The sequence below is a fragment of the Geodermatophilus sp. SYSU D01045 genome, assembly GCF_054050295.1.
Genome location: NZ_JBJGZB010000011.1, coordinates 110,390 through 160,849, shown reverse-complemented (window position 1 = coordinate 160,849; position 50,460 = coordinate 110,390). Strand labels below are relative to the sequence as shown.

Sequence of the window (50,460 nt, the reverse complement as noted above, 5' to 3'; positions counted from 1 at the left end):
CCCCCCCCCCCCCCCCCCCCCCCCCCCCCCCCCCCCCCCCCCCCCCCCCCCCCCCCCCCCCCCCCCCCCCCCCCCCCCCCCCCCCCCCCCCCCCCCCCCCCCCCACGACTGCGCGCGGGACCACCTCCCGGCCGTCCCCGCCGGCACGGGCGACCCCGCACACGGCGGCGGCCGGCCCCGGGAGTCCCGGGACCGGCCGCCGTCGTCAGGAGTACGCCGTCAGTGCGTGGGCGCCGAGCGGTCGGGACGGCCGCCGCGGTGGCCCTCGCCGGGGCCGCGGTACCGGTCGCGGTCGCCGGAGGGCCGGCGCGGACGGTCGTCGCGACGGCCGCCGTCGCCGTAGGAGCGGCGCGGCCGGTCGCCGTCGCGGCGCGGACGCCGGCCGCCGGGGCCGCCGTGCGGACGGCGCGACTCGCGGGCCGGCCGCTCGACCGGCTCCACCGGCACGCCGCTGGCGACGAGCTCGGCGATCGGGGCGTCGCCCGGCCGGAGGCGGCTGACCTGCGGGTCCACCTTCGCCTGCCGGAACCGCCGCTTGGCCTGGCCGACCTGGTCGGGCAGCAGCAGGGAGACCACGACGCCGGCGGCGCCGGCGCGGGCGGTGCGGCCCGAGCGGTGCAGGTAGGTCTTGTGGTCGGCCGGCGGGTCGTAGTGCAGGACCAGCGAGACGTCGTCGACGTGGATGCCGCGGGCGGCGACGTCGGTGGCCACCAGCACGGGGCTGCGGGCGTCGGTGAACGCCTCCAGCGCCCGGCGGCGGGCCGACTGCGGCAGCCCGCCGTGGATCGCCTCGGCCTTGATGCCGACCGCCTGCAGGTTCTCGGTGAGCCGGTCGACGCCGAGCTGGGTGCGGGCGAACACGATCGTGCGGCCCGGCCGCGCGGCCAGCTCCTGGGTCACCGGCACCTTGTCGCGGAAGGCGACGCTGTAGGCCAGGTGCTCGGCCGGCGGGGCGTCGTCGCCGGGGCGCTTGACCTCGTGCCGCGCGGGGTCGGTCAGGTAGCGGCGGACCAGCGTGTCCACCTCGCCGTCCAGCGTGGCCGAGAACAGCAGCCGCTGGGCGTCGGGGCGGGTCTGGTCGAGCAGCTCCTGCACGACGGGCAGGAAGCCGAGGTCGGACATGAAGTCGGCCTCGTCCACGACGCTGACCTCGACGTCGGCGAGGGTGACCTCGCGCTGGCCGATCAGGTCCTGCAGCCGGCCGGGGGTGGCGACGACGACGTCGACGCCGCGGCGCAGCTGCGAGATCTGGCGGCCCATCGAGGCGCCGCCGTAGACGGTGGCGAACTGGGTGCCGACGGCCTGGCCGAGCGGGGCCAGGTTGTCGGAGACCTGCTGGGCCAGCTCGCGCGTGGGCACGAGCACCAGCGCCCGGGGGGCGCGCGGGCCGCGGCGGGCGGTGAGGCCCATGCGGGCGAGCATCGGCAGGCCGAAGGCCAGGGTCTTGCCGGACCCGGTGGCCGCCTTGCCCAGCACGTCGCGCCCGGCGAGGGCGTCGGGCAGGACGGAGGCCTGGATGGCGAACGGAGCGCGGATGTCGCGCCGCTCGAGGGCGGTCACCAGCTGCTGGGGCAGGCCCAGCTGGGCGAACGTGGGGCCCGCCGGGGCGGGGGTGTCGGGAGTGCTCTGGACGTCGACGGTGTCGGACGTGGTCATGCGGGGGTGGGGACTCCGATACAGCTCGGGCGCGTCCCGTGGTGGTGCGCGGGCGCCACCCCTGCGACGGGGCCAGGCGTCCTCACTGGCGACCGCGGGCGTCGACGACGCGGCGATCTGCACGGATGCGCTCATGCCCGGACGGACCGTCCGGGAGGATGTCCGGCGAGTGCCGGCACACCCACGGTAACAGCGCCGCCCGGTCCGCCCTTCCGCACCGGGCGGTGGCCGTGATCACCCGCGGAGGGCGGCGTACCCCGGGCGGACGACGTCGTCGAGCAGCCGGGCCCGCTCGGCGTCGTCGGTGAACGCCGCGGCCAGCGCCCGCTCGGTGACCGTCTGGAGGTCGTCCCAGCCCCAGCCGTGGGCGGCGGCGACGTCGGTCAGCTCGCCGGTCACCGAGACACCGCTCATCAGCCGGTTGTCGGTGTTCACCGTGACCGCGAAGCCCAGCCGGTGCAGCCGGCCCACCGGGTGCCGCTCGAGCGAGGGGTAGGCGCCGGTCTGCACGTTCGACGACGGCGCGACCTCCAGCGGCACCTGCTCGTCGAGCACCCGCCGCGCCAGCGGGCCGAGCGGGCCCTCGATCGGCACCTCGTCGGCGATCCGCACGCCGTGGCCGAGCCGCTCGGCGCGGGCGCCGTCCAGCGCGGCCCGGATGCTGTCGACACCGGCCGCCTCGCCGGCGTGGACGGTGCGGTGCGCACCGGCGCGGTCGAGCAGCGCGATCGCCCCGGGGATCCGGTCCGGCGGGAAGCCGATCTCCGGCCCGGCCAGGTCGAACCCGACGACGCCGGCGTCCCGGTACCGGACGACGAGGCCGGCGACCTCCTCCCACCGGTCCTCCTGCCGCATGGCGCACAGCAGCGCGCCCACGGTGATCGGCGTCCCCGCCGCGGCCGCCTCGGCGCTGCCCGCGGCGAACCCGTCGAGGATCGCCTCCACGGCCTCCTCGATCGGGGTGCCGCCCGCGGTCACCAGCTCCGGCGCCATGCGGACCTCGGCGTACACGACGCCGTCGGCGGCGAGGTCGAGGGCGCACTCGCGGGCCACCCGGTGCACCGCCTCGGGCCGCTGCATCACCCCGACGGTGTGCGCGAACGTCTCCAGGTACCGCACCAGCGAGCCGGAGTCGGCGGCCTCGCGGAACCAGGTCCCCAGCGACTCCGCGTCGCGGGCGGGCAGGGCGCGGTAGCCCGCCTCGTCGGCGAGCTCGAGCACCGTCTGCGGACGCAGCCCGCCGTCGAGGTGGTCGTGCAGGAGGACCTTGGGCGCGCGGCGGACCGAGTCGGCGTCGAGTGGTGCGGGCACCGCCCGACGCTATCTCGTGCCGCGCTCCTGCCAGCGGAAGGTCAGGACGCACAGCGCCAGGCCGGCCGCGCACCACACGCCCAGCACCAGCGCCACCCGCCCGAGCTCCCACGACCCGGCCGGCTCCTGCGCGGCCAGGAAGTCCGGCAGGAACACCGACCGCAGGCCCTGGGCCATCCACTTGAGCGGGAACAGCGCGGCGACCGTCTGCATCCACGTCGGCACCTGGCTGAACTGGAAGAACACCCCGGAGATGAACTGCAGCACCAGCGCGATCGGGGTGACCATCGCCGAGGCCGAGCGGCCGTTCTTGGCCAGGCTGGAGACGGCGATGCCCAAGAGCGTGCACGCCGACGACCCGAGCGCGGTCACCCACAGGAAGGTGATCCAGTCGCTGCCCGACGGCAGCGCGACACCGTAGGCCAGCCGCCCGACCGCCAGCAGGATCAGCACGATCAGCACGGTGACCGCGAGGACCTGCACCACCTTGCCGACGAAGTAGGCGCTCTTCGGCATCGGGGTGCCCGACAGGTGCTTCAGCGTCCCGTCGGAGCGCTCGGTGGCGATGCTGATCGCCATGTTCTGCAGGCTCGCCCCGAGGATGCCCGCGGCGATGATCCCGGCCATGAAGTACTGGGTGAAGGTGACGCCGCCACCGAGGTCGTAGTCGAGGACCGCCCCGAAGACGACCAGCAGGATCACCGGGAACGCGAGGGTGAACACCACCGACTCGCGCTGCCGGAAGAACTCCTTGAGCTCCACCCCGGCGCGGGAGCGGTAGACGGCGGGCAGCGACGGCAGTGCCGTCCGGCCCTGGGCGACGGTTCCGGCGCTCACGCGCGGGCCTCCCCGATCATCTGCAGGTACACGTCCTCGAGGGTCGGGCGGGCCACCGCCAGGTCGGGCACCTCGCCGGGGAAGCGCGCGGCCAGCGCGGAGACGAACGCCGTCGGGGTCGCGGTGGCCTCGCTGCGCCGGACACCGTCCTCGGTCCAGCTGACCACCGCCGGCGCGTGCCCCCGGCCGCCCAGCTCCGACGGGACGGCGACCTCGGCCAGCCGCCCGCGCGCGATGACGCCGACCCGGTCGGCCAGCGCCTCGGCCTCGTCCAGGTAGTGGGTGGTGAGCAGCATCGTGGTGCCGAGGTCGCGCAGCGAGCGGATCAGCGACCAGAACTGCCGCCGCGCCTCGGGGTCGAAGCCGGTGGTCGGCTCGTCGAGGAACAGCAGCGCGGGACGGCCGACGATGCCGAGCGCGACGTCGAGCCGGCGGCGCTGGCCGCCCGACAGCGAGCGGCCGCGGGCGCGGGCCTTCTCGGTCAGCCCGACCAGCTCGAGGACCTCGTCGGGGTCGCGCGGGTCGGGGTAGTAGGACGCCTGCGCGCGCAGCAGCTCGCGGCAGGTCAGCTGGCTGTCCCCGGCGCCGGACTGCAGCACGATGCCCAGCTGCGCCTTCCACCGCCGCCCGCCCGAGGCCGGGTCGGTGCCGAGCACCCGCACCTCGCCGCCGTCGCGGTCGCGGAAGCCCTCGCAGATCTCGACCGTCGTCGTCTTGCCGGCGCCGTTGGGGCCGAGCAGGGCGAAGATCTCGCCGCGCCGGATGTCGAGGTCCAGGCCGTCGACGGCGGTGGCGCCGCCGTAGCGCTTCACCAGCCCGCGGACGGAGATCGCCGCGTCCGGGTCGAGGGGCTCCCCGGCGCGCGGGGCGGCGGCGGAGGTCGGTTCCGCGGACGTGCTGGTCACGAGGGTCCAGTGTGCTCCCCGGTTGCGGACCCGCGCCGACCGCCCCGGCCGCCGTGCACGCCCGCGGATCTGCACGGTGCGGATCCGCGGGCGTGCACGGGCCGGCTAGGCGGAGATGCGGTCGATCAGCAGGGGCAGCGGCTCGTCGCCGGTGTCGACGCCGACCGCGCCCTCCAGCGCCTCCAGCGCCCGCGGGATGCGCGCGGCGTCGTCGGTGTGCAGCTCGAGCAGCGGCTGGCCCTCGGTGACCCGCTCCCCCACCGTCGCCGTCCAGGTGACGCCGGCGGCGGCCGAGACCGGGTCCTCCTTGCGGGCGCGGCCGGCGCCCAACCGCCAGGCGGCGACGCCCAGCGCGTAGGCGTCCAGGCGGGTGAGCGTCCCGGTGGCCGGGGCGGTCACCACGTGCTTCTCCGCCGGCCGCGGCAGCGGCGCGTCGGGGTCGCCGCCCTGCGCCGCGATCATCCGCCGCCACACGTCCATCGCCCGGCCGTCGCGCAGCGCGTCGGCGGGGTCGACGTCGGGCCGCCCGGCACCGGTGAGCATCTCCCGCGCCAGGGCCAGGGTGAGCTCGACGACGTCGGCCGGGCCGCCGCCGGCGAGGACCTCCACCGACTCGGCGACCTCGACGGCGTTGCCCGCGGCACGACCCAGCGGCCGGTCCATCGCGGTCACCAGCGCCACGGTGTTCACCCCGGCCGCCTCGCCGAGGCCGACCATCGTGCGGGCCAGCTCGCGGGAGGACTCGGGGTCCTTCATGAACGCCCCCGAGCCGGTCTTGACGTCGAGCACCAGCGCGTCGGCGCCCTCGGCGATCTTCTTGCTCATGATCGAGCTGGCGATCAGCGGGATCGACTCGACCGTCGCGGTCACGTCGCGCAGCGCGTAGAGCTTCTTGTCCGCCGGCGCGAGGTCGTGCCCGGCGGCGCAGATGACCGCGCCCACCTCGGCGAGCTGCCGGAGGTAGGCCTCCTCGTGCACGTCGGCCCGCCAGCCGGGGATCGACTCGAGCTTGTCCAGCGTGCCGCCGGTGTGGCCCAGGCCCCGGCCCGACAGCTGCGGCACGGCCACCCCGCAGGCGGCGACCAGCGGCGCGAGCGGCAGGGTGGTCTTGTCGCCGACCCCGCCGGTGGAGTGCTTGTCCGCCGTCGGCCGGCCCAGCGAGGACAGGTCCTTGCGCTCACCGGAGTCGATCATCGCCTGCGTCCACACCGACAGCTCGTCGGCGGACATGCCCCGGAAGAACACCGCCATGAGCAGCGCGCTCATCTGCTCGTCGGGGATCGTGCCGTCGGTGTAGGCGCCGATCACCCAGCGGATCTGCTCGTCGGTGAGCCGGCCGCCGTCGCGCTTGGCGCGCAGCACGTCGATGGCGTCGAACGCGGCCATCAGCCCTGCCCCCGCTCCGCCGCGGCGACCAGGTCGTCGGGGCCGAAGGCGTCGGGCAGCACCTCGCGCATCGGCACGATGCCCAGCGACACCGTCTCGATGAGCATCTCGGCGCCGCCGTGCTCCCACAGCAGCTGCCGGCAGCGGCCGCACGGCATGAGCGGCTGCCCGTCCCCGCCGACGCAGGCCACCGCGACCAGCCGGCCGCCGCCGGTGCGGGCGAGGTCGCTGACCATCCCGCACTCGGCGCACAGGCCCAGGCCGTAGCTGGCGTTCTCGACGTTGCAGCCGGTGACCACCCGGCCGTCGTCGACCAGCCCGGCCACGCCCACGGGGAACCGCGAGTACGGCGCGTAGGCGTGCGTCATGGCCTCCCGGGCCGCGCCGCGCAGCGCGTCCCAGTCGACGTCCCCCATCTAGTTCTCCCCCCTCCGGTAGACCAGCCCGTCGGCCTTGGGCATCCGCAGCCGTTGGGACGCCAGCGACAGGACCAGCAGGGTGGTCAGGTGCGGGGTGAAGAAGACGATCCCCTCGGGCAGCCGGTCGATGGTCAGGAACCCGACCAGCGAGGCGACGGCGAAGACCCCGGCGATGCCGGCGACCAGCCACTTCCCGCGCCGGGCCTGCACGACCGCCAGGACGGCGAGGAGGACGGCGATGAGCAGCAGCAGGGCCACCACCGCGGTCTGGCTGCGCAGCTGCAGGGCGTCGGCGAACCCGAACAGGCCCGCCCCGGCCGCCAGCCCGCCGGGCCGCCAGTTGCCGAAGATCAGGGCGGCCAGGCCGATGAAGCCGCGGCCACCGGTCTGCCCCTCGCGGTAGATGCCCGCCACGAACACCAGGAAGACGCCACCCAGGCCGGCCAGCGCACCGGAGACGACCACGGCGAGGTACTTCAGCCGGTAGACCGGCACGCCCAGGGAGTCCGCGGCGGCCGGGTTCTCGCCGCACGAGCGCAGCCGCAGGCCGAAGGCCGTCCGCCACAGCAGCAGGTAGGAGGCCGGCACCAGCAGCACGGCGAGCAGGGTCAGCAGGCCCACGCCGCTGGTCAGCCCGCGCAGCAGGCCCGCCGCGTCGCTGACCAGGAACCAGTGCTGCCGTTCCAGGTCCCCGAGCAGGTCCGGTCCCGAGGACAGCACCGGCAGCGAGAAGGACGGCGGGTCACCGGCCAGGGACGGCGACTGCGTCGGGCCGCCGCCGGTCTCCTCGTTGAACAGCAGCTCGGACAGGAAGCGGACCACGCCCTCGGCGAGGATGTTGATCGCGACGCCGGAGACCACGTGGTCGACGCCGAACGTCACCGTGGCGATCGCGTGCAGCAGGCCGCCGGCCGCGCCGAAGACCACGCCGCCGATGACCGCGCCGGCCCAGCCCCACTGGTAGCCGGCCCAGCCCGCGCCCCAGGTGCCGAGGATCATCATCCCCTCGAGGCCGATGTTCACCACGCCCGCGCGCTCGGACCACAGCCCGCCCAGCGCCGCCAGTCCGATGGGGACGGCGAGCAGCAGCGCGGCCCGGAGCGTCGAGGACGAGGTGAGCTCCTGCTCGCCCGAGATCACCCGGACCAGCGAGAACAGCAGCCACAGGCCCACGAGCACCCACAGCACCCGCCGCGCCCGGCCACCGCCGGTCAGCAGGTCGGTCAGCGGGCCGCGGCTGGGCTGACCGGTACTGGTCGTCGCCGTGGTGCTCATGCTCGTGCTCCCTGCTGGTCCCCGGGCGCACCGGCGCGGACCTGCTGCCCGCCGTCCGGGGCGGGCGGCGGTGGCGTCGCGCCGTCCCCGCCGCCACCCGGTGCCGGACCGGCCGACGCGCCGGCCCGCTCGGCCGAGCGCAGCGCCAGCCGCCGCGCGATCTCGTTGGCGATGACGACGGCGAGCACGATCGTGCCCTGGATGATCGTGACGACCGAGGACGGGATGTCGGCGAACTGCAGGGGCAGTGCCGCCCGGTCGAGGAAGGCGAACAGCAGCGCGGCCAGCGCGATGCCCACCGGCGTGCTGCGGCCCAGCAGGGCGACGGCGATGCCGAGGAAGCCGAGGCCGGCGGTGAACTCGGTGCCGTAGTCGTACTGCGAACCGAGCAGGTCGGGCAGGCCGATCAGGCCGGCGATCGCGCCGGAGATCAGCATGGTCTTCACGACCATGCGCCGGGCGTCGACGCCGCTGGCGGTGGCCGCGGAGGGCGACAGGCCGGTGGCGCGCAGGTCGAACCCGAAGCGGGTGCGCTTGATCAGCACGGCGACCACGACCCCGACCACGATCGCGACCAGCAGGAAGCCGTAGAGACCGCTGCGCGGCGCGGCCAGGCCCAGCCCGGTGAGCAGCCCGTTGAGGCTCGGGAAGCGGCCGGACTCGGGGATCTCCGAGGTCGTGATGATCGAGGCACCCGGCGGGCTGCCCCGCAGCGGGCCGGTGAGCAGGAACGACGCCAGGCCCAGCGCGACGAAGTTCAGCATGATCGAGCTGATGACCTCGCTGACGCCGCGGGTCACCTTGAGCACGCCGACGATGCCGGCCCACAGCGCCCCGACCACCATCGCGACGACCACGACGAGCAGCACGTGCAGCGGGCCGGGCAGCACGACGGCCGCGCCGACCGCGGCGGCCAGGATGGTGGCCAGCCGGTACTGGCCCTCGACGCCGATGTTGAACAGGCCCATCCGGAACGCGACCGCGACGGCCAGCCCGGCGAGGAACAGCGGCACCGCCCGGTTGAGGATCACGACGATCGACTGCACCTGCTGCGACGGCGTGGTGCCGAGGTCGACCATCACCTGGAACGCCTCGAGCGGGTTCTGCCCGATGAGGGCGATGACCACCGCGGAGATGACCAGGGCGACCAGGACGGCGAGCACCGGGCCGAGCAGGGAGAGCCCCACCCGGCGGAGGAGGCCGTTCACGCCGCGCCCGCCGTGCGCGCGCCGGTCATGTGCCCGCCGAGCTCCTCGGGGGTCACCCGCCGCGGGTCGAGGGTGGCCACCAGCCGGCCGCGGAGCATGACGTGCAGCGTGTCCGACAGGCCGATGAGCTCGTCGAGGTCGGCGGAGATGAGCACGATCCCCAGTCCCTCCGCGCGGGCGTCCTTGAGCAGCTCCCAGATCACCGCCTGGGCGCCGACGTCGACGCCGCGGGTCGGGTGGGCGGCGATGAGCAGCCGCGGCGCGGCGCTCATCTCGCGCCCCACGATCAGCTTCTGCTGGTTGCCGCCGGAGAGGGCGACGGCCAGCGTGTCCGGACCGGGCGCGCGCACGTCGTACTCCCGCATGATCCGTGCGGTGTCGGCGCGGGCGCCGCGGCGGTCGATGAAGAACCCCTTCACGGCCGGCGGGCGGGTCTGGTGGCCGAGGATCCGGTTCTCCCAGAGCGGCGCGTCCAGCAGCATGCCCTGCCGGTGCCGGTCCTCGGGGATGAAGCCGACGCCGGCCTCCCGGCGGGCGCGGGTGCTCCAGCCCGTGACGTCCTCCGTCCCGAGGACGATCGACCCGGCGGCCGGCGTGCGCAGCCCCATGATCGCGTCGACGAGCTCGGCCTGGCCGTTGCCCTCGACGCCGGCGATGCCGACGACCTCGCCCTCCCGCACGGTGAGCGTGACGTCGTCCACCACGGGGCGGTGCCCCACGTCGCTGACCGTGACGCCGGTCAGCCGCAGCACGGGGGTCTCGCGGACGGTGGACTCGCGGGTCTCCGGGGTGGGCAGCTCGGCACCGACCATCATCTCGGCCAGCTGCTTGGCCGTCGTCGTCCTCGGGTCGGCCCGGCCGACCGTGGTGCCGCGCCGGATGACGGTGATCGAGTCGGCGACCCGGCGCACCTCGTCGAGCTTGTGCGAGATGAAGATGACCGTCAGGCCCTCGCGCTTGAGCTCGGCGAGGTTGGCGAACAGCTCGTCGACCTCCTGCGGCACGAGCACGGCGGTCGGCTCGTCGAGGATCAGGGTCCGCGCGTTGCGGTAGAGGACCTTGGCGATCTCGACGCGCTGCCGGTCGCCGACGCCGAGGTCCTCGACCAGCGCGTCGGGCCGCAGCCCGAGGGAGTAGCGGTCGGAGATGCCGGTGATGCGGCGGCGCGCCTCGGCGAGGTCCAGCCGGCCGCGCCGGGTGGGCTCGCTGCCGAGGACGACGTTCTCCAGGACGGTGAAGTTGTCGGCCAGCATGAAGTGCTGGTGGACCATGCCGATGCCCGCCGCGATGGCGTCGGCCGGGCTGCGGAAGGTCACCTCGCGGCCGTCGACGAGGACCTGGCCCTCGTCGGGGCGGTGCTCGCCGTAGAGGGTCTTCATCAGCGTCGACTTGCCGGCGCCGTTCTCGCCCACGATGGCGTGCACCTCGCCGCGGCGGACCCGCAGCTCGATGTCCCGGTTCGCCACCACGCCGGGGAAGCGCTTGGTGATCCCGCGCAGCTCGACGGCGAGGGGGCCCTCGCCCGCCGCCGGACTGTCTGCTGGCGAGTCCGCTGGTGCCATGCCGGCATCTCCTCGCTGTGGCCCGCCGGTGGGCGGGAGGTCACTTCGGACGGCGCCGGCGCGCGGGATCAGCCGCTGCGCCGGGCTTCGGGCCCGGGGGCCGGTGCGTATGGTGCCCTACTCCGCGGGCTCCGTCCGAGCCCGGGGCGACCCCGGCGCACCGCGGGCCCGGGCGTTTCCCGCCCGGGCCCGCGTCGCAGGGTGGATCAGTCGTGCGGGCAGGCCCGCACGAGGGTCACTCGATCGTCGTCGGGACCGTGATGGTGCCGTCGATGATCTGCTGCGCGTAGCCGTCGATGTCCTGCTGGATGTCGTCGATGTAGCCGCCCGACGTGGACAGGCCGACACCCTCGCCCTCCAGGTCGTAGCGGACGTCGGAGGCGCCCTCGACGGTGCCCTCGGCGAAGTCGTTGACGAACTGCTCCACCGCGTTGTCGACCCGCTTGAGCATCGAGGTCATGATCACGGCCTGCAGCGCCGGGTCGTCGACCGTCTGGTACTGGTCGGAGTCGACGCCGATGGCGCGCTTGCCGGAGGTGGCGGCGGCCTGGAAGACGCCGACGCCCGAGCCACCGGCCGCGTGGTAGACGATGTCGGCCCCGGCGTCGTACATGCCCTGGGCGACGATCTGGCCGCGGGCCGGGTCGTTGAAGCCGGTGAAGTCACCGGCCGGCGAGATGTACTGCCGGTCGATGATGATCTGCGGGTTGACCGCCTGGGCGCCGGCCACGTAGCCGGCCTCGAACTTCTCGATCAGCGGGCTCTCCACGCCGCCGACGAAGCCGATGTGGCCGCTCTCGCTCTTCAGCGCGGCGGCGACGCCGGCCAGGAAGGAGCCCTGCTCCTCGGCGAAGACGAGCCCGGTGACGTTGTCGCCCTTGGCGCCGTCCTCGTTGCTCCCGTCGACCTGCGCGAACGTGGTGTCGGGGAACTGCGGCGCGACCTCGGCGATGACGTCGTCGTAGTTGAAGCCGACGGCGACGACCGGGTTGAAGCCCTGCTCGGCCAGCTGGGTGAGCAGCTCGGCGCGGTTGGAGGCGTCGTCGTTGGGGCTGAGCTCCTGCAGCTCGCCGTCGAGGGCCTCGACGGCCGCCGACAGACCGGCGTAGGCGGAGTCGTTGAACGACCGGTCACCGCGGCCACCGGTGTCGTAGGCGAGGCCGACGCGCAGCTCCTCGGTGGCGGTGCCGCCGCCCCCGCCGCCGCCACCGGAGGCGGGCTCGTCACTCGCGCAGGCCGCCAGGGCCATGCTGCCGGCCAGCAGCAGCGCTGCGGCCTTCATCTTCCGCGCTCGGCGCAAGACGATCTCCTCTCTGGAGGGAGCTGCCCGCGAAGGACGCGGAGGGCGCTCCCGTGGGTCCTGGTCGCGGCCGCCCGCGGGCGGCCGCCCGGACGTGGACGACCCCGGCACGCTAACCGCGCTCTCCGGGCGGGCCGCCATCCCTGCGGCGGACCGAGACGGGATCGTTGTGAAGCGGCCCGCATCCGTGGCCCCCGCCACTGCGCGGGGTCACCGGAACGGGCCCCGCCGGGGCTAGCGTCCCCCCGTGCGGCGACGACGAGGTGCGCTCGCGGCGGTCCTGGCCGCGCTGGCCGTGCTGCTCGGGGGCACCACGGCGGCGGCCGCCCCGGACCCCGCGCGGCCCACCGTCGACCTCGCCGCCCCGACCCCGACCGCGCCGCCGCCCGGCGGCCCGCCGCAGGGCGAGGGCCCCGGCGGGGTCACCGTCGGCGGGGAGGGCCTGGACACCCGCGGCACGGTCGTCGTCGAAGGCGCGCCGCCGCTGCCGGCCGACGTCGTCGCGGCCGGGTGGCTGGTCGCCGACACCGGCACCGGCGACGTCCTGGCCGCCCGCGACCCGCACGGCCGCTACTACCCGGCGAGCACGCTCAAGACGCTGACGCTGCTCACCCTGGCGCACCGGCTGGACCCGGCGGCGGTGGTCGACGGCACCGTCGAGGACGAGGCGATGGAGGGCAGCAAGGTCGGGATCGTGGCCGGCGGCCACTACCCGGTCGGGCTGCTGTTCCAGGCGCTGGTGATGCAGTCGGGCAACGACGCGGCCAACGCGCTGGCCCGGGCGTTCGGCGGGACGGCGGCCACCGTCGACGCGATGAACGCCACCGCCCTGGAGATGGGCGCCTTCGACACGGTCGCGGGCACGCCGTCGGGCCTCGACGTCACCGGGCAGTCCTCCTCGCCCTACGACCTCGCGCTGTTCTTCCGGGCCCTGGTCGCCGACCCGGTCACCGCCGGGATCCTCCTGACGCCCACCGCGCAGATGCCCCCGGTCGAGGGCCGCTCGCCCGGCTACCAGATCCAGAACCAGAACCCGCTGGCCGGCTACCCGGGGAACCTGGGCGGCAAGACCGGCTTCACCGACGCCGCCCGGCACACCTTCGTCACGGCCGCCGAGCGCGACGGGCGGCGGCTGGTGGTCAGCGTCATGGGCACCGAGAACGTGCCGCGGCGCGCCGCCGACCAGGCCGCGCTGCTGCTCGACTGGGGCTTCACCGTGCCGCCGTCGCTGGGCGGGGTCGGCACGCTGGTCGACTCCGCGGCCGACGTCGTCCCTCCCGAGCCGACGACGACCGCCGCCCCCTCCGCCGCCGGGCCGGCCGAGGTCGCCGCCGGCCCGGCCGAGCCGGCTCCTCCCGCGGACGACGGCCCGCCCGTGCTGGGCGCGCTGGCGCTCGGCGCGGCGGCGGTCGCGGTGGTGACCGCGACCCTCATCGGCCGGCGGCGGGCGGTGCGCCGGGCTCCGCCGGGACCGGCGGGTCGGCAGGGTCCCCCGGGTCGGCGCGACCCTCGGGGTCCGCAGGGGCCGCCCGCTCCAGGGCCGGGAGGCTCGCCGTCCACGCCGCGGTGAAGAACGCGAAGCGGGCCACGAGGTTGATCCAGACGAGGATGCCGACGGCGCCGCCGAACGCCGACGAGGTGACGCTGCCGGAGATCAGCGACAGGTAGAGGCTGCCGGCCAGCTTCATCAGCTCGAACCCGGCCGCACCGAAGACCGCGCCGGGCAGCAGCAGCCGCAGCGGGTGCGACGTCGAGGGCACCACCCGCAGCAGCCACAGGAACACCAGCACGTCGCCGGTGAAGGCGAGCACGATGCCGAGCACGCTGCTGACGACGCCCCAGCCGGGCGCGTCCTCGACCCCGAAGACCGTCAGCACGCCGTTGGTGGCCTGGGTGGCGAAGCCGGTCAGCCCGATGCTGGCCAGGCCGGCCGCGCCGAGGGCGACCAGCGCGACGAGGTCGGCGAGGTTGTCCCGCCAGAACTCCGGCTCGTCGGCGTCGCCCTTCCAGATCCGCTCCATGCCGATGCGCAGCTTGTCCATCGCGCGCAGGCCGGCGTAGAGGAACCCGGCGACCCCGATCAGGCCGGTGAGGCCGGCCGCGCTGACGGCCGAGCGCAGCTCACGGACGATCTGCTCCCCGGTGGAGCCGGGGAACGTCTCGCGGATGGCGTCGTAGAGCTCCTGCTGCAGCAACGCGTCCCCGGAGAGGACCAGCGCGATGACCGACGCGACCAGCAGCAGGACCGGGAACAGCCCGAGGAACACGAAGTAGGTGACGCCGGCGGCCATGAGGTCGCCCTGGGTGCGGGTGTAGCGCCCCCCGGCGCGCGCCAGGTGGTCGAACCAGGGCCGGCGGCGGCGCTGCGCGTCGACGACGGCGGTGATCCGGGAGCCCAGGCCGGCGATGCGGGACCAGGGCGCGCGGACGACGTCGGCGGCGCGCGGCCGTCCGTCCCGGGGGGCACCCACCGGTCCGAGTCTGGTCCCCGGAGGCGGGTGCCGCGCGCGGGCCTAGAGCGGCGGGCCGGTGAGCGGGTACTCGCGGGCGACCGCCCAGGTGCCCTCGGGCGTCTGCTCGAACTCGGTGAACGCGGTGACGCGGAACTCCGCGGAGAGGTCGCCGAGGCCGCTGTAGGCCAGCTCGAGCATGTCGCGCGGGACGTCGTGGGCCACGGTCACGTGCGGGTGGTACGGGTAGGACAGCGACCGGGACAGGGGGCCGGACCGGACGTCGGTGGCCAGCAGCTCGCAGTTGCCGATGCCGCGGGCGACGGCGACGAACACCACCTCGGAGACCGGCGTGAACGTGCCGGTGCCCGACAGGTGCATGTCGAAGGGTGGGTGGGCCGCGGCGACGCGGACCAGGTGCTCGGTGATGGCCGCGCGGTCGGCGCAGGGCACCTCGGTGGGCGGCAGGAGGGTGACGTGCGGCGGCACGAAGCCCGCCTGCGGGTCGCCCACCTTGGCGCGCCAGTCGGTCAGCAGCTGCGCCCACGGCTCGGGGATCGGCACCAGGACCCCGACGACGGCGGTCTCCGGCGGCGCGTTCCGGCCGCGCGGGACGAAGGTGTCGTCGTTCACGACCCCGCCACCGGCGCGAGGAAGCCGACCCGCTCGTAGACCGTGCGGACGGTCTCCGCGGCCACCTCGCGCGCCCGGGCGGCACCGGCGGCCAGCAGCCGCTCGAGCTCGGCGCGGTCGTCGAGCAGCGCGTTCGTGCGGTCGCGGACCGGCGTCACGAACTCGGCGACGACCTCGGCGAGCTCCTTCTTGAGGTCCCCGTAGCCGCGGCCGGCGAAGCGCTCCTCCAGCTCCGCGACCGGGGTGCCCGACAGCGCGCTGTGGATGGTCAGCAGGTTGGTGACCCCCGGCTTGCCCACCGGGTCGGCCACGACCTCCCGGCCGGTGTCGGTGACCGCCGAGCGGATCTTCTTCGCCGTCACCTTCGGGTCGTCGAGCAGGAACACACAGCCGGCCGGCGGCAGGCTCTTGCTCATCTTCTTGTCCGGCGACTGCAGGTCCATGATCCGCGCGCCGCCGGCCGGGATGAGGGTCTCCGGCAGCGTGAAGGTCTCGCCGAAGCGGCCGTTGAAGCGGGTGGCCAGGTCCCGGGTCAGCTCCAGGTGCTGGCGCTGGTCCTCCCCCACCGGCACCTGGTCGGCCTGGTAGACGAGGATGTCGGCGGCCTGGAGCACCGGGTAGGTGAACAGCCCGACCGAGGCCGAGGCGGTGCCCTCCCGCTGGCTCTTGTCCTTGAACTGCGTCATCCGGCCGGCCTCGCCGAAGCCGGTGAGGCACTCGAGCACCCACGACAGCTGCAGGTGCTCGGGCACGTGGCTCTGCACGAACAGCGTGCTGCGCTCCGGGTCGACGCCGAGGGCCAGCAGCTGGGCGGCCGAGACCAGGGTGTTCCGGCGCAGCTCCGCGGGGTCCTGCGGCAGCGTGATCGCGTGCAGGTCGACGACGCAGTAGAAGGCCTCGGTCGTCTCCTGCAGCGCGACCCACTGGCGGAGCGCACCGAGGTGGTTGCCGAGGTGGAAGGAGCCCGCCGTCGGCTGGATGCCGGACAGGACACGGGGAAGAGGCACGACGGCCATCAAACCAGCCGGGCGCTAGGCGACCGGCGCGCCGGGGCGCACCGTGTCGGGGTCGGCGGCGGCGAGCACGTCGTCGAGCGCGGCGAGGAACAGGTCGTCCTCCTCGGGCGTGCCGACGGTCACCCGGATCCCCTCGCCGGCGAACGGCCGGGTGATGACGCCACGCGCCTCCAGCGCCGCGGCGGTCGCGGCGGAGGACTCCCCCAGCGGCAGCCACACGAAGTTGGCCTGGCTGTCGGGGACCTGCAGGCCGCGCCCGCGCAGGGCGGCGGTGAGCCGGTCGCGCTCGGCGACGACGGCGGCGACGCGGCTGCGGACCTCGTCCTCGCTGCCGAGCGCGGCGACGGCGGCGGCCTGGGCGAGCACCGAGACGCTGAACGGCACGTGCGTGCGGCGGACGGCGTCGGCGACGGCGGGGTCCTCCGCGACCAGGTAGCCGACCCGCAGTCCGGCCAGGCCCCAGGCCTTGGAGAAGGTGCGCAGCACCGCGACGTTCGGCCGCCCGCGCACGAGCTCGAGGCCGTCGGGGACCTCGGGGTCGGTGACGAACTCGCGGTAGGCCTCGTCGAGCACGACCAGCACCGTCCCGGGCACCCGGTCGAGGAAGCGCTCGAGCTCCGCCCGCCGGACCGCCGTGCCGGTGGGGTTGTTGGGGTTGCACACGAACAGCAGCCGGGTGTCGTCGTCCACCGCGGCGGCCAGCGCGTCGAGGTCGTGGGTGTCGGGGGCGCCGCCGGGGACCGAGGGCACCAGCGGCACCTGGAGGCTGCGCGCGCCGGCGACCTGCGCCAGCAGCGGGTACATCTCGAACGAGCGCCAGGCGAAGGCGATCGCCGTCCCGGGGTCGTTGAAGGACTGTGCGAGCTGCTGGCAGAGCATGACCGCGCCGCAGCCGGGGACCACCTGCGCCGAGTCGACGCCGTAGCGCTCCGCCAGCGCGGCGGTGAGGACGACGGCCCCGTTGTCGGGGTAGCGGTAGGTCTCCCCCGCCGTCTCCGCCAGCGCCCGGACGACGGCCGGCAGCGGCGGGAAGGGCACCTCGTTGCTGGCCAGCTTCACGGCGCGGTCGACGCCGAGCTCCCGCGCCAGATCGGCCGGGTTGCGGCCGGGCTTGTAGGCCGGCAGCGCCTGGACGGCCGGACGGACAGTGACCACGGGGCTCGACCTCCGCGCCCGCCCGGTGCTCCCGGGCGACGACTCCTAGGGTGGCCCCATGCGCGTTCTCGTCGCCGGTGGGGCCGGCTACATCGGCAGCGTAGTCACCGCCGCCCTCCTGCAGGGCGGCCACGAGGTCACCGTGCTCGACGACCTGTCGACCGGGCACGCCGACGCGGTGCCCGAGGGCGCCCGGTTCGTGCAGGCCACGCTGCAGGACTCGGCGCCGGTGCTGGCCGAGGTGCGGCCGGAGGCGGTGCTGCACTTCGCCGCGAAGAGCCTGGTCGGCGAGTCGCAGGTCAAGCCGGAGATCTACTGGGAGCACAACGTCGGCGGGTCGCTGGCGCTGCTCGAGGCGATGCGGGCGGCCGACTGCCGGCGGATCGTGTTCTCCTCCACCGCCGCCACCTACGGCGAGCCCGAGCAGGTGCCGATCCGCGAGGACGCGCAGACGAAGCCGACCAACACCTACGGCGCCACGAAGCTCGCCGTCGACGCGATGCTGACCTCGTACGCGACCGCCCACGACTTCGCCGCGGTGAGCCTGCGGTACTTCAACGTGGCCGGCGCCGCGTACGGCCTGGGCGAGCGGCACACCACCGAGACCCACCTCATCCCGATCGCGCTGCAGGTGGCGGCCGGGAAGCGCGAGGCGATGACCGTCTACGGCGAGGACTACCCGACGCCGGACGGCACCTGCATCCGCGACTACATCCACGTCTCCGACCTCGCCGACGCGCACCTGCTCGCGCTGACCGCCCCGGAGCCGGGCGAGCACCGGATCTACAACCTGGGCAACGGCACCGGGTTCTCCGTGCAGCAGGTGGTCGACGCCGTCCGCGAGGTCACCGGCCACCCGGTGCCGGTGCAGGTGGGCGACCGGCGGGCCGGCGACCCGGCGCAGCTGGTGGCCTCCAGCGACCGCATCCGCGCGGACCTGGGCTGGACGCCGCGGCACACGGACCTGACCGGCATCGTGCGCGACGCGTGGGAGGTCGCGCAGAAGCGCGGCTGACCGGGTCTCAGCCGGCCGGGGTGTCCTCCCCGGCCGGCGCGACGTCGGGCGCCCGGGTGACCGACAGCCGGGCGATCCGCCGCCCGTCGAGCTCGAGGACGGTGAGCGTGCGGTCCTCGACCTCGACGGCGTCACCGACGTCCGGCAGCCGGCCGAGCTCGGCCAGCACGTACCCGGCGACCGTCTCGTACGGGCCCTCGGGCAGCCGCAGGCCGGTGACCTGCGCGAAGTCGTCGAGGTTGAGCAGCCCGTCGACGTCGTGCGGCCCGCCGGGCTCCTCGCCGTCCTCGGCGGTGACCTCCTCGTCGTACTCGTCGTAGATCTCCCCGATGACCTCCTCGATGAGGTCCTCGAGCGTGACGATCCCGTCGGTGCCGCCGTACTCGTCGACGACGATCGCCAGGTGCTGGTTCTCCCGGCGCATCTCCGACAGCGCCGTCAGCACGCCCGCGGTGCCGGGTAGCCGCTTCACCTCGCGGGCGAGGTCGCCCACGGTCGCCGCGCGCCCGGCGGGGTGCGTGGGCAGCAGCAGGTCCCGGACGTGCACGAAGCCGACGACGTCGTCCTGGTCGCGGCCGGTGACCGGGTAGCGCGACCAGCCGGACTCGGCGACCTGCCGGGCGGCGCGGCTGACCGTCGTCGACGCGTCCAGGAACTCGACCTCGGTGCGCGGGGTCATGACCTCGCGCACCTCGCGGTCGCCGGCGCGGAAGACCTCGTCGATGAGCCGCCGCTCGTCGCTGGACAGCGACTCGTGCGCGGCGACGAGGTCCCGCAGCTCCTCCTGGCTGATCGCCTCGCCGCTGGCCTTCGGGTCGCCGCCGAGCAGCCGGACCAGCACGTTCGTCGACGCCGACAGCAGCCAGATGACCGGGCGGGAGAGCCGGGCGATGGTGTTGAGCGGCCGGGCGACGAGCAGCGAGAAGCCCTCGGCGCGCTGCAGCGCGAGCCGCTTGGGGGTCAGCTCCCCCACGACCAGCGACACGTAGCTGATGGCGACGGTGACCAGCACGAGGGCCAGCGGGTCGGCGACGCGCTCCCCGAGGCCGCGGCGGACCAGCCAGTCGCTGAAGGGCTCGGCCAGGGTGCTGGCGCCGAAGGCGGCGGACAGGAAGCCGGCGAGGGTGACGCCGACCTGGACGGCGGCGAGGAACCGGTTGGGGTCGCCGAGCAGCCGGGCCAGCGCGCGGCCGCGGCGGCCCCGCTCGGACAGCACCCGGACCTGGGCCTCGCGCAGGGACACCAGGGCGATCTCCGCGCCGGCGAACACGCCGCCGATCAGCACGAAGACGACGACCATGACGATGTCGAGCCAGACGTCGCTCACCGGCGGCGTGCTCCTCGCGTCTCGGGGTGGTGGTCCGTCCATGCTGCCCGGAGGGGGACCCGGAGCCCACCGCGCCTCCCGGAGACGTCCCCCACGACTCGTGATGTGACGTCGGTCACGTCACCCTCCCGGGTGACCTCCGGCTACGGCTACTCTCCACGAAGTCACAGAAAGCGACTTGTCGACTTCAAGAGGTAATCACCCCGTGCGCCACCGGTCTTCCCCGCCGTCCGCCCGCCACGCCGCGCCGGTGGCACCCCAGCGCCCGCCACGGCGCCGCGGCCGCGCCCGCCGCCTGCTGCCGGTCCTGCTGGTCGTCCTTGTCGTGGGCGGCACCGCGCTGCTCGTGCCGCTGATGGCCGCCGGCCGGGGCGCGCTGTCGGCGGCGGAATCCGCGGCGACCTCCGCGGCGGACGCCGTGGAGGACGGCGGGGAGGGCCGCGCCGAGCGCACCGGCGTCGTCACGATGGGCGTCGACGGAGCCCCGACCACCGCACCGGGGACGACGCCCGGCGCGCCGGGCTCGTCGGCTGCGGGCTCGTCGGCTCCGGGCTCGTCGGCTGCGGGCTCCTCCGCCCCGGGCTCCTCCGCCCCGGGCTCCTCGGCTGCGGGCTCCTCCGCTCCGGGGACCTCGTCATCGGCGGGGCGCCCGACCGCCGCCGGCTCGTCGTCGTCCTCGTCGTCGTCCTCGTCGTCCTCGGCGTCCTCGTCCTCGGCGGTGCCCGGGTCGTCGGCCCCGGCGCCGGGTGGGTCCTCGTCCGCGGGGTCCTCGTCGGCCGGCTCGTCGTCGGCCGGCTCGTCGTCGGCCGACTCGTCGTCCGCGTCGGCGGCGGCGCCGGACACGCGGACGCCGACCCCGTCGTCGGAGCCCGCGCCGGCGCCGGTGGCGCGGGCCGCCGCCCCGGCCGACCCCTCCGCGGAGGCCGCGGTGCTGGCCCTGGTCAACCAGGAGCGCGCCGCCGCGGGGTGTGCGCCCGTGGTCGCGGACGCGGCGCTGGCCGCCGTCGCCCGGGCGCACAGCGCGGACATGCGCGACCGCGGCTACTTCTCGCACGACACCCCCGAGGGGCTCGACCCCTTCGACCGGGCCCGGGCCGCGGGCGTCGGCTACGCGCGGGCGGAGAACATCGCCCAGGGGCAGCCCGACCCGGCCGCGGTGATGGCGGCGTGGATGGACAGCCCGGGCCACCGGGCGAACGTCCTCAACTGCTCGCTGACGAAGCTGGGCGTGGGCGTGGCCGAGGGCTCCGGCGGCCCCTGGTGGACCCAGCTCTTCGGCGCCTGAGCGCTCAGGACGACGGACACACGCCGGGCGCCCCCTCGCCGGGACCGAGGGGGCGCTCAGCGTGTGTTCGTCCCGGCCAGCCGCCGGGCCCGGAGCGCGTGCACCCGCGCCACGAGCAGGTCCGGTCGTCGGAGGTCGTCGACGGTCACGTGCAGGACGATCCACCCCGCGGCGTTGAGGCGGTTGAGCCGGCGGCGGTCGTCGAGGAACGTCCGGCGCTCGGCGTGCCACAGCCCGTCGTACTCGACGGCCAGTCGCAGCTCCGGGTACGCGAAGTCGACCCGCGCGACGAACCCGGCGTCGTCGAAGACGCGGTGCTGGGCCACCGGCGGCACGCCGGCCCGGTGCAGGAGGAGTCGCAGGCGGGTCTCCTGCGGTGACTCGGCCAGGCCGTCCGCGAGCTGTGCGACCAGCCGGGCCTGCGCACTCCCCCGGCATACGGGGAGCGCCGCCGCGGCCACGCGGACGCCCTCCAGGTCCGCCACGCCCGCCCGCACCAGGCGGTCCAGCAGGACGACCGCCTCGTCCCGGTCGCCGAAGCGGGCGAGGTCGACCGCGGTGTCCACGCGTGGGAGACAGTGCCACGCCCCGCGCTGCACCAGTCGCTGCCCGACGAGCAGGCTGCGCACCCGGACCCCGGCACCGGCGTTCCACCGCCGGTCACCGGGCAGCACGACCTCGACCGGGTCGTCGGGACCGGCGACGTCGGGCACGCCCCACAGGACGGCGGCACTGCGACCGCAGAAGCCCGCGCCCGCGGGCAGCGTCAGCCCGATCGCGCTGACCAGCAGCCGGTGGGTGACGGGGAGCGAGGCGTCCGCGTACACGTCCCGCCTGAGCCGGACCCAGGCGGAGCTCCGCAGCTGCTTGGGCGTCAGGAACCCCTGCCGCACGACGGCACTGCCACGGAACACACGCCCTCGCAGATGGGGCGGACGCGAGGGCGGGGTGGGCACGAGCCGACCCTGCCGGTCCCGGGACCCGCGGACCGGCTGTCCACAGGCCGAGAACACGCCAGTGGCCCCCTCGGACGTGCCGAGGGGGCCACTGGCGTGTTCTCGTCGCCTCAGCGGGCGACGCCGGAGCGACTACGTCAGGCCATGGCCTTCTGCAGGTTGCCGTCGATGGCCGCCAGGAAGTCCTGGGTGTTCAGCCACGGCTGCTCCTTGCTGATCAGCAGCGCGAGGTCCTTGGTCATCTGGCCGCCCTCGACGGTGTCGATGCAGACCTTCTCCAGGGTCTCGGCGAACCGGGTGACCTCGGGGGTGCCGTCGAGCTTGCCGCGGTGGGCGAGGCCCCGGGTCCAGGCGAAGATCGACGCGATCGGGTTGGTCGAGGTCTGCTCCCCGCGCTGGTGGGCGCGGAAGTGACGGGTGACCGTGCCGTGCGCGGCCTCGGCCTCGACGGTGCGGCCGTCGGGGCTCATGAGCACCGAGGTCATGAGGCCCAGCGAGCCGAAGCCCTGGGCGACGGTGTCGGACTGCACGTCGCCGTCGTAGTTCTTGCACGCCCAGACGTAACCGCCCTCCCACTTGAGGGACGCGGCGACCATGTCGTCGATGAGCCGGTGCTCGTAGGTGATGCCGGCCTGCTCGAACTGGTCCTTGAACTCGGCCTCGAAGACCTCCTGGAACAGGTCCTTGAACCGGCCGTCGTAGGCCTTGAGGATCGTGTTCTTGGTGGAGAGGTAGACCGGGTAGCCGCGCTGCAGGCCGTAGCTCATCGAGGCCCGCGCGAAGTCGCGGATCGACTCGTCGAGGTTGTACATGGCCAGGGCCACGCCGGCGCCGGGCGCCTGGAAGACCTCGTGCTCGATCGGCGCGGAGCCGTCCTTCGGCGTGAAGGTGACGGTCAGCGTCCCCTCGCCGGGGAAGCGGAAGTCGGTGGCGCGGTACTGGTCACCGAAGGCGTGACGGCCGACGACGATCGGCTTGGTCCAGCCGGGCACCAGCCGCGGCACGTTCGAGATGACGATCGGCTCGCGGAAGATGACGCCGCCGAGGATGTTGCGGATCGTCCCGTTCGGGGACCGCCACATCTTCTTGAGGCCGAACTCCTCGACCCGCGCCTCGTCCGGGGTGATGGTGGCGCACTTGACGCCCACGCCGTGCTTCTTGATCGCGTTGGCGGAGTCGACGGTGACCTGGTCGTCGGTGGCGTCGCGGTGCTCGATGCCCAGGTCGTAGTACTCCAGGTTGACGTCGAGGTACGGCAGGATCAGCTGGTCCTTGATGAACTTCCAGATGATCCGGGTCATCTCGTCGCCGTCGAGTTCGACGACGGTGCCCTCGACCTTGATCTTGCTCACGTCAGACATTCCCTCTCTGCAGCCCCGGCCCGTCGGGCCGGGAGTCGGTCAGGTCGCGGTGCAGTCGCTCTACAGCTCCGCGACGTCGGCCTGCTTGGCGCGCACGGCCTCGGCCGCCTCGCGCAGCCCGGCCAGCTCGCTCTCGGTGAGGTCCCCCTCGACCACCCGGCGCACACCCTGGCGCCCGATCTCGGCCTCGACGCCGAGGTACACACCGGAGATGCCGTACTCGCCGTCGACCCACGCGCACACCGGCATGACGGCACCCGAGTCCTCGATGACCGCGCGGGCCATGCGGGCCGCGGCAGCCGACGGCGCGTAGTACGCCGACCCGGTCTTCAGCAGCGCGACCACCTCGGCGCCGCCGTTGCGGGTGCGCTGCACCAGGTGCTCGATGCGGTCCGCGGCCAGGACGTCGGCCAGCGGCTTGCCGTCGACGGTGCAGCGCGAGGGCACCGGCACCATCGTGTCGCCGTGCGAGCCGAGGGTCAGGGTGCGCACCGAGGACACCGGGACGCCCAGCTCCTCGGCGACGTTGTTGGTGAACCGGGCGGTGTCGAGCATCCCGGCCTGGCCCATGACCCGCTCCCTCGGGAAGCCGGTGGCCAGCTGCGCCAGGGCGGTCATCTCGTCCAGCGGGTTGGACACCACGATGACGACGGCGTCCGGCGAGGTCCGCGCGACGTTCTCGGCCACCTCGCGGACGATCTTCGCGTTGGTCTCGATGAGGTCCATCCGGCTCATGCCGGGCTTCCGCGGCAGGCCGGCGGTGATCACGACGACGTCGGACCCCTCGGTGCCCTCGTACGAGCCCCCGCCGACGCCGACGACCCGCGTCTCGAAGCCCTCGATGGGGCGTGACTGGTTGATGTCGAGGGCCAGGCCCTCGGGCTTGCCCTCGACGATGTCGGTGAGGACGACGGTCTCGAAGACGTCGTACTCCGCGAGCCGGAGGGCGGTGGTGGAGCCGTAGAAGCCGGCACCGACGACGGTGACCTTGCCGTTCCTGGGCTGCTCTGCCATGGGCGTCAACCTAGACCCGGGACCCCGGTCGCCGCGCCCGCGGGCCGCCGCGCTCAACTGCCCGGGACGACGAGGGTCAGCGCCGACAGCGCGACCCCCGTCCCGGCCATCAGGACGACGTCGACCGGCCGGCTGCGGACGGCGAGGAAGCCGACCCGGCGGACGGGGAGGACCAGCCGCAGCACGGCCGCGCCCACGAGCGCCAGCCCGACCACCAGCAGGCCGCGCCGCCAGTGCTCCAGCGCCACCATCCCGAGCCCCACCGCGACCACGACCAGCACCGCGAACAGCGGCAGCTGGCGCAGCAGCCCGGCCAGGAACGGCCGGCGCAGGTGGAGCGGCGGGCGCGTCATCGGGCGGTGAGCACCTCGTCCGCGGCGGCCCGCTCGGCGGCCAGCACCACGTTCTGCAGCAGCATCGCCCGGGTCATCGGCCCGACCCCGCCGGGGTTGGGCGCCACGTGCCCGGCCACCTCGACGACGTCCTTCGCGACGTCGCCGGCGATCTTCCCGTCGACCCGGCTGACGCCGACGTCGAGCACCGCGGCGCCCGGCTTGACGACGTCGGCCGTGACCAGGCCGGGCACGCCCGCGGCGGCGACGACGACGTCCGCGGCGCGCAGGTGGGCGGCCAGGTCCCGGGTGCCGGTGTGGCAGAGGGTCACCGTGGCGTTCTCGGTGCGCCGGGTGAGCAGCAGCCCGAGCGGGCGGCCGACGGTGATCCCGCGCCCGACGACGACGACCTCCGCACCGGCCACCGGGACGTCGTACCGGCGCAGCAGCTCGACGATGCCGACCGGCGTGCACGGCAGCGGCCCGTCGACGCCCAGCACCAGCCGGCCGAGGTTGACCGGGTGCAGCCCGTCGGCGTCCTTGGCCGGGTCCATCGCCTCGAGGACGGCGTACTCGTCGACCTGGCGGGGCAGCGGCAGCTGGACGATGTAGCCGGTGCACGCGGGGTCGGCGTTGAGCTCCTCGACGACGGCGAGGACGTCGGCGAGCGTGGCGGTGGCCGGCAGCTCGCGCTGGATGCTGGCGATGCCGACCTGCGCGCAGTCGGAGTGCTTGGCGTTGACGTACCAGCGGCTGCCCGGGTCGTCGCCGACCAGCACCGTGCCCAGGCCCGGACGGTGACCGGCCGCCGTCAGGGCCGCGACGCGGGCGGTGAGCTCCTGCCGGATGGTGGCTGCGGTCGCCTTGCCGTCGAGGATCGTCGCGGGCACCCCGACAGTGTGCCGGAGGCGCCCCCGGGGCGACCCGCGCGGCCCTACCCTCGCGGGGAGCCCCCGCGATCGAGGAGAGCCGATGACCGAGCGCGACCCGTCCACCCAGCAGCTCGGCGCCGACTGGCGGGAGCAGACCACGCCCGGTCTGGCGCCCGTGACCGGCGCCTCCGCGGTGGGCCCCGGCGCGTACGGCCAGGCGGGCCCGAACCCGTACACGACGCCCAGCTACTCCACCCGGCCGGTGCCGGTGCGCGGGCCGGACTCGCTCGGCGGGCTGCTCCTCATCCTGGCCGGCGTCGCCGCCGCGGTGAGCCTGCCGCTGCGCTGGCTGGCGCGGCGCGACGACACCGGCTGGAGCCTCGTCCGCCGCGGCTTCGACGAGGCCGGCGGCGGCTTCGGCGCCCTGGTGGACTCCGGCTTCTGGCAGCCGCTCGCCGTCGTCCTGGGCGGTGGCGTGCTGTTCCTGCTCGGCGTCCTGCTGTGGCTGCCCGCGCGGACGCACCGGACCCTCGGCGTCCTCGCGCTGTTCGTCAGCGCGCTGGCGATCGCCGCGGTGCTCGTGCCGTTCGCCGCGGAGGACTGGGACCCGTCGGCCTTCGGCATCGGCTTCTGGTTCGCCTGCGCCGTCGGCGTCCTCGGCCTGCTCGGCGCGCTCAAGGCGATGCTCACCGGCCCCCGCTACCGCTGACTCCGGCCGTGCACGTCCACGGAGGTGCGCGGGGCACCTCCGCGGAGGTGCGCGGGCTCAGCCCTCGACGAGGGCGCCGTGGGCGCGGGCGACCTGCACCGCCTGCACGAGGTCGACCCGGACGCCGGTGAGGTCCAGGCCCCGCCACGGCCAGGCCTCGGTGGCCGCGCCGCGCAGGTCGGTGCCGCGCAGCCTGGCGCCCTGCAGGCGGGCGCGGCCGAGGTCGGCGCCGGTGAGGTCGCACTCGCGCAGGTCGGCGTCGGTGAGGTCGGCCTCGCGGAACCGCTGACCGGACAGGTCGCTGCCGGACAGGTCGACGCCGCGCAGCGACGTCCAGCTCCAGTCGGAGTCGGTGCTGGTCAGCGGCCGGACGACGGCGCCGGGGAACTGCGAGCCGGTGAGCTTGCAGCCCTCCCAGACGGCGTCGATCAGCCGGGCGCGGTCGAACCGGCAGGACAGGAACGCGCTGCCGCGGTGCCGCGAGCCGCTCATCCGCACGCCGGTGAGGACGCAGGAGTCGAACACGCAGCGGCGGGTCACCAGCTCGGTGAGGTCGGCGTCGTCGAACCGGCAGCGGGTGAAGGTGACGCTCTCGAGCTCGGCGCCCCACCAGTCGACGCGGGCGAGGTCGGCGTCCTCGAGCTCCTCCCCCGGTTCCGGCGGACCGACGTGGGGGCGGCCCCTCAATGCGCGAAGTGGCGGGTGCCGGTCAGGTACAGCGGGACGCCGGCCGCGCGCGCCGCGGCGACGACCTCCTCGTCCCGCACCGACCCGCCCGGCTGCACCACCGCGCGCACCCCGGCGTCGAGCAGCACCTGCAGACCGTCGGCGAAGGGGAAGAACGCGTCGGAGGCGGCCACCGACCCCGCGGCCCGCTCCCCCGCCCGCGTGACCGCCAGCCGCGCCGAGTCCACCCGGTTCACCTGGCCCATGCCGACGCCGACGGTCGCCCTGTCGTGGGCGAGCAGGATCGCGTTGCTCTTCACCGCGCGGACCGAGCGCCACGCGAACACGAGGTCGTCGAGGCCGGCGGCGTCCAGCGGCTCCCCGCAGGCCAGCGTCCAGGTGGTCGGGTCGTCGCCGGCGGCGTCGATGCGGTCGGCGCTCTGCAGCAGCAGCCCGCCGCCGACCGGCCGCAGCTCGACCGGGGGCCGGCCGGCCTCGGGCAGCCGCAGCAACCGGATGTTCTTCTTCGCCGTCAGCACCTCGACGGCGTCCGCGGTGAACGACGGCGCGACGACGACCTCGGTGAACACGCCGGCCACCTGCTCGGCCATCGCCAGGTCGACCTCGCGGTTCGCCGCGATGACGCCGCCGAACGCCGAGACCGGGTCGCAGGCGTGCGCCTTGCGGTGGGCGGCGGCGACGTCCGGGCCGACGGCGATCCCGCACGGGTTGGCGTGCTTGACGATCGCCACGCACGGATCGCGGTGGTCGTGCGCGGCCCGCCACGCGGCGTCGGTGTCGACGTAGTTGTTGTAGGACATCTGCTTGCCGTGCAACTGCTCGGCGTGCGCGATCCCCCCCGTCCCGGCGCCCGGCTCGCCGCTGCGGTACAGCGCCGCCCGCTGGTGCGGGTTCTCGCCGTAGCGCAGCACGTCGGCGCGCTCCCAGGACGCCCCGACCCAGGACGGGAAGCCCGACTCGTCGTCGGGGGCCAGCACGTTGCCCATCCACGAGGCGACGGCGATGTCGTAGGTGGCGGTGTGCCGGAAGGCGGCCGCGGCCAGCAGCTGCCGCTCCGGGAGGGTGAACCCGCCGGCGGCCACGGCGGCGAGGACGTCGCCGTACCGGGCGGGGTCGACGACGACGGCGACCGACGGGTGGTTCTTCGCGGCCGCACGCACCATCGCCGGGCCGCCGATGTCGATCTGCTCGACGCACTCGTCCGGCGTCGCGCCCGACGCCACCGTCTCGGTGAACGGGTAGAGGTTCACGACGACGAGGTCGAAGGCGGCGATGCCGAGCTCCTCGAGCTGCGCGACGTGCTCGGGCTTCCGCCGGTCGGCGAGGATGCCGGCGTGCACCGCCGGGTGCAGCGTCTTGACCCGCCCGTCGAGGCACTCGGGGAAGCCGGTGACCTGCTCGACCGGGGTGACCGCGATCCCGGCGTCGGCGATCCGCCGCGCGGTGGCCCCGGTGCTCACCAGCTCCACGCCGGCGTCGGCCAGGCCGCGGGCGAGCTCCTCGATCCCGGTCTTGTGGTACACGCCCAGCAGGGCACGGCGCACCGGGGTCCGGCTCTCGGTCATCGCGCGCTCTCCTCCGTCGTCCCGGTGACGAGTCGCGCCACCGTCTCCACCAGGAGCGTCCGCTCCACGGCCTTGATCCGTTCGTGCAGGCGGTCCTCGTCGTCGCCCGGCAGCACCGGCACCTCGCGCTGGGCGAGCACCGGGCCGGTGTCGACGCCGGCGTCGACCAGGTGCACCGTGCTGCCGGTGACGTCCACGCCGGCGGCCAGCGCGTCGCGGACGGCGTGCGCGCCCGGGAACGCCGGCAGCAGCGCGGGGTGGGTGTTGACCAGCCGGCCCTCGTAGCGGGCCAGGACGGCGGGGCCGACGATCTTCATGAACCCGGCGGACACCACCAGGTGGGGCTCGTGCGCGGCGATCGCGGCGGCCAGCGCGCGGTCCCAGGCGGCCCGGTCGGGGAAGTCGCGCAGCGCCACGGCGAAGGTCGGCAGGCCGCGGCGGCGGGCGTGCTCCAGCCCGGCGGCGTCGCGGTCGGCGCCGACGGCGACCACCTCGGCCGGGTAGCCGGGGTCGTCGGCGGCCTCGAGCAGCGCGGCGCACAGCGATCCGGTGCCCGAGATCAGCACGACGACCCGCGCCCGCGGGGAGGACTCGGGGCCGGGCACGTCCGCGACCCTATCGACGGCGCCGGGGCCCTCAGCCGAGGGACCGCCAGCGCGCGGTGGCCGCCCCGACCGCCGCGGCGACGCCGGCCTGCAGCGCGACGGCGAGCGCGGTGGTCACCGGCGGCGCGCCGACGTCGGCGAGCGCGCCGTCGCCCAGCGAGCCGCCGGCCACCGCCGCGAGGACGCCCACGGCCAGCCCCAGGACGGCGCCGGCCAGCACGCCCCACAGGCCGGCGACCACCGAGCCGCCGTCGTCGTCGGTCATGCGGCGGCCCAGCGCCACGCCGGTGACCAGGCCGGCCAGCGCCGGGACCGCCTGCGAGACGAACGCCAGCAGCGGCACGGCCTGGGTGTCGGGCAGCGCGGCCAGCAGCGGGAACGCCGGCACCGGCCCGAGGCTGATGCCGTGGACCGAGACGACGGTGCCGGCGCCGACGGCGAACCCGGGCCCGGCCGCCACGCCGAGCGCGGCCGCGGCGGCGTTGGGCAGCAGCAGCGCGCCGAGCGCCAGCGTGCCCACCGCGCCCGCGCCCGAGCCGCCGAGGGCACCCGCGACCGCGGCATAGCCGGCGGCGTCCGAGGCCAGCGCGACGGCGACGACGGCGAGGCCCAGCGCGCCCGCGGCGAGCAGCCCGGCGAGGACGGCGGGCAGCAGCGGCCGCACCGGCCCGGGCAGGCGGTCGAGGACGCCGTCGAGCAGGTCGCCCTCGCGCAGCACGCCCCAGCCGACGGCGACCGCGGCGAGGACGGCGGCGCCGACGCCGCAGCGCAGCAGGTCGGTGCGGGCGCCGGGCCCGTCGACGGCGAGCCCGAGCAGGACCGCCAGCAGCGCGTGCACCGCGACCGCGGTCGCCACGACGCCGGCGGCGGCGCGCGCACCGGCGGGTCCGGTGACGCGCACCACGCCCCGCCCGGCACGGTCCAGCCCCCAGGCGACGGCGAGGGTGAGCAGCAGCGGCGCGAGGACCAGCGGCCCGGACGGCAGGTCGAGCCCGCCGCCGTTGGCCAGCAGCCACAGCCGGCCGCCGACGCGGGCCGCGCTCGGGACCGACAGCCCGCCGGCCGGGTCGAGGGTCTCGACGACGACGACCGCGAGGCCCAGGCCGAGCAGCCCGAGCAGCGAGACCGCGGCGGTGGCGGCGGCGGTCAGCGCGGCCGGGTACCAGGGCCGCCCGGCACCGGGGCCGCGCTGTCCCGGCAGGGGCAGGCGCGCCAGCAGGGAGACCACGTCCCCACTCTCGCAAGCGTGCCCGCCGTCTGTCCGCCGCACGCGCCGGGACGGGGGTGGAACGCCGACGAGGGCCGGCGGCAGGTGCCGCCGGCCCTCGTCGGGACGGGTGCGCCCCTGACGGGGCGCAGTCGGGTCAGGGCTGGCCGTGACCCGAGGCGGAGGAGCCGCCGTGCTGCCCGGAGGGGTGCTGCCCGGGGTCGGTGGCCGGCGACGGGGTGTACGGCTGCCCGTGGCCCGGCTGGACCTGCGCCCCCGGCTGGCCCCACGGCTGCGCCGGCCGGCCGCCGTACGGGGCGGGCTGGCCGTACGGGCCCGGGGCGCCGTACTGGCCCGGCGCCGCGGGCGGGCCGGCGGAGGCGCCCTGGCCGACGCCGAAGTCCGGCGCCTGCTGGTTGGCCCACTGCGCGGCACCGGCGAACGCGCCGGGCAGCGCCGGCTCGGTGCGCATCTCCGGCAGCAGCCGCAGGAACGCGAACACCGCGACCGCGACGGTGACCAGGAGACCGAGCAGCGCGAAGACCGAGAAGCCGGCGTCGAAGGTCTGGATCCAGGCGACGAGGGTGAGCAGCGCGGCCAGCCCGGCCAGGCCCACGGTGATCCAGCTGCGCGGGAAGCCCAGGTCCAGCTGCACGAACGCCGGCAGCAGCGCCCACACGGCGGCCAGGAGCAGCAGCACGAAGCTGAAGGTCACCAGGCCGCTGACCTCGAAGCCGGAGAAGCTGTAGCTGATCTCCGGGACGTCGAACCCGGGGACGTCGAAGCCGAAGTCGTCGCTGCTGGAGAACGTCGCCCACGGCAGCAGCGCGAGGACCAGGTAGACCAGCGCACCGGCGGCGACGACGTAGTCGGCCATCTTCAGGCGCTTGAGGTCGAAGCCCGCACCGGCCGGGCGCGGGGCCTGGCCGTACGGCGACGGGGCGCCGGGAGGCGGCTGCTGGCCGTACGGCTGCCCGTAGGGCTGCTGTACACCGTGGGGCTGCTGGCCGTAGGGCGGCTGCTGCCCGTACGGGGCCTGCTGGCCGTAGGTCGGCTGCCCCGGCGGAGCGAAGGGGGGCGGTGGCTGCTGGCCGTACCTCGGCTGCCCGTACGGGGCCTGCTGGCCGTACCCCGGCTGGCCGCCCGGTCCCGGCTGCCCGGGCATCCCGGGCTGCTGAGGCGGCTGACTGGACGTCATCGTTCGACTCTCCCTCGTCACATCGGTACGGCGTCGCGGATGCTCTCCCCCGCCGTGAACGGGCTGCAACCTCGCCACGCTCGCCCCTCACCACGAGGGGCGAGATCGTGACCACCCCGCAACCCGTCCCCGGGAAGCGGAACTGCCCCGGCTCCTGGGGAGGGGCCGGGGCAGTTCACGGAGGCGGCGCTCAGGCGCCGACGATCTCCCGCATGAGGCGGGCGGTCTCCGACGGCGTCTTGCCGACCCTGACCCCGGCGGCCTCGAGGGCCTCCTTCTTGGCCTGCGCGGTGCCGGCCGAGCCGGACACGATGGCGCCGGCGTGGCCCATCGTCTTGCCCTCGGGCGCGGTGAACCCGGCGACGTAGCCGACGACCGGCTTGGTGACGTTGGCCGTGATGAAGTCGGCCGCGCGCTCCTCGGCGTCGCCGCCGATCTCACCGATCATGACGATGGCCTCGGTCTCCGGGTCGTCCTGGAAGGCCTGCAGGCAGTCGATGTGCGTGGTGCCGATGACTGGGTCGCCGCCGATGCCGACGCAGGTGGAGAAGCCGATGTCCCGGAGCTCGTACATCATCTGGTAGGTCAGCGTGCCGGACTTGCTGACCAGCCCGATCTTGCCCTGCTTGGTGATGTTGGCCGGGATGATGCCGGCGTTGGAGCGCCCGGGGCTGATCAGGCCGGGGCAGTTCGGGCCGATGATCCGGGTGGCGCTGCCCTGGGCGTGGGCCCAGAAGTAGGTCGAGTCGTGCACCGGGATGCCCTCGGTGATGACGACGGCGAGCCCGATCTGGGCGTCGACGGCCTCGATGACCGCGCCCTTGGCGCCGGCCGGCGGCACGAAGATGACGCTGACGTCGGCGCCGGTCTCCTTCATGGCCTCGGACACGTTGCCGAACACCGGCACGCTGGCGCCCTCGAAGTCGACGCGCTCGCCGGCCTTCTTCGGGTTCACGCCGCCGACGATCGCGGTGCCGGAGGCGAGCATGCGCTGGGTGTGCTTGCGCCCCTCCGAGCCGGTCATGCCCTGGACGATGACCTTGCTGTTCTCGTTGAGGAAGATCGACATCTCTTCAGGTCCTGTCTGGAAGTGATGGAACGGCCCCTGTCCAGGGGCCCGCCCCGAGCCTGCGAGGGGTGGGGAGGAGAGGGGTCCTTCCTCAGGCGGCGAGCTCGGCGGCCCGGCGCGCGGCGCCGTCCATCGTGTCCACCAGGGTCACCAGCGGGTGGTTCGCCTCGGCGAGGATCCGCCGGCCCTCCTCGACGTTGTTGCCGTCGAGCCGGACGACCAGCGGCTTGGTCGCCTCGTCGCCGAGGATGCCCAGCGCGTGCACGATGCCGTTGGCGACGGCGTCGCAGGCGGTGATGCCGCCGAAGACGTTGACGAACACGCTCTTCACGGCCGGGTCGGACAGGATGATGTGCAGCCCGTTGGCCATGACCTCGGCCGAGGCGCCACCGCCGATGTCGAGGAAGTTGGCCGGCTTGACCCCGCCGAACTCCTCACCGGCGTAGGCGACGACGTCGAGGGTGCTCATCACGAGCCCGGCGCCGTTGCCGATGATCCCGACCTCGCCGTCGAGCTTGACGTAGTTGAGGTCCTTCTCCTTGGCCGCGGCCTCCAGCGGGTCGGCCGAGGCGGAGTCCGCGAGCTCGGCGTGCTGCGGGTGCCGGAAGGCGGCGTTCTCGTCGAGGGTGACCTTCGCGTCGAGCGCGAGGACGGTGCCGTCGGGCGCCTTGGCCAGCGGGTTGACCTCGACGAGGGTGGCGTCCTCCTGGGCGAAGGTCTCCCACAGCTGGACGGCGATGGCGATCACCTGGTCGCGCACCTCGGGGGCGAACCCGGCGGCGTCGACGATCTCGGCGGCCTTCTGCGCGTCGACGCCGGTCGTGGCGTCGACGGGGACGCGGGCGAGGGCCTCGGGCCGCTCGACGGCGAGCTGCTCGATCTCCATGCCGCCCTCGACGCTGGCCATGGCCAGGAAGGTGCGGTTGGCGCGGTCGAGCAGGTAGGAGAAGTAGTACTCCTCGGCGATGTCGCTGGCCTGGGCCACCATCACGCGGTGGGTGATGTGGCCCTTGATGTCCAGCCCGAGGATGTCCTGGGCGCGGGCCCTGGCCTCGTCGGCGTCCTCGGCCAGCTTGACGCCGCCGGCCTTGCCACGGCCGCCGGTCTTGACCTGCGCCTTGACGACGACGGTCTGCCCGATCTCGCGGGCGATCGCCTCGGCCTGGTCGGGTGTCTCGGCCACGCCGCCGGGCAGCACGGGCACGCCGTGCGAGGCCAGCAGGTCACGCGCCTGGTACTCGAAGAGATCCACGGACAGGCACCGTAGCCCTCGCGTGACCGCCCCGCCGCACCGGCGTTGGAGGGGGTGCGCCGCATCACACGCGGCAGCCCCCGGCCCCACTCGACGACGAGGAGCCCCGCCCGTGCGCCGTCTGCCACCCGTCCTGCTGACCGCCCTGCTGACGGCGGGGGTGACCACCGCACCGGCCCTCCGGCGGCCACCTCCGGTGGCGTCGTCCCCCGCGACCTGACCGTCACCGTCACCGGTCTGGGGCCGCCGGCCGCACCTGCACCGTACGACGCCGACCTCCACGTGCCGCCCGGCGCAGACCTTCTCCTACCACCGCGACTGGGTGCACGAGCAGACCGGCGACATCGCCGCCGCCTACGCCACGGCGCCGTCCTCCCCGGTGGGCCGACAGCGGACGCTGCGCCTTTCCGCCGGCGGCGCGCTGGTCGACAGCCCGCTGGCGGTCGTCCCGGGGCGGCCGGCTGGACCGGCGTCGCGCCGGTCGGGCCGAACCACACCGAGACGTCGTACCTCGACCAGACGCTGCCCGTCACCGACCCGCCGGGCACCGCGGTGCGGTTCTCGACGCCGCCGCTGACCGCGCCGGTCGACGTCGTCGGCTCGCCGCGGCCGGCCGCGCAGCTGGTGCTGTTCGCCGAGCTCTACGACGTCGGCCCCGACGGCGCGGTGGACCTGCCCTCGCGGCTGGTCTCGCCGGTGCGGGTGGCCGACGTGACCCGGCCGGTGACCATCGAGCTGCCGGGCATCGTGCACCGGTTCGAGCCCGGCCACCGGCTGGCGGTCGTGCTGGCCGGTGGGGACACGGCCTACCGGGGCTCCACGCTCCCCCAGCAGGTCGCGCTGGCCACCGGGCCGGGCCGGGTGCAGCAGCTGACCCTGCCGGTCACGTCCCAGCCAGCGCGGCGACGACGTCGCCGGGCGGGGTGCCGTCGGGGAACCGGCGCACCCCGTCCGGCAGGTCGCCGTCGTCGCTCCCGGGGTCGTCGCCCCCGAGGACGAAGGCGGTGACGTCGTCGACGCCGGCGGCGGCCAGCCGGTCGAGCACCTCCCGGAGCAGCCGCGGGGGCGCGCCGGCCACGCCGACGGCGTCGGCGTCCTCCTGGAGGACGGCCGCGGCCAGCCGCCCGGCCGAGGTCACCTCGCCGGTCAGCACCACCTCGGCACCGGTGTCGCGCAGCGCGCGGGCGAGGGCGACCGCGCGCGGGTCGTCCCGGCCGTCGGGGCCGGCGACGACGACGCGCAGCCGCTCGCCCGTCGTCACCGGGCGGTCGTGCGGCGCAGCCGCCAGGCGAGCACGGTGAGCAGCGCGTAGCCGAGCCCGGCGGTGAGCAGCCCGGCGCCGGGGATGGTCCACTCCAGCTCGTCGGAGGCGACGGCGTCGCGCAGCCCGCCGAGGCCGGCGGCGAGCACGGTCACCGCGACGGCGAGGAAGCCGCCGACGGCGGCCAGCCGCGGCCGCAGCGAGGGCGCCAGCACCGAGGCGAGCAGGACGGCGCCGGCCAGCAGCAGCCCGCCGAGCAGCGCCAGCCCGGGCCGCTCGAGCAGCGCCTGCGGGCCCTGCTGCTCCACGACGACCTCCAGGCCGGTGGAGGGGTCGTCGACCAGCCGGTCGGGGACGTCGGCGGCCGGCAGCGCCAGGCACAGCACGGTGAGGACGCCGAGCAGCACCGCCGCGCCGGCCAGCCCCGTGCGGGCGGGGTCGAGTGCGCCGCGGTCCTCCATGACCGTGCGGCTCCACGCCGCCGCGGCGCACCCGCCGGCCAGGACGGTCAGCGCGAGCCCGGCGACCTCCAGCCACCAGCCGGCCCCGGTCTGCACCGAGCTGGTGAGCACCCGCTCGCCGGCCAGCACCTCGACGCCGGGGCGGACGGTGGAGGCACTGCCGCGGTAGACCTCGATGAGCAGGGAGCCCAGCGCCAGCACGCCGCCGACGCCGGCGTAGGCCAGCCCGAACCGCGGCACCCGGCCCGCGGCCAGCCCGGCCCCCACCGCGACGGCGGTCAGGGGGACGACCAGGCCGACCAGCGCGCCGCCGAGCCCGCCGGCCAGCGACAGCTCCCGGCCGCCGACGACCAGGTAGGTCGGGAACAGCGCGGCTGCGCCGGCCAGGCCGGCGAGCACCAGCAGGACCCCCGCGGCGCGGGCGCTGCCGGGCCGGTCGCCGACGACGAGCCCGTCGTCGGCGACGGGAGCGGGGGCCGGCGGGCGGGCCGGGCGGCGGTCCGCGGCCGGGCGGGTACCCGTGCGCCGCGCCCCGGCGGCCGCGGCCCCGGTGCGGCGGGCACCCGCGCCCCCGGGCCGCCGGGCGCCGTCCCGGGTCCGGTCGTCGCGGGCAGCACTCTCACGGCCGGCCACGGGTCCCCCTTCGTCGAGATGTGTCGCGTTCCGGTCTCGATCTCGTCGAGATCCCCGCATCGTCCGTGTGACCGTCACCACACCAGGGCATTACCTTCGTGTGAACCGAGCACCACAACGGTGCTCCGCCGTCGACGGACCCGGGTCCCCTGGACACCGCCGGCGGCCGCCGAACGGGGAGGACGTCCATGCGCGCGACCGGCGACCCCGGGTGCCGTCCAGAGTCGCACACGGGACAGCCCTCCCCGGGTACGCCACGGGACGCCCTGCGCGCGCTGGTCTCCCCCACCACCGTCGCCGGCGGGCTCACCGAACTGGCCTGGGTCGGGGCGCACGCGCTGCTCTACCCGCTCGGCGCGCGGACCGAGGCCCTGCTGCTGGACCCGCGCCGCCGCCCGGGTGTCCAGCCGGCCGCCGTCCGCGCGCTGTTCGCCGCCGACCCGCTCGCCGCGCGCGTCCCGGTGCTGCTGGTCCACGGGCTCATCGACAACCGGTCGATCTTCACCGTCATGCGCCGCCGACTGCGGCGGCGCGGGTTCACCCAGGTCTGCACCTGGAACTACAGCCCGCTGCTGGGCGACGTCGCCGAGGGCGCGCGCGACCTGGGGGAGCACGTCGAGCGGATCTGCGCCCGGACCGGCCACGACCGCGTGCACCTGGTGGGACACAGCCTCGGCGGCCTCATCGCCCGGCACTACGTGCAGCGCCAGGGCGGGGGCCGTCGGGTGGAGTCGCTGGTGACCCTCGGCACGCCGCACGCCGGCTCGGTGCTGGCCCACCTGCTGCCGACGCCGATGGTGCGCCAGCTGCGGCCCGGGTCGCCGGTGCTCCAGGAGCTCGCCGAGCCGGCGCCGGACTGGTCGACCCCGATGACCGCCGTCTACAGCAACCTCGACCAGGTCGTCGTCCCCACCGTGGCCGGTCGGTGCGACCACCCGGACCTGCGCGCGCGCAACGTCCTCGTCCGCGGTGTGGGGCACATGTCGCTGCCGTTCCACCGCGGCGTCGTCGACGAGGTGGCCGCGACGCTCGCCGGGCTGCGGCCGGCCGCCCCGGCGCCGCTCGCCGACGCCGCCTGAGCGCCACCTCACCTCGGGGAGACATGGCGACACGCAGCGTCGCTTCCCCCGGTCAGTCCTGACGGAACGTTACGGTCCGATCACGGCGCCGGTACCCACCGGCGGGCGTCCTCCCGGACGCCTCCACCGCCGTCGCTCCCCCGACGGACTGCCCCGCGCAGCGGCCCCGGGAGCGTGGACGAAGGGTGTCCCGTGACCGCGCTCCTCGAGCCCGCGGCGACCGGCCGCCGGGCGACCGGGCCCGACACGACCGGCCGCATCTCGTCCGGCCCGCTGGGGACCCCGGCCGTGCCGCCGGTCCGGCGGCCCGCGGTGCCGGGCGCCGTCCCCGCGGTCGCCACCCCCGTCGCCCCCGAGGCCGTGGACGCCGCCGCGCCGGTCCCCGCCGAGGCCGCTCCCGAGCCGGCCGCCACCGAGCCCGCCGCCCGGCGCACCGTCCGCCGCCCGCCCGGCCGCCGCGGCCCGCTGTGGTTGGGCGCGCTCGTCGCCGGGGCGCTCGTCGTCGCCGTCCCCACGCTGACCGGCGGGGCCGAGGCGCCCGCCGCCTCGGTGAGTGCCGCCGACTACGGCCTCGGCGCCGCCGACATCGGGCTGACCGGGGACATGGAGGACGCCGGCGTCCGGCAGGGCATCACCCAGGCCGAGGCCGCCGTCCGGCTGTCCGAGCTGGCCGCCTCCCGCGCCGCCCGCGAGCCGCAGGTCGTCGCGCCGACAACCGGCCGGATGACCACCTGCTTCTGCCAGCGCTGGGGTTCCATGCACTGGGGCATCGACCTGGCCAACTCGCTCGGCACGCCGATCCACTCGGTCACCGACGGGGTCGTGCTGCGCGCCGGCCGCGCCTCCGGGTACGGCAACGCCGTCTACGTCCAGGACGCCGACGGCAACGTGCACATCTACGGGCACATGCGCTACTACGACGTCGAGGCGGGCCAGATCGTGCACGCCGGCGACGAGATCGCCAGGATCGGCAACGAGGGCCAGTCCACCGGCCCGCACCTGCACTACGAGATCCACCGCGGCGGCATGACCGGGCGGCCGATCGACCCCGAGGAGTGGCTCGCCGACCACGGCGTCACCCTCTGACGTCCGCCGCTCCGCTCACCCGCCGCGGAGGACCAGCCGGAGCACGGCGTCGGTCACCTGGGCCTCGACCCGGGCCGGCGCCAGCCGGCCCAGCCGGACCCCGTCCGCCGCGCCCGCGATCAGCCAGGTGAGCACCGTCAGCACCCACTCGGGGTCGACGTCGACCCGGAACGAGCCCTCCTCCTGCCCGCGCCGCACCAGGGCGCGCACCCGGTCCTCGGCGGCGGCGGCACGGGCGAGCAGCTCCCGCTCGACCAGCTCGTCCAGGGGCTGGGAGGCCACCAGGCCGTAGCGGGCACCCAGCGGGACCAGCCGGGCGACCAGTCCGCACAGGGCGGACGCGGCGTCGGCCCCGTCGTCGTCGATCGGCTCGGTGGCGACGGCGAAGGCCTCGACCGCCTGGCGGCACAGGGCGCCGACGAGCGCCGACCGGCTGGGGAACCGGCGGAACAGCGTGGCCCGGCTGATCCCGACCGCGCGGGCCACGTCCTCCATGGACGCGGCCGGGCGGGCGGCCAGGAGCGCGGCCGCCCCGGCCAGCAGCGCCTCGTCGTCGAGCACGGGCGACAGCGTACGCGCTTGAGACTTCGGCGTCTCAGATGAGACGATGATGGCATGACGTCGTCCCTCTGCCCGTCATGACCTCCACCCTGCTCGCCGGCATCCTGGGCCTGGCTCTCCTCGACGCGCTCAACCCGGCCACGATCGGCGGGGTCGCCCTGGTCCTGCTGGCCCCGCTGCGGCACCCGGTCGCCTGCGCGGCGGCCTTCGTCGGCGGGGCGTACCTCACCGTCCTGGCCCTGGGTCTGGCGGTCTGGTCCGGGGCCGAGGCCGCCGCGGACGCCGTCACCGGCGGGATCACCTGGGTCCGGCGGATCGCGCTCGGGATCGCCGCCCTGCTGCTGCTGGTCGCCGCCGTCCGCCGGTTGCGCAGCCGGCGTCGCGGTGCGGTCACCCTGCCGGCCTGGTTCGGCCCGTGGACCGCCGCGCCCGTCGGCGTCCTGGTCACCGGCGCGGACCTGCCCAACGCCTTCCCGTACCTCATCGCGATCGAGCGGCTCGTCACCGCCGACGTCGCCGCGGGGCAGGGGGTCGCGGTCCTGGCCGGCTACGCCCTCGTGTACTGCGCGCCGTGCCTGGTCCTGCTCGTCCTGGGCGCCTTCCACGGCGAGCGGGTCCGCCGGCGCCTGGGCGCCCTGTACGAGCGCATCGGCACGCCCCGGACCGTCCCCCGCAGCATCCCGGCCGCCCTCGGCCTGGTGGGGCTCGCCGCGGGTGTCACGGCCCTGGCGGTGGCGTGACCCGCCCGGGGCCGGTGCTCAGGGCACGCGACCGGTGATCAGAGCTTGACGAGGGGGGCGTAGCGCAGGACCAGGCGCTTGGTGCCGCCGGAGCCGAAGTCGACCGTGGCCTGCGCCTTGTCGCCGGCGCCGTTGACCTCGACCACCGTGCCCAGCCCGAACGCGTCGTGGCTGACCCGGTCGCCGACCTCGACGGAGATCACCGGCCGGTTGCCGCGGCCGCCGCGCAGCCCGCCCGTCGACAGGCCGGTCGCGGCCACCCGCTGCTGCGCCGACGAGCCGGTGCTCGGCGCCGGCGTCGGGTCGGTGCGCGCCCAGTGCACGGTGTCCGGGGGGAGCTCGTCGAGGAACCGCGACGGCGGGTTGTAGGCCGGCTGCCCCCAGCTGGTGCGCACCGTGGCGCGGGACAGGAACAGCCGCTGCCGCGCGCGGGTGATGCCGACGTAGGCCAGCCGCCGCTCCTCCTCCAGCTCCCGCGGGTCGCCCAGCGCCCGCAGGTGCGGGAACACGCCGTCCTCGAGGCCGGTGAGGAACACGACCGGGAACTCCAGGCCCTTGGCCGTGTGCAGCGTCATCAGCGTGACGACGCCGGCCTCGTCGCCGGAGACGGGGATCTGGTCGGCGTCGGCCACCAGCGAGACCTGCTCGAGGAAGTCGGTGACGGTGCCGCCGGGGTTGGCCGCCTCGAACTCCGCGGCCACCGAGATGAGCTCGTTGAGGTTGTCGACGCGGCCCTCGTCCTGCGGGTCGGTGCTGGCCTCGAGCTCGGCGAGGTAGCCGGTGCGGTCGAGGATGCTCTCCAGCAGCGCGGCCGGGCCCGAGCCGGTCTCGACCAGCTGCTCGAACTCCTCGAGCAACGCGACGAACTCCTGGATCGCCTTGAGCGAGCGCGGCGCCAGCGTGGTGATCTCCGGGCAGCGGCGCAGCGCCGACGGGAACGCGATCCGCTCCCGGTCGGCGAACTGCTCGATGCAGGACTCGGCCTTGTCGCCGATGCCGCGCTTGGGCGTGTTGATCACCCGGCGCAGGCTGACGACGTCGGCCGGGTTGGCGACCACCCGGAGGTAGGCCAGCGCGTCGCGGACCTCCTTGCGCTCGTAGAAGCGCACCCCGCCGACGACCTTGTAGGGCATGCCGACGCGGATGAACACCTCCTCGAACACACGGGAGGCGTTGTTGGTCCGGTAGAAGACGGCGATGTCCGCGGGCCGGACCGTGCCGGCGTCGACCAGCGCGTCGATCTGCTCGGCCACCCAGGCGGCCTCGTCGTGCTCGTTCTCGGCGACGTAGCCCTCGATCAGCTCGCCGTCGCCGGCGTCGGTCCACAGGCTCTTGGGACGGCGGCCGGTGTTCTTGGCGATGACGGTGTTGGCCGCCTTGAGGATCCGCTGCGTGGAGCGGTAGTTCTGCTCGAGCAGGATCGTCGTCGCGTCGGGGTAGTCGCGCTCGAACTCGTCGATGTTGCGGATCGTCGCGCCGCGGAAGGCGTAGATCGACTGGTCGGCGTCGCCGACGACGCACAGCTCGGCCGGCGGGACCGGCCCCTCGCCCGTGCCGACCAGCTCGCGGACCAGCACGTACTGCGCGTGGTTGGTGTCCTGGTACTCGTCGACCAGCACGTGCCGGAAGCGGCGCCGGTAGTGCTCGGCGACGTCGGGGAAGGCCTGCAGCAGGTTGACCGTCGTCATGATCAGGTCGTCGAAGTCCAGCGCGTGCGCCTCGCGCAGCCGCCGCTGGTAGAGCGTGTAGGCCTCCTTGAGCACCTTCTCCGGCGCCGTCTGCGGGCTGAACGCCTCCTCGTCGACCAGCTCGTTCTTCAGGTTCGACACCTGCGCGGCCAGGCTGCGGCCGGGGTGGCGCTTGGCGTCGAGGTCCAGGTCGCGGGCGACCATCGTCATCAGGCGCACCGAGTCGCCCTGGTCGTAGATCGTGAACGACGACTTCAGGCCCAGCTTCGCCGACTCGGCGCGCAGGATCCGCACGCACATCGAGTGGAACGTGGACACCCACATCGCCCGGGCACGCGGCCCGACCAGCTGGGCCACCCGCTCCTTCATCTCGCCGGCGGCCTTGTTGGTGAAGGTGATCGCGAGGACCTCGCCCGGCTGCACCCCGCGGGCGCCGAGCAGGTAGGCGATGCGGTGGGTGAGCACCCGGGTCTTGCCCGACCCGGCGCCCGCCACGATGAGCAGCGGGCCGCCCTCGTGGACGACGGCCTGACGCTGGGGACCGTTGAGTCCGGCCAGCATGCGGTCCAGGTCCCGGCCGGCCGAGCCGGGAGCGGAACGCTGGAGCGCGGCGGTTCCGGGAAGGGCCTGCTGCACGCTGCTCATAGCCACACCACTGTAGTTCGGACCGGCGACGGACCCGCCCGCGCCGGACCGCCCCTCGTGGCCGCCGGGCGTGCTGTGGCACACTCGGCGACGTGCTGCTCGCCACCATGAGCTTTTACTACGGGCACCGGGTTCCGGTGTCCGTCGCCGCCGGCTGAGCAGCCGCCGCAACGAACGCCCCGGGCCCGAGGAGCCCGGGGCGTTTCTCGTTCCCCGGGGTCCGACGGCCACTCCCCGCCCCGGAGGAACCCGATGACCGCCACCCTGCCGCCCACCGACGCCGACACCCGCATCGCCGAGCTGCGCGGCGAGATCGACGCCTGCGACGCCGAGCTGATCGCGCTGGTGCAGCGGCGCCTCGCCGTCTCGCAGCAGATCGGCGAGCTGCGCCGCTCCACCGGCGGCACCCGGCTGTCGCTGGCGCGGGAGCAGCAGGTGATCGACCGCTTCCGCGCCGCCCTCGGCCCGGACGGCGCCGCGCTCGGGATGCTGCTGCTGCGCCAGGGCCGCGGGCGCCTGTGACGAGGACCCCGCCGGGCCGGCTCAGCGTCGCTGGTCGGCCGGCGGGAAGTCGGCGTGCCGGTGGACCAGCCACCAGTCGCCCTCGACCCGCCGGTACACGTGCGTCACCCGGATCGTCATGTCCCGCGGCTCCCCGCCGTCGACGCGGACGGTGCCCTGCTCGAAGCCGACCGTGTAGGCGAGGTCCCCGCTGACCTCGACCACGTCGTAGCGTGGGACGAGCCGGCCGTCGCTGAAGCGGCCACCCACCCAGTCGAAGGTCTTCGTGACGGCGTGGTGGCCCTTCTCGATCGGCCCCCACGCGCCGAACAGCGTGACGTCGGGCGAGTCCGCCCAGCAGGCCGCGTAGGGACCGGGGTTGCCGGCGCCCATGGCGGCGAGGCCCTCCGCGACCCGGTCCATCGCCCGGGACAGTGCAGGGTCCACCTCTGCTCCTCCCCCGACGGGCCGGCGCAGCCCGTCGTACGCCTCCTGGTGACCGTCAGGATCCGCCTGCCCGCGTCCCCCGTGGAACCCCGGACCGCGTGTCACACCGCGGGCGGCTGCGTCGTCTCCATGAGGACACCCCACCCGAGAGGACACCCCACCCGAGAGGACGCCGCCGTGACCGGGACCCGCACCGCCCGCATCCCGCTCGACCCGCCGCGCACGCTGCTCATGCGCATCGTGGACCGGTACTCCCGCCGCCGGTTCGGCGCGACGCTCGAACCCGCCGCGGCGTTCGGCCACCACCCCCGCCTGCTGTTCACCCACCTGCGCCACGAGCAGTCCCTCGCCAAGTGGGACCGGCTCGACCCGACGCTCAAGTCGCTCGCGGTCATGTCGGCGGCGGTGACCGTCGGCTGCTCGTGGTGCGTCGACTTCGGCTACTGGATCGGGACCGCGCACGAGGGCGTGGACCCGGCCAAGCTGCGCGCCGTCCCCGCCTGGCGGGACAGCGACGCGCTCACCGACCTCGAGCGGCGCGTCGTCGAGTACGCCGAGGCCATGAGCACCACGCCGACGGGCGTCACCGACGAGATGGTCGCCGCCCTGCGGCGCGACCTCGACGACGCCGCCCTGGTTGAGCTCACGATGATGGTCGCCGTGGAGAACAGCCGGGCGCGGGCCAACAGCGCCCTGGGCCTGACCAGCCAGGGCTTCCGGGACCGCTGCGAGCTCCCGGCCCGCGCGTGACCGGCCCGCGCGTGACCGGCCCGCTGCCGGCGTTCGACGCGCACCGGCGGCTGCTGTTCACCGTCGCCTACCAGATGCTCGGCAGCGTCGCCGACGCCGAGGACGTGGTCCAGGACGCCTGGCTGCGCTGGTCGGCCGCCGACCGCGGCGACGTCGCCGACCCGCGCGCCTACCTGGTCCGGGTCACCACCCGGCTGGCGCTGGACCGGCTGGACTCCGCCCGCGCGCGCCGGGAGACCTACGTCGGCCCCTGGCTGCCCGAGCCGCTGCTCACCGACGGGTCCGGCGACCCGGCCGACGAGGCGGTGCTCGGCGAGGAGGTGTCGTTGGCGCTGCTCGTCGTCCTGGAGACCCTGTCCCCCGCCGAGCGGGCGGTGTTCGTCCTGCGGGAGGTGTTCGGGCTGCCGGCCGCGGAGGTGGCCGCCGCCCTCGGCCGCTCGGAGGCGGCGGTCCGGCAGATCGGGCACCGCGCGCGGGAGCACGTGGCCGCCCGCCGTCCGCGGTTCGACGCCGACCGGGCGGCCCACCGCGAGGTCACCGAGCGGTTCCTGGCCGCGTGCGTGGGCGGCGACGTCGACGCGCTGCTGGCCGCGCTCGCCCCGGGCGCGGTGCTGCTGACCGACGCCGGCGGCCGGGCGAAGGCGGCGCTGCGGCCGATCACCGGCGCGGAGAAGGTGGCCCGTTTCCTCGCCGCCGTCATCCCCGGAGGGGTGTCGGCGCCGGGGCTGCGGATGGTGCTGACCGAGGTCAACGGCCGGCCCGGGGTGGCGGCGTGGACCGACGGGGAGCCCCTCGTCGCGGTCTCCCTGGTGGTCACCGACGGCCTGGTCCAGCAGGTCCTCGTGGTGCTCAACCCGGACAAGCTGGCGGGTCTGCGGGCGGGCGCACCCCCTGCATAGGCTCCGTCGGTGACCGCCGTCCCGCCCCGCAGGCCCGCCGAGCACGTCGAGCGCGTCCTGTGCGTGCTCGCCCACCCCGACGACGTCGACTTCGGCAGTGCGGGCACCGTGGCGACCTGGACCGCGGCGGGCACCGAGGTCGTCTACTGCATCGTCACCGACGGCGACGCGGGCGGCTTCGACGAGACCCCGCGCGACCGGATGGGCCCGCTGCGGCGGGAGGAGCAGCGCGCCGCGGCCGCCGCCGTCGGGGTCACCGACGTGCGCTTCCTCGGCTACCCGGACGGCCGGCTGGAGCTGACCCTCGACCTGCGCCGGGACATCAGCCGGGTCATCCGGCAGGTGCGCCCGCAGCGGGTGCTCACCAGCTCCCCGGAGCGCTGGTACGAGCGGGTCGGCGCCAGCCACCCCGACCACATGACCGTGGGCGAGTCGACGCTGCGCGCGGTCTACCCCGACGCCCGCAACCCGTTCGCCTTCCCGGAGCTGCTGGCCGACGAGGGCCTGGCGGCGTGGACGGTGGAGGAGGTGTGGCTGGGCGCCAGCCCGCGGGCCGACCACGCCGTCGACGTGACCGACGTCGTCGAGCTCAAGTTCGCCGCGCTGAAGAGCCACGTGACGCAGGTCAGCCACCTCGACGACCTGGAGTCCTTCGTCACGGGCTGGATGGCGCAGACCGCCCGCCGCTTCGGCCTGCCCGACGGCCGCCTCGCCGAGGCCTTCCACGTCGTCCACACGGCGTGATCCGTTCCGCCTTCCGCACGCGGGAGGCGGTCAGAGCAGGCGATTGGTCGCCGCCCAGCGGGTCAGCTCGTTGCGGTTGGACAGCTGCAGCTTGCGCAGCACGTTCGACGCGTGGGACTCCACGGTCTTCACCGAGATGAACAGCCGCGAGCCGATCTCCCGGTAGGTGTAGCCGCGCGCCAGCAGCTGCATGACCTCGCGCTCGCGGGCGCTGAGCAGGTCCAGGCCGGGGTCGGTCGCCGGGTCCTCGGCGGGCGCGGCCGACGGTGCGCTCGCGGCGAAGGCGTCGAGCACAAAGCCGGCCAGCCGGGGGCTGAAGACGACGTCGCCGTCGGCCACCCGCTGCACCGCCGACACCAGCTCGGGCCCGGAGATGGTCTTGGTGACGTAGCCGCGGGCGCCGGCGCGGATGACCGCGATGACGTCCTCGGCGGCGTCGGACACCGACAGCGCCAGCCAGCGCACGTCGGGCAGCTCGGCGCGCAGCGTCTCGAGCACGGACCGGCCCCCGCCACCGGGCATGTGGACGTCGAGCAGCACGACGTCGGGGACGGTGGCCCGGATGCCGGCGACGGCGGAGTCGACGTCGGCCGCCTCGCCGACCACGGTGACGGCGCCGCCGAGCTCGGCACGCACGCCCGCGCGGACCATGGCGTGGTCGTCGACGACGAAGACGCGGGGGACGCTCACGCGGCGGCCTCGCGGGGCAGCACGAGCTCGACCTCGGTGCCCTCGCCCGGCGCCGAGCGCACCGTCGCCGTCCCGCCCAGGCGGGTGAGCCGGCCGGACACCGAGTCGCGCAGCCCGCGGCGGTCGGCCGGGACGGCGGACGGGTCGAAGCCGGCGCCGCGGTCGCGGACGAACACCGACACCGACTGCGCGCCCACCTCGGTGTAGAGGTCGGCCGAGGTCACGCCGGCGTGCTTGGCGGCGTTGAGCAGCGCCTCGCGGGTGGCCGCGCCCAGCGCCGCGAGCGCGTCGTCGACGGGGGCGTCGCCGACGACGACCGGGTCCACGGTGAGCGCGTGGTCGCCCTCCACCTCGGCGACCATCTCCGAGACCAGTGCCGCCCAGGTACCGCCGCCGACGGACGACGCCGGCTCGTAGAGCCAGCTGCGCAGCTCCCGCTCCTGGCTGCGGGCCAGCCGCGCGACGGCCTGCTGGTCGGCGGAGTTGCGCTGGATGAGCGCGAGGGTCTGCAGCACCGAGTCGTGCAGGTGCGCGGCGACGGCGGCCCGCTCCTCGGAGCGGATGCGGGCGGTGCGCTCGGACTCGCGGGAGTCCAGCAGCCGCCGCCAGAACGGCGCGGTGGCCAGCACGACGCCCACCATGATGACCAGGGTGGCGACGAAGCCGTTGCGCGCCGCGGCCAGCTGACCCGTCGTCGCGAGCAGCAGGACCAGGCCGATGGCGGCGAGCGTCGCGCCGCCGGCGAGCACCCAGCGGACGCCGGGCCGGGTCAGCGTGCGGTCGGTGTCCAGCTGCCGCCAGATGACGGCGAGCCCGCCGCCGACCAGCAGCAGCGGGGCGATGAGGTCGTTGTTCCCCCACGTCGCCAGGTTGGTGACCAGCACCATCGCGCCGAGGCCGAAGAAGACCAGGCCGACGGTCTGCCGCCGGCTGGGCCGGGCCGCCGCGTCGGGGGCGACCTCGCCCAGCGGCACGAAGAACCACAGCAGCGCATAGGCGATGACGCCGATGCCCGTCACGGCCAGCGCGACGAACGCCGCGCGGACGACCAGCGGGTCGGTGCGCAGGTGCGCCGCCGTCCCCGCCGCGACGCCGGCGAGCATCCGGCCCTGCCGCGGGCGCACGAGCGGCGGGCGGGTGTCGGCCGGGCGGGTCGCCACGGCGGTCGCGCCCGCGGGAACCGGCGGGGTCCCGGTGGGCAGCAGGGTCCCGGTGGGCAGCGGGGTCTCGGTGGGCACGCCGACGGGCCCGGCCGGCGGGGCGCCGGCCGGCGGCCCGCCCGTGCTGGGCGCCGTCCTCGTCACGGCACCGATCGTCGCACCGCGCGCACCTCCCCCGGTACCGGGAAACCCCCGGACGAGCAGGACCAGGGTCGGATGGGGGCCTTCCCCGATGCCGCGGCGGGCGCCCGCTCGGCACGCTCTGTGCCATGACCGCCGCCTCCCCTCCTCCCGCCCCACCCTTCGACCCCCCGCCCGCACCACGCCCCACGCTCCGGCGCAGCCGCACCGACAAGGTGCTCGGCGGCGTCGCGGGCGGCCTCGCCGAGTACAGCGGCGTCGACGCGCTGCTGTGGCGGGTCGGCTTCGTCGCCCTCACCCTCGCCGGGGGCACCGGCGTCGTCGTCTACGGGCTGCTCTGGCTGCTCATGCCGCGCGGCCCGCGCCGGGCCGCCGACGGCACGCCCGCCGAGCCGCCGGCGCCCCGCTCCCCCGTCGCCGGGATGACGATCGCGGGGCTGCTCATCGTCGTCGGCCTGATGGTCCTGGTGACCCGCTACACCGACCTCGACCTCGGCCCCCGCGGGTTCCTCGCCGGCGCGCTGCTCGTCGTCGGCCTGGGGCTGGTCGTCTCGGCGCTGACCCGCGGCCGCACACCGCGCGGCGGGCTGATCGCGCTGGGCTCGGTGCTCACCCTGGCGCTGCTGTTCACCTCGTCCGTCCCCGCCTGGGACGCCGACGACCGCTTCGGACCCGGCGGCGGCGTGGGCGACCGCGACTACCTCCCGGCGACCGTCGAGGACGTGCGCCCCGTCTACCGCCTGGGCGCCGGCGACATGGACGTCGACCTCTCCCGGATCGACGTCGACGACATCGACGAGCCGGTCGAGGTGCGCATCGACCACGGCGTCGGCGACCTCGACGTCACCGTCCCCGACGACGCCGACGTGCGGGTCGACGTCCGGAACGGCATCGGCAACGCGGAGCTGTTCGGCCAGGACGGCGAGGACGGCTACTTCCGCGCAGCGGGCGGCGACAGCCGGCCCGAGTTCGTCCTGACCATCGACCACGGGGTCGGCGACCTGGAGGTGTCCCGTGCCTGACTACAGCGAGTTCCCCACCACCCCCACCGGCTGGCAGGAGCGGGCGCTGGCCGCCGACTGGCAGCACACCAGCGCCCTCCCGGTCGAGGCCCCCGCCCCGAAGCGGCGGGTGGACCTGGTCGCGCTGGTCCCGGGCGTCGCGTTCGTCGTCCTGGCGCTGGTCTTCCTCGCCGGGGTGACCGTGCCGCTGGGCTTCCTCGCCGACGGCGGGCTCCTGTGGCTGCTGCTGGTCGGCGTGGGTGTCGCGCTGATGGTGAGCGAGCTGCGGAGGGCGCGCCGCAGGCGCGGCTGACGACACGGGGCGGCCGGTGCGAGGGCCCGGGGAGCGAGCAGCTCCCCGGGCCCTCGCCGTGTCAGCCGGCGACCCGGTCGACGAACGCGAGCGCCCGGGTCCAGAACAGCCCGGTGGCCTCCGCGTCGTACTCCGCGGGCAGGGACGGGTCGGTGAACAGGTGCCCCTCCCCGGGATAGCGGAAGACCTCGAGCACCGCGCCCGCCGCGGCCACGTCGGCGGCGAACGCCTCGTCCCACTCCGCGGAGCGCTTCGGGTCGTCCGTGGTCCGGTGCAGCTGCGCGGGCAGCCCGGCCGGCCAGCCCGGCACCCCGAGGACCGCCACCGGCAGCGCACCGGAGACCAGCAGGACGCCGCTGCACCGGCGCTGCGTGGCCACGTGCTCGGCCATCCCCGCGCCGTTGGAGAAGCCGGCGGCCACGAAGCCGTCGGGCAGGTCCCGGACGGCGTCGACCGCGCGGGCCATGAGTGCCGGGAAGCCCACCTCGTCCACGAACGCCCCCGCCTCGGCGTAGCCGTCGAAGACCCGCCCGTCGTACTGGTCGACGACGCGGACCTCGTGACCGGCCGCTCTCAGCCGGTCCGCGGCATCGGTGATCCCCGGCCGGACGCCGAGGACGGAGTGGAAGAGCGCGATGGTCGTCATGGACCCACGGTGGCGGAGGTCCGGTGACACCGTCCTGTCACCGTCTCCTGCGACGATCCGCGCCGTGAACCGCACCGACCGGCTGCACGCGCTCACCGAGGAGCTGCGCCGCGCCGGGTCGCGTGGGCGGACGGCGCAGCGGCTGGCGGCGTGGCTGGAGGTGTCCACCCGCACGGTCAAGCGGGACGTCAGCGCGCTCCAGCAGGCCGGTGTCCCGATCTGGGCGACCTCGGGCCCGGGCGGCGGCTACGTGCTCGACGCCGCGGCCACGCTGCCGCCGGTGAACCTGACCCCGGCGCAGGCGGTCGCGGTCGCCGTCGCCCTGGCCGGCGCGGCGGACGCGCCGTTCGCCGCCGACGGCCGCGCGGCGCTGGAGAAGGTGCTCGACGTCCTCGGCCCGCAGGCCCGGGCGGAGGTGGAGCGGCTCGGCGGGCGGGTGTGGGTGCGGGCCCGGCCCACCCGGCGCCCGGACCCGGCGCCGGTGGTGGAGCAGGCGCTGGCCCGGCGCCGCGTCGTGGCGATCACCTACCGGGACCGGGCGGGGGCGGCGTCCCGGCGGCGGGTGGAGCCGCACCTGGTGGCCCGCACCGGGGACCGCTGGTACCTCGTGGGCTGGTGCCGGGAGCGCGACGCGCCGCGCTGGTTCCGCTGGGACCGCATCGAGGCCGCCGCCCTCACCACCGAGCCCGCACCCGAGCGCGACCCCGCCGCCTACGGCACCCCGCCGCCGGACGCCCGCGCGGTCAGGTGACCCTCATTCCCACTCGATGGTGCCCGGCGGCTTGCTCGTCACGTCGAGGACGACGCGGTTGACCTCGGGCACCTCGTTGGTGATGCGCGTGGAGATCCGGGCGAGCACGTCGTAGGGCAGCCGGGTCCAGTCGGCGGTCATGGCGTCCTCGCTGGACACCGGCCGCAGCACCACCGGGTGGCCGTAGGTGCGCCCGTCGCCCTGGACGCCGACCGAGCGGACGTCGGCCAGCAGCACCACCGGGCACTGCCAGATCTCGGAGTCGAGCTTCGCCGCGCCGAGCTCCTCGCGGGCGATCGCGTCGGCCCGCCGCAGGACGTCGAGCCGGTCGCGGGTCACCTCGCCGACGATGCGGATGCCCAACCCCGGGCCGGGGAACGGCTGGCGCTGCACGAGCCGGTCGGGCAGGCCGAGCTGCCGGCCCACCTCGCGCACCTCGTCCTTGAACAGCGTGCGCAGCGGCTCGACGAGGGTGAACTGCAGGTCCTCGGGCAGCCCGCCGACGTTGTGGTGGCTCTTGATGTTGGCCGTGCCGGTGCCGCCGCCGGACTCCACGACGTCGGGGTAGAGCGTGCCCTGCACGAGGAAGTCGACGGTCTCGCCGTGCGCCTGCGCGTCGGCGACGACGTCGGTGGCCGCCTGCTCGAACACCCGGATGAACTCGCGGCCGATGATCTTCCGCTTCTGCTCCGGGTC

Annotated in this window: 50 protein-coding genes and 2 pseudogenes (1 of these 52 running past the window's edge); 15 read left to right on the top strand and 37 right to left on the bottom strand. The window is 75.5% G+C overall.

All coding sequences use genetic code 11. The annotated features are described in order from the left end of the window. Window positions 1-219: 219 nt before the first annotated feature. From ACI798_RS11345 to ACI798_RS11300, 10 genes are all read right to left on the bottom strand, one after another. Window positions 220-1,656 (bottom strand): DEAD/DEAH box helicase, encoded by a 1,437-nt coding sequence (locus ACI798_RS11345; protein ID WP_456939981.1) that lies wholly within the window; start codon window positions 1,654-1,656, stop codon window positions 220-222. A 234-nt stretch (window positions 1,657-1,890) separates the two neighbouring features. Next, window positions 1,891-2,967, bottom strand: coding sequence for an adenosine deaminase (locus ACI798_RS11340; RefSeq protein ID WP_456939982.1), 1,077 nt, complete (start codon window positions 2,965-2,967; stop codon window positions 1,891-1,893). Between the two features lie 9 nt (window positions 2,968-2,976). Beyond that, window positions 2,977-3,804, bottom strand: a complete 828-nt coding sequence (locus tag ACI798_RS11335; RefSeq protein WP_456939983.1) for an ABC transporter permease — start codon at window positions 3,802-3,804, stop codon at window positions 2,977-2,979. Then, the gene (locus ACI798_RS11330; protein WP_456939984.1) at window positions 3,801-4,709 is read right to left on the bottom strand and encodes an ABC transporter ATP-binding protein; all 909 of its coding nucleotides are present in this window, start codon (window positions 4,707-4,709) and stop codon (window positions 3,801-3,803) included. The genes ACI798_RS11335 and ACI798_RS11330 overlap by 4 nt, the downstream gene beginning before the upstream one ends. A gap of 105 nt (window positions 4,710-4,814) precedes the next feature. Then, complete coding sequence (locus ACI798_RS11325) at window positions 4,815-6,095, bottom strand: thymidine phosphorylase (protein ID WP_456939985.1); 1,281 nt, start codon at window positions 6,093-6,095, stop codon at window positions 4,815-4,817. Next, a complete protein-coding gene (locus tag ACI798_RS11320; RefSeq protein WP_457047951.1) occupies window positions 6,095-6,511 on the bottom strand; it encodes a cytidine deaminase in 417 nt (138 codons plus the stop codon). The genes ACI798_RS11325 and ACI798_RS11320 overlap by 1 nt, the downstream gene beginning before the upstream one ends. After that, window positions 6,512-7,789, bottom strand: coding sequence for an ABC transporter permease (locus ACI798_RS11315; RefSeq protein ID WP_456939987.1), 1,278 nt, complete (start codon window positions 7,787-7,789; stop codon window positions 6,512-6,514). It lies immediately after the preceding gene. After that, entirely contained in the window at window positions 7,786-8,997 is a 1,212-nt protein-coding gene (locus ACI798_RS11310) for an ABC transporter permease (protein ID WP_456939988.1), read from the bottom strand. The genes ACI798_RS11315 and ACI798_RS11310 overlap by 4 nt, the downstream gene beginning before the upstream one ends. Then, entirely contained in the window at window positions 8,994-10,559 is a 1,566-nt protein-coding gene (locus ACI798_RS11305) for an ABC transporter ATP-binding protein (protein WP_457047950.1), read from the bottom strand. The genes ACI798_RS11310 and ACI798_RS11305 overlap by 4 nt, the downstream gene beginning before the upstream one ends. A 235-nt stretch (window positions 10,560-10,794) precedes the next feature. Beyond that, window positions 10,795-11,859 carry a BMP family lipoprotein gene (locus ACI798_RS11300; RefSeq protein WP_456939990.1) on the bottom strand — a complete coding sequence of 355 codons (1,065 nt, stop codon included), beginning with the start codon at window positions 11,857-11,859 and terminating at the stop codon, window positions 10,795-10,797. A gap of 247 nt (window positions 11,860-12,106) precedes the next feature. On the opposite strand from ACI798_RS11300, the gene ACI798_RS11295 reads away from it, so the two are divergent. Continuing rightward, a complete protein-coding gene (locus ACI798_RS11295) occupies window positions 12,107-13,429 on the top strand; it encodes a D-alanyl-D-alanine carboxypeptidase family protein (protein ID WP_457047949.1) in 1,323 nt (440 codons plus the stop codon). A gap of 34 nt (window positions 13,430-13,463) precedes the next feature. On the opposite strand, the pseudogene ACI798_RS11290 reads toward ACI798_RS11295, so the two are convergent. The 4 genes and pseudogenes from ACI798_RS11290 to hisC all read right to left on the bottom strand — a co-directional run. Then, window positions 13,464-14,150: pseudogene (locus ACI798_RS11290) on the bottom strand (YihY/virulence factor BrkB family protein); the annotation flags it as partial. A gap of 222 nt (window positions 14,151-14,372) precedes the next feature. Further along, window positions 14,373-14,942, bottom strand: a complete 570-nt coding sequence (locus tag ACI798_RS11285; protein WP_456939992.1) for a 2'-5' RNA ligase family protein — start codon at window positions 14,940-14,942, stop codon at window positions 14,373-14,375. Then, the gene (trpS, locus tag ACI798_RS11280; RefSeq protein WP_456939993.1) at window positions 14,939-15,958 is read right to left on the bottom strand and encodes a tryptophan--tRNA ligase; all 1,020 of its coding nucleotides are present in this window, start codon (window positions 15,956-15,958) and stop codon (window positions 14,939-14,941) included. Before trpS ends, ACI798_RS11285 begins: the two co-directional genes overlap by 4 nt. Window positions 15,959-15,973: 15 nt before the next feature. Further along, on the bottom strand, window positions 15,974-17,113 hold the full coding sequence (gene hisC, locus ACI798_RS11275; protein ID WP_457047948.1) for a histidinol-phosphate transaminase: 1,140 nt from the start codon (window positions 17,111-17,113) through the stop codon (window positions 15,974-15,976). Window positions 17,114-17,171: 58 nt separating this feature from the next. Here hisC and galE point away from each other — a divergent pair, with 58 nt between their 5' ends. Further along, a complete protein-coding gene (gene galE, locus ACI798_RS11270) occupies window positions 17,172-18,128 on the top strand; it encodes a UDP-glucose 4-epimerase GalE (RefSeq protein WP_456939995.1) in 957 nt (318 codons plus the stop codon). 7 nt (window positions 18,129-18,135) lie between these two features. Here the strand turns inward: galE and ACI798_RS11265 are convergent, their stop codons facing one another. Both ACI798_RS11265 and ACI798_RS11260 read right to left on the bottom strand, forming a co-directional pair. After that, entirely contained in the window at window positions 18,136-19,455 is a 1,320-nt protein-coding gene (locus tag ACI798_RS11265; RefSeq protein WP_457047947.1) for a hemolysin family protein, read from the bottom strand. 198 nt (window positions 19,456-19,653) lie between these two features. Beyond that, the gene (locus ACI798_RS11260) at window positions 19,654-20,400 is read right to left on the bottom strand and encodes a hypothetical protein (protein WP_457047946.1); all 747 of its coding nucleotides are present in this window, start codon (window positions 20,398-20,400) and stop codon (window positions 19,654-19,656) included. Between ACI798_RS11260 and ACI798_RS11255 the strand changes: the two genes are divergently transcribed. Continuing rightward, window positions 20,384-20,740, top strand: coding sequence for a CAP domain-containing protein (locus ACI798_RS11255; RefSeq protein ID WP_456939998.1), 357 nt, complete (start codon window positions 20,384-20,386; stop codon window positions 20,738-20,740). The two genes, ACI798_RS11260 and ACI798_RS11255, sit on opposite strands and share 17 nt — an antisense overlap. Before the next feature lie 56 nt (window positions 20,741-20,796). On the opposite strand, the gene ACI798_RS11250 is transcribed toward ACI798_RS11255, so the two are convergent. The 5 genes from ACI798_RS11250 to ACI798_RS11230 form a co-directional block, all read right to left on the bottom strand. Then, on the bottom strand, window positions 20,797-21,633 hold the full coding sequence (locus ACI798_RS11250; protein WP_457047945.1) for an endonuclease domain-containing protein: 837 nt from the start codon (window positions 21,631-21,633) through the stop codon (window positions 20,797-20,799). A gap of 200 nt (window positions 21,634-21,833) precedes the next feature. Beyond that, on the bottom strand, window positions 21,834-23,057 hold the full coding sequence (locus tag ACI798_RS11245; protein WP_457047944.1) for an NADP-dependent isocitrate dehydrogenase: 1,224 nt from the start codon (window positions 23,055-23,057) through the stop codon (window positions 21,834-21,836). Between the two features lie 60 nt (window positions 23,058-23,117). Then, window positions 23,118-24,071: a malate dehydrogenase gene (gene mdh / locus ACI798_RS11240; RefSeq protein ID WP_456940001.1), complete on the bottom strand. Its 954-nt coding sequence runs from the start codon at window positions 24,069-24,071 to the stop codon at window positions 23,118-23,120. A 53-nt stretch (window positions 24,072-24,124) separates the two neighbouring features. Beyond that, the gene (locus tag ACI798_RS11235; protein WP_456940002.1) at window positions 24,125-24,424 is read right to left on the bottom strand and encodes a DUF3017 domain-containing protein; all 300 of its coding nucleotides are present in this window, start codon (window positions 24,422-24,424) and stop codon (window positions 24,125-24,127) included. Next, window positions 24,421-25,293: a bifunctional methylenetetrahydrofolate dehydrogenase/methenyltetrahydrofolate cyclohydrolase gene (locus ACI798_RS11230; protein ID WP_456940003.1), complete on the bottom strand. Its 873-nt coding sequence runs from the start codon at window positions 25,291-25,293 to the stop codon at window positions 24,421-24,423. The genes ACI798_RS11235 and ACI798_RS11230 overlap by 4 nt, the downstream gene beginning before the upstream one ends. 82 nt (window positions 25,294-25,375) lie before the next feature. Here ACI798_RS11230 and ACI798_RS11225 point away from each other — a divergent pair, with 82 nt between their 5' ends. Continuing rightward, a complete protein-coding gene (locus tag ACI798_RS11225) occupies window positions 25,376-25,984 on the top strand; it encodes a hypothetical protein (protein ID WP_457047943.1) in 609 nt (202 codons plus the stop codon). A gap of 57 nt (window positions 25,985-26,041) precedes the next feature. Here ACI798_RS11225 and ACI798_RS11220 read toward each other — a convergent pair whose 3' ends face one another. The 7 genes from ACI798_RS11220 to sucC all read right to left on the bottom strand — a co-directional run bounded on the left by ACI798_RS11220 (window position 26,042) and on the right by sucC (window position 33,567). Further along, window positions 26,042-26,671 carry a pentapeptide repeat-containing protein gene (locus ACI798_RS11220; RefSeq protein WP_457047942.1) on the bottom strand — a complete coding sequence of 210 codons (630 nt, stop codon included), beginning with the start codon at window positions 26,669-26,671 and terminating at the stop codon, window positions 26,042-26,044. Continuing rightward, window positions 26,668-28,236: a bifunctional phosphoribosylaminoimidazolecarboxamide formyltransferase/IMP cyclohydrolase gene (gene purH / locus ACI798_RS11215; RefSeq protein ID WP_457047941.1), complete on the bottom strand. Its 1,569-nt coding sequence runs from the start codon at window positions 28,234-28,236 to the stop codon at window positions 26,668-26,670. The genes ACI798_RS11220 and purH overlap by 4 nt, the downstream gene beginning before the upstream one ends. After that, window positions 28,233-28,841, bottom strand: a complete 609-nt coding sequence (gene purN / locus ACI798_RS11210; protein ID WP_456940007.1) for a phosphoribosylglycinamide formyltransferase — start codon at window positions 28,839-28,841, stop codon at window positions 28,233-28,235. The genes purH and purN overlap by 4 nt, the downstream gene beginning before the upstream one ends. Before the next feature lie 31 nt (window positions 28,842-28,872). Further along, complete coding sequence (locus ACI798_RS11205; RefSeq protein ID WP_457047940.1) at window positions 28,873-30,069, bottom strand: cell division protein PerM; 1,197 nt, start codon at window positions 30,067-30,069, stop codon at window positions 28,873-28,875. 136 nt (window positions 30,070-30,205) lie between these two features. Further along, a complete protein-coding gene (locus ACI798_RS11200; protein ID WP_457047939.1) occupies window positions 30,206-31,246 on the bottom strand; it encodes a hypothetical protein in 1,041 nt (346 codons plus the stop codon). Between the two features lie 190 nt (window positions 31,247-31,436). Further along, window positions 31,437-32,315, bottom strand: coding sequence for a succinate--CoA ligase subunit alpha (gene sucD / locus ACI798_RS11195; protein ID WP_457047938.1), 879 nt, complete (start codon window positions 32,313-32,315; stop codon window positions 31,437-31,439). 91 nt (window positions 32,316-32,406) lie between these two features. Beyond that, the gene (gene sucC, locus ACI798_RS11190; RefSeq protein WP_456940011.1) at window positions 32,407-33,567 is read right to left on the bottom strand and encodes an ADP-forming succinate--CoA ligase subunit beta; all 1,161 of its coding nucleotides are present in this window, start codon (window positions 33,565-33,567) and stop codon (window positions 32,407-32,409) included. A 54-nt stretch (window positions 33,568-33,621) separates the two neighbouring features. Between sucC and ACI798_RS11185 the strand changes: the two are divergent. Beyond that, window positions 33,622-34,368: pseudogene (locus ACI798_RS11185) on the top strand (CocE/NonD family hydrolase C-terminal non-catalytic domain-containing protein); the annotation flags it as partial. A gap of 82 nt (window positions 34,369-34,450) precedes the next feature. Here the strand turns inward: ACI798_RS11185 and ACI798_RS11180 are convergent. Both ACI798_RS11180 and ACI798_RS11175 read right to left on the bottom strand, forming a co-directional pair. Next, a complete protein-coding gene (locus tag ACI798_RS11180; protein WP_457047937.1) occupies window positions 34,451-34,828 on the bottom strand; it encodes a cobalamin B12-binding domain-containing protein in 378 nt (125 codons plus the stop codon). Beyond that, a complete protein-coding gene (locus ACI798_RS11175) occupies window positions 34,825-35,922 on the bottom strand; it encodes a hypothetical protein (RefSeq protein WP_457047936.1) in 1,098 nt (365 codons plus the stop codon). The genes ACI798_RS11180 and ACI798_RS11175 overlap by 4 nt, the downstream gene beginning before the upstream one ends. Before the next feature lie 188 nt (window positions 35,923-36,110). Between ACI798_RS11175 and ACI798_RS11170 the strand changes: the two genes are divergently transcribed. Further along, a complete protein-coding gene (locus ACI798_RS11170; protein ID WP_456940014.1) occupies window positions 36,111-37,001 on the top strand; it encodes a lipase family alpha/beta hydrolase in 891 nt (296 codons plus the stop codon). A 192-nt stretch (window positions 37,002-37,193) separates the two neighbouring features. Next, window positions 37,194-38,087: a M23 family metallopeptidase gene (locus ACI798_RS11165; RefSeq protein WP_457047935.1), complete on the top strand. Its 894-nt coding sequence runs from the start codon at window positions 37,194-37,196 to the stop codon at window positions 38,085-38,087. 15 nt (window positions 38,088-38,102) lie between these two features. Here ACI798_RS11165 and ACI798_RS11160 read toward each other — a convergent pair whose 3' ends face one another. Beyond that, a complete protein-coding gene (locus tag ACI798_RS11160; protein WP_456940016.1) occupies window positions 38,103-38,648 on the bottom strand; it encodes a TetR/AcrR family transcriptional regulator in 546 nt (181 codons plus the stop codon). 77 nt (window positions 38,649-38,725) lie between these two features. Between ACI798_RS11160 and ACI798_RS11155 the strand changes: the two genes are divergently transcribed. Further along, the gene (locus tag ACI798_RS11155) at window positions 38,726-39,388 is read left to right on the top strand and encodes a GAP family protein (protein ID WP_456940017.1); all 663 of its coding nucleotides are present in this window, start codon (window positions 38,726-38,728) and stop codon (window positions 39,386-39,388) included. Between the two features lie 38 nt (window positions 39,389-39,426). On the opposite strand, the gene pcrA is transcribed toward ACI798_RS11155, so the two are convergent. Further along, complete coding sequence (pcrA, locus tag ACI798_RS11150; RefSeq protein WP_456940018.1) at window positions 39,427-41,721, bottom strand: DNA helicase PcrA; 2,295 nt, start codon at window positions 41,719-41,721, stop codon at window positions 39,427-39,429. 252 nt (window positions 41,722-41,973) lie between these two features. Between pcrA and ACI798_RS11145 the strand changes: the two genes are divergently transcribed. Then, window positions 41,974-42,243, top strand: a complete 270-nt coding sequence (locus ACI798_RS11145) for a chorismate mutase (protein WP_456940019.1) — start codon at window positions 41,974-41,976, stop codon at window positions 42,241-42,243. A gap of 21 nt (window positions 42,244-42,264) precedes the next feature. Here the strand turns inward: ACI798_RS11145 and ACI798_RS11140 are convergent, their stop codons facing one another. Then, window positions 42,265-42,669, bottom strand: coding sequence for a YybH family protein (locus ACI798_RS11140; protein WP_456940020.1), 405 nt, complete (start codon window positions 42,667-42,669; stop codon window positions 42,265-42,267). 177 nt (window positions 42,670-42,846) lie between these two features. On the opposite strand from ACI798_RS11140, the gene ACI798_RS11135 reads away from it, so the two are divergent. Genes ACI798_RS11135 through ACI798_RS11125 form a run of 3 tightly spaced genes read left to right on the top strand, consistent with a single transcriptional unit; the run spans window position 42,847 to window position 45,062 of the window. After that, entirely contained in the window at window positions 42,847-43,419 is a 573-nt protein-coding gene (locus tag ACI798_RS11135) for a carboxymuconolactone decarboxylase family protein (RefSeq protein WP_457047934.1), read from the top strand. An 11-nt stretch (window positions 43,420-43,430) separates the two neighbouring features. Then, window positions 43,431-44,318, top strand: a complete 888-nt coding sequence (locus ACI798_RS11130; protein WP_456940022.1) for an RNA polymerase sigma-70 factor — start codon at window positions 43,431-43,433, stop codon at window positions 44,316-44,318. A 9-nt stretch (window positions 44,319-44,327) separates the two neighbouring features. Beyond that, complete coding sequence (locus ACI798_RS11125; RefSeq protein ID WP_457047933.1) at window positions 44,328-45,062, top strand: PIG-L deacetylase family protein; 735 nt, start codon at window positions 44,328-44,330, stop codon at window positions 45,060-45,062. A gap of 30 nt (window positions 45,063-45,092) precedes the next feature. Here ACI798_RS11125 and ACI798_RS11120 read toward each other — a convergent pair whose 3' ends face one another. Both ACI798_RS11120 and ACI798_RS11115 read right to left on the bottom strand, forming a co-directional pair. After that, a complete protein-coding gene (locus ACI798_RS11120) occupies window positions 45,093-45,752 on the bottom strand; it encodes a response regulator (RefSeq protein ID WP_456940024.1) in 660 nt (219 codons plus the stop codon). Continuing rightward, a complete protein-coding gene (locus tag ACI798_RS11115) occupies window positions 45,749-47,056 on the bottom strand; it encodes an ATP-binding protein (protein ID WP_457047932.1) in 1,308 nt (435 codons plus the stop codon). The genes ACI798_RS11120 and ACI798_RS11115 overlap by 4 nt, the downstream gene beginning before the upstream one ends. Before the next feature lie 125 nt (window positions 47,057-47,181). Here ACI798_RS11115 and ACI798_RS11110 point away from each other — a divergent pair, with 125 nt between their 5' ends. Next, window positions 47,182-48,075, top strand: a complete 894-nt coding sequence (locus tag ACI798_RS11110; protein ID WP_456940026.1) for a PspC domain-containing protein — start codon at window positions 47,182-47,184, stop codon at window positions 48,073-48,075. After that, a complete protein-coding gene (locus tag ACI798_RS11105) occupies window positions 48,068-48,367 on the top strand; it encodes a hypothetical protein (RefSeq protein ID WP_387987640.1) in 300 nt (99 codons plus the stop codon). Before ACI798_RS11110 ends, ACI798_RS11105 begins: the two co-directional genes overlap by 8 nt. A gap of 61 nt (window positions 48,368-48,428) precedes the next feature. On the opposite strand, the gene ACI798_RS11100 is transcribed toward ACI798_RS11105, so the two are convergent. Continuing rightward, a complete protein-coding gene (locus tag ACI798_RS11100) occupies window positions 48,429-49,013 on the bottom strand; it encodes a dienelactone hydrolase family protein (protein WP_456940027.1) in 585 nt (194 codons plus the stop codon). Window positions 49,014-49,077: 64 nt separating this feature from the next. Between ACI798_RS11100 and ACI798_RS11095 the strand changes: the two genes are divergently transcribed. Then, a complete protein-coding gene (locus ACI798_RS11095; RefSeq protein ID WP_457047931.1) occupies window positions 49,078-49,764 on the top strand; it encodes a helix-turn-helix transcriptional regulator in 687 nt (228 codons plus the stop codon). Window positions 49,765-49,767: 3 nt separating this feature from the next. Here the strand turns inward: ACI798_RS11095 and guaA are convergent, their stop codons facing one another. After that, window positions 49,768-50,460: the 3' portion of a glutamine-hydrolyzing GMP synthase gene (gene guaA, locus ACI798_RS11090; protein WP_456940029.1), read on the bottom strand. Its footprint extends 870 nt past the window's final position; only the last 693 of its 1,563 coding nucleotides appear in the window; its start codon lies beyond the right edge, outside the window — the gene reads right to left on this strand; it ends in the stop codon at window positions 49,768-49,770.

Excerpts from the sequence above, each read along its gene's own strand:
- ACI798_RS11325 (WP_456939985.1), bottom strand. The coding sequence starts at position 6,095 with ATGGCCGCGTTCGACGCCATCGACGTGCTGCGCGCCAAGCGCGACGGC.
- ACI798_RS11225 (WP_457047943.1), top strand. The coding sequence starts at position 25,376 with ATGACCGAGCGCGACCCGTCCACCCAGCAGCTCGGCGCCGACTGGCGG.
- ACI798_RS11235 (WP_456940002.1), bottom strand. The coding sequence starts at position 24,424 with ATGACGCGCCCGCCGCTCCACCTGCGCCGGCCGTTCCTGGCCGGGCTG.
- ACI798_RS11145 (WP_456940019.1), top strand. The coding sequence starts at position 41,974 with ATGACCGCCACCCTGCCGCCCACCGACGCCGACACCCGCATCGCCGAG.
- ACI798_RS11345 (WP_456939981.1), bottom strand. The coding sequence starts at position 1,656 with ATGACCACGTCCGACACCGTCGACGTCCAGAGCACTCCCGACACCCCC.
- ACI798_RS11200 (WP_457047939.1), bottom strand. The coding sequence starts at position 31,246 with ATGACGTCCAGTCAGCCGCCTCAGCAGCCCGGGATGCCCGGGCAGCCG.
- pcrA (WP_456940018.1), bottom strand. The coding sequence starts at position 41,721 with ATGAGCAGCGTGCAGCAGGCCCTTCCCGGAACCGCCGCGCTCCAGCGT.
- ACI798_RS11320 (WP_457047951.1), bottom strand. The coding sequence starts at position 6,511 with ATGGGGGACGTCGACTGGGACGCGCTGCGCGGCGCGGCCCGGGAGGCC.
- ACI798_RS11170 (WP_456940014.1), top strand. The coding sequence starts at position 36,111 with ATGCGCGCGACCGGCGACCCCGGGTGCCGTCCAGAGTCGCACACGGGA.
- mdh (WP_456940001.1), bottom strand. The coding sequence starts at position 24,071 with ATGGCAGAGCAGCCCAGGAACGGCAAGGTCACCGTCGTCGGTGCCGGC.
- ACI798_RS11245 (WP_457047944.1), bottom strand. The coding sequence starts at position 23,057 with ATGTCTGACGTGAGCAAGATCAAGGTCGAGGGCACCGTCGTCGAACTC.
- ACI798_RS11110 (WP_456940026.1), top strand. The coding sequence starts at position 47,182 with ATGACCGCCGCCTCCCCTCCTCCCGCCCCACCCTTCGACCCCCCGCCC.
- ACI798_RS11305 (WP_457047950.1), bottom strand. The coding sequence starts at position 10,559 with ATGGCACCAGCGGACTCGCCAGCAGACAGTCCGGCGGCGGGCGAGGGC.
- ACI798_RS11100 (WP_456940027.1), bottom strand. The coding sequence starts at position 49,013 with ATGACGACCATCGCGCTCTTCCACTCCGTCCTCGGCGTCCGGCCGGGG.
- purH (WP_457047941.1), bottom strand. The coding sequence starts at position 28,236 with ATGACCGAGAGCCGGACCCCGGTGCGCCGTGCCCTGCTGGGCGTGTAC.
- ACI798_RS11315 (WP_456939987.1), bottom strand. The coding sequence starts at position 7,789 with ATGAGCACCACGGCGACGACCAGTACCGGTCAGCCCAGCCGCGGCCCG.
- galE (WP_456939995.1), top strand. The coding sequence starts at position 17,172 with ATGCGCGTTCTCGTCGCCGGTGGGGCCGGCTACATCGGCAGCGTAGTC.
- trpS (WP_456939993.1), bottom strand. The coding sequence starts at position 15,958 with ATGGCCGTCGTGCCTCTTCCCCGTGTCCTGTCCGGCATCCAGCCGACG.
- sucD (WP_457047938.1), bottom strand. The coding sequence starts at position 32,315 with ATGTCGATCTTCCTCAACGAGAACAGCAAGGTCATCGTCCAGGGCATG.
- ACI798_RS11155 (WP_456940017.1), top strand. The coding sequence starts at position 38,726 with ATGACCTCCACCCTGCTCGCCGGCATCCTGGGCCTGGCTCTCCTCGAC.